The sequence below is a fragment of the Mesorhizobium sp. M0701 genome, assembly GCF_040320365.1.
In the GTDB taxonomy this organism is placed as follows: Bacteria; Pseudomonadota; Alphaproteobacteria; order Rhizobiales; family Rhizobiaceae; genus Mesorhizobium.
This window is the reverse complement of the sequence record NZ_JAMYPO010000014.1, coordinates 1-56481: the sequence shown is the minus strand read 5'-3', so window position 1 is coordinate 56481 and position 56481 is coordinate 1. Positions and strand designations below refer to the sequence as shown.

Genomic DNA, 56481 nt, shown 5'->3' with positions numbered 1-56481 from the left:
AGAGCATGGCGGACCAGCTTCAGCGGTCGGTGGCCGAGATGGACGAGTGCGTGATCGGCAACCCTCTGCCAATAGCGCGCAAGCTCTTCCTTGGAGGGCGAGACCGCGTCGGGCAGCAGTTGCAGGATGTTCTCGCTGAGAATGCCATGTTCCTGGGCTGGCCCACGTCGCTTTGATGGCGCCGGAGGCTTGGCCGGGATCGCCACGAGGTCTTCTCGCAGACCCTTGAATACTGCCTCGCGCAACACGCCGCGATCAGTGACGCCGCTGAACTGTACCTCGGCCAGCACCTCTGGCCTGACCCACGTCGCCTTCGGCTTCACGATGGGCTCTGACAGAGGCGACTTGCTGATGATCAGCGGGTCGAGCCGCTCTCGGACCAGGTGCGCAGCGCTCAAGGTGTAGCCGCTGCGAGCCTTCCCGGCATAGAGCAGTCGGTCGCCCTCGCGGCGACCGATGTAGAGGGATGCGATGCGGCGCGGGTGAGCGCCCAGCTTCTCGACAAATGCCACGATGGGGAAAGTGTCGCTCTTGATGCACTTCACCTTGAGCCAACTGGTCTGGACCCCTGAGCGGTAGGTGGCATCGGTGCGCTTGGAGACGATGCCCTCCAACCCCATACGGCAGGCATGTTCAAACACGTCCGTGCCGCCCACTTCCAAATGTTCTGCATAGGTCAATGTCGGCGCTGAGTTCTTCAGCAACTTCTCAAGGGCTGCCTTGCGCTTCACCAGCGGCTGCTGCCGCAGATCGCGCCCGTTGAGGTGCAGCAGATCGAATGCATAGAAGATGAGCCTCGCCGAGTCTGGGCTGCCCAACTCCCGTTCCAACGCTTGGTAATCCGGCAGGCCAGTGTCGCCGAGAACGACAGCCTCACCGTCGATGATCGCCGCTTTCACCGGCAAATCCGCCGCCGCTTGAACAATTCGTCGGTATCGGTGCGACCAGTCGTAGCCACGGCGCGTGAAGGCTCGCGCTTTGCCGCCCTCAATGATCAGTTCGGTGCGGTAGCCATCGTACTTGATCTCATGAAGCCATTCGCCGCCCTCGGGCGCATTCTCGACCAGCGTGGGCGACTGAAACTCAATGAAAGAAAGCCGACCATCCCCAGTTTTGGAACTCATCGCACACTCCTGACCTCCACCCCAACTTTGGTGCCGCTGAATAGGTTCCGGAACAGAGCTGGCCGAAGGAGTAGGGTCCCGAGCCGGTTTACCCGATCCTTGCTCGAACCGGGCGTGGTTGAGGGAACTCTTAGTTAAGCCATCTCTTATGTACGAATGTCGCTTGCGCTGGCATTGCCTATCAATGCAACAACGTCGAAGGTCTTATTGGTGTTTACGAGCCCGGCCCGGGACCGCGCCCGCGGCCTGCCAACTGATCGGCTGTTGGCGGACGCGACGACCTGCGCGAGCGCCCTTGTACTCGTCGGCGGATGTACGACCGCTCTTTTCACCACCGATGCCGTCACGCTCGAGGATGTCAGGGCAACTGACGACGTCGACCTAATTGTCGATCTACTTCGATGCAAGGCTTTCCGGCACGCCCGGCGCGAAATGGATTGCCGAGCACGGGGCGGGCGCCAGCATTGTGCTGGTCAATCGCGAGATGGCCGACATGGCCGCGGCGGCCGTGGCGGGGCTCGGCCTCGCGGTGCTGCCCCGCATCATCGGATAGCGGGCCGGGGTTGCGGCGGTTGACCGGGAAATCCTGGGGCGGCAGAGCCTCTCGGTCGTCTACCGTCGCGAGCCCGCGCTGGCGAGTTCGGTTCCAATCATCGTCCGTTTCCTGATCAACGTGATGCGGCGACATTTTGGCGCGATGCCGCGCTGAGCGGTCAGAACCTGAAGGTCGACGAGACAATCGACGGCTCGTGTGAGTTGAGCCTTTGCCCATAGCCGTGCGGCGGCTTCCTTTGCTGTGTTGAAGGTCAGTGCCAACTGTTGCTGCCGGTGGTGCTCGGCTGGTGCGACGAGAACTTCAGCCATAGTGAAGGCGCGGTTTGGGCACTGTTTCGGTGAACTGCACACCGACACGGTCGTTCCTGCGCCAGCGCAACACAGACCGATAGGCAACGCCATCGGTGGGCACGTAGAGAAGGAAATGCTCCGGCACCAGGGCTTCGACCGGCACCTTGAGTTCGGCTCCGCCGACGTTCTGGTTTCGAATGGTGCAGCTGATTTCGGAGTTGTTGATGCCGTTAATGATCGCGGCACCCTTCAGGACGCGCTGTCTCCGTTCGCGGCGGTTGTCGCCTTCTTCAACCATTGAACCTCCGTTAGGCACCCCACTTGTATACCAGAACCGCCCACGCGCGAGCCGGATTAAATCGCGGAGCGTTGTTACCCGCGTCGAGCTGCGATCGCTGTCCAGTCGGGTCAAAAGGGTTTCCATATGCCTCGGCCCCTTGCCTCGGCCTGATACAGCGCCCTGTCAGGATTCTTGAGCTGCCCTTCCGGGTAGCCGATGGGTCCGCCCGGAAGGGGTGCCAACGTCCGCCTTCAAACGTTGCGCCAAGTTCTTCGTCGTCAGGCCGGGGCCGACCGTCGTCAAGCGATAGCCGGCCGAAGGGTTCGGCTCCACCCTACTGCCGTGGAGCGTTCTAAGTCGCGGTTGGGTGGTGAGCAGACCTCTGGTTCGCTAGAGTCCCAAGTCTCCACCGGGCTGCAGACCGAAACCCGGAAAACGCTTATCTCACAGTAAGCTGATGCATCTGGAGCGCCTATGATGAAGCCGACCGGATCCAACGAGGCAGTGAGGATCGAAGACCTTGACGACGCGGGGCTGGTTGAACACGCGCGACAGCGTGACCCCGCCGCATTCTGGTTAATCATCAAGCGTCACAATCAGCGGCTTCACCGGGTCGCCCGCGCCGTCCTGAATGACGACACTGAGGCGGAGGACGTACTTCAGGAGACCTATATCCACGCCTTCACCCATCTGGCCGAATTCCGCGCGGAGGCGCGGCTGTCGACCTGGCTCACCCGGATCGCGCTGAACGAGGCGCTGGGACGCCGCCGGAAAAGGCGGCCCACTGTCGACGTGAAAGTCATCGAAGGCATGGTCGCTCCCTTCAGCGCCCACAAGCCTGATCCCGAAGAGGCGGCCGCTCTCGCTGAAATCCGCAGCCTCCTGGAGCGAGCCGTCGGTGGCTTGCCAGAGCCCTTTCGGATCGTTTTTGTCATGCGGGACGTCGAGGAAATGAGCATTGAGGAAACGGCTTTTCTTTTGGCATTGCGACCTCAGACAGTGAGCACCCGCCTTTATCGCGCACGCCGGCTGCTTCGCGAGGCGCTGCGTGACAAGCTCGCCACCGTGTTCACGGATACGTTTCTCTTCGCTGGCGCCCGTTGTGACCGCCTCGCGCAATCAGTCTTAGATCGGCTCGCAATCAGCCTGGTTCGAAAGAATACTCATCAGTTGAACGTGGCGACCGAGCGCACGTAGACGCAGTCCACGCCGAGATTACGCCGGCTCCTTTCGCGGGGCTTTTGTGGCGGGACACGGGAATATTTTGGCGCCCCGGACCATCTAATCGTCGGCAAATGCATTCGGCGCCGCGGTGCTGACAGCGGTGTTGAATCAACAAACATAGGAGACCGCTATGCAGGGCGCACTTCACCTATCCCGGCGTCAGTCGCTTCAGGGACTTGTCGTACTCGGTGCCGGAGCGGCACTCGGTGGAATCGCGCGGCCTTCTCCGGTATTGGCACAGGACATATCGGACGAGGACATTTTCCGTTTTGCGCTCAATCTCGAATATATGGAGGCTGAATACTACCTCCGCGGCACCACCGGAAAGGGTATCGACGAAGCCGATGCCGGCTCCAAACCGGGCGATGTCGTCGGCGGAAAGAAAGTGTCCTTCGAAACACCCGCCATCGGCCAATTCATGCAGGAAGTTGCTGAAAACGAACTCGCGCACGTCCGATTCTACCGCAAGACGCTTGCAAAGAACGCCGTCGACAGGCCGGCCATAGATTTCGATGCGGGGTTCAAGGCGGTTACGGAGGCAGCTGGCCTCGGGCGGGACTTCGACGCCTTCGGTAACGAAACGAACTTCGTTCTCGGCGGCATGCTGTTCGAGGATGTCGGCGTCACCGCCTATGCGGGTGCGGCGACAGTTCTGAAAAACAAAGACTTCCTCGCCGCCGCCGCAGGCATCCTGGCGGTCGAGGCCTACCACATGGGAATGGCGCGATCTACGCTATACCGGAAGGGAGAGGAAGCCTGGAAGGCCGCCAACGCTGTCTCCGATGCCCGAGACAAGATCGACGGGCCAGAAGACAAGGACCAAGGGATCCAGGTGGACGGCAAAGCCAACATCGTTCCTTCAACGCCGGACGCAATCGCCTTCACCAGAACACCGCAACAGGTGCTCCGGATCGTCTATGTCACCGACAGGGCCGGAGTGAGCAAGGGCGGCTTCTATCCGGAAGGGATGAACGGCACGCTCAAAAGCACCTGAGCCAGTTGCGACGGGTGACGATTGGCCGCCGGAAACTGAGCGGCCTGATATCGGCTGCTCTCGGAAAAGACCATGAATAATGATGATAATGGGAACCACGGATCGTCAGCTTCGCCACAAGCGAACCTTGGCCTTTCTATGCGCCATGAGTGAATCCTCGCGCTGACGACATCGCTGTGGCTCGTCGGGTAGTACAACGCTACGCTGCCTTGGCCCTAGCCGACACAGCGCTCTTCGCAAAGTCGCGCACGACCTGCACGAATGCCTCCGGTCTTTCGAGGGGCATGAACTCGCCAGCGCCGCTGATGACCTTACCTGTCAAGGCCTCGGCACCAATTGCCTCGATCCCAGCAACATAGTCCTCGATTCCGCGGCCGTCCGCGTCGCCGCGCAGATAAAGCATGGGCGTCCTGATCCGCTTGTGCCGCATGTTCTTCTTGGCGTCCGCCTCGAACTCTCGATACCAGTCGATTGAGATCGTAGGCCACTACGGCTCGGAAGACCTTCCCATTGGCGCGCGCAGGGTCTTCGTTGTGGTTGAAAATGCCGCCAAATCGGTCATTCGGGGCCAAGAGCTCCAAACAGAGCAAATCAGAAATCGACGGGATAGAAGAAGGTTGGTCGCTGATCTGAAACGTGACCGTTGAAGCGCATGAGAGGCCAGTGCGGAGCGTCAGTTTTGCCGCTTGGCAGTTAATCAGCTGGAGTGCGGACCTGGTCGAGCTTGGCCCAAATCAGCCGGTGATCGTCAAAGTCGAGCCCACCGGTGACGACGATCTCTGAGCCGGGAGGAAAGAGCACCTCATAATCGAACCGCTCTTCGTCATCGAGGACGTCGCGGCTGTCGATCCATCGCCGAGGTGAATTGCGGTGGTTGACCTTCGACCCGCTGTGCGCAAGCGAGATTTGCCGTGCTGCTACTGAAAAATTCGGAAAGCCCACTTGTCCTGCCTCGGGTTCCGACGCACACGCGAGAAGCACGGTTCGGCCATAAGTCGAGGGCACGCGCCGCGGTCTGGAGCGGCGATCGCTGTCTGGTCGAGACCGCCGGCACTATCCGAACAATGCGCGATCGCGATCATGTGGCGCGCTATGGCGATGAAGAATTCCTCGTAGTCCTGCCCGGGTTGGACAAGGAAGCTGTGGCAGAGCAAATTCGCGGGAACATTGAGGCCGCCGCTTTTCCGAGCCCTGCACCTGGCGTGTCGCACCGCGTCACCGTCAGCATCGTAGTTGCGGTTCAGGCGGCCGACGAGGCCATCTCACCGGAGCATCTTCAGTGTCAGGCGGATGCGCGACTCTATCTTCCCAAGCAGACCGGCTGCGCCGAGTGCTGCTCCACAGACCGGAGTCGTCCGAGCGCAAAGATATTCGGTGGACGGTGATGCCGTCAGCCGGGTGCAGTGCAAGAATAGTCGTTTCGCTCCGCCCTCCTTGAACGGCCGAGGTCGATTTTGCGGAGGACCGCTGCTGCTGGTCGCCATCTCCGCGCTCAGAACACCTAGTCTCAGTCTAGCGAGGAGCTCGATCGACGTGGCCGTGACGATCGGCTGAAGCCATCGCAGGACCATTATTTTGAAGGGCCCGCTGCACCTTCCCGGGGCAGCGGGCTTGGCATTTGTGCAAATGCTAACTCCTTTGGTACGACCCCAAAATCAACCATCCAGGTTTTCATAAATGGCCCCTTCCCCGCAGCACGCTGTCTGGGATGTTTCGGCACACGATCGTGATATCGAAGCTGCATATCAAGCTGCAGCAAAAAGCTCATGCTGACCGGCCGGACGAGATCGAAAGAAGGTTCGGCTGCGGCAGGCGTCCTGGCAATCCGCCCGACTGAGCACCAGAACCGACCCTCCCGACGGATTTTCGCGAGCTGCATTCCTCCCTCCCTCCTTATCAAAACCGCCGCTCGCGAATTCGCTGGCGAGTATATCTCCGATGTGATATACATATATCACTCGGAGGATATACAAATGCCGCTCTTCATTCGCGATCCCGACGTCGATGCCATGGCCGTCGAGCTGCAGCAGATTACCAACGCGCGCAGCAAGACCGAGGCCGTCAGAACCGCCTTGCGCCATGAGATCGAGCGCAACCGCGGCAGCGTCCCGCTGCGCGAGAGACTTGCCAAAGTCAAGGAAATGGCGCGGCGGATCGGGCCGGCCAACCCTGATTTCGATATGAAGAAATTCACCGACGAAATGTGGGGCGACGACTGATGTTCGTCGATGCCTCGGTGATCGTTGCCATCCTGAACGAGGAACCTGGCGCGGAAGAACTGGAAAAGCGGCTCGCGGCCGCGACCAAGCCGCTGTATATCTCCCCGCTCGTCCGGTTCGAGGCAGTCCAGGGTCTCGCGCGAGCATCGGCCGAAGCCATCAAAAAGAACGCCAAGCCCACGGCCGACATGCTGGCGCAAGCCCGTGATACCGTCGACGCCTTTTTGATCGAGATCGCCGGCAAGGAAATCATAATACTCGGCGACATCGGCGACCGGGCGATCGAAGCCAGCATGAAATACGGCAAAGCAGTCGGGCACAAAGCCGATCTCAATTTCGGCGATTGTTTTGCCTATGCTTGCACGAAGGCTCACCGGCTTGCCCTGCTTTACAAGGGCAATGACTTTTCACAAACTGATCTGGCGTAAGGCTTTCCAGGCCTTGCATCGCGGCGAGAGCCGATGGCCCTTTTGCATGCTTTGGGCGAATCGTCGTCTTTCATGGTTAAACGCAATATTACGAGGAACGTTCGCTGCAGCACTGGTTTTCTTCGGCCGGATCAACCCCGTCACGACGAGGCCCCCGGCGGGCTGGAGCTGCCGGGCGTGCAGGGACACGTTCCTTGAGGGCCTTGAGACGACCACCGCTGGCGGGCCTCGGCCGCACGGAACTCCGCGAGAAGTGCGACGGCGCGTTCGCTGTGGCCCGGCTGACGCCGGCCTCGCGCGCCAGGTTGGCGACGGTCAGCGCCCCGTCGGTGCGCTCAGGCGGCCGTCGAGCAGCCGCACCATCGCCGCCCTCAGCGCCGCTTCGCCGCCTTGCGGCCGGCAAGCCAAAAGCCGTGCAGGATAGAATGTTGGACGCGCTGGCGGTCGCAAGCTTCGGGCAGAAGGCCGATCTAACAGGGTCATCTATGCCGTCCAGCTCGGCGATGCCATCTGGGTCGTGCGTGCATTCCAGAAGAAGAAGACCACGGGCATCGCCACGCCTAAGAGGGAGATCGACCTCATCAAGGCGCGGCTGAAGCAAATGCGGGAGATCGAGTCATGACAGAGAAAAAATCGAGATCGTCAGAGGCAGCGGCAATGTCTACGCGGACATGGGGGATCCCGACGCCGATACCAAGCAGATGAAGGCCTTCCTGGCGGCCGAGATCATCGCTGCGCTGAATCGGCGGCACCTCACGGTCAGAGCTGCGGCGGAGGTGACCGGCGTTAGCCGTCGGATATTTCGAACATCCGCAACGCCCATCTTGCCAAGTTTACCATCGATCGGCTTGTGCGGGTGCTGAACCGGCTTGACCGAAAGGTGACCGTCACGGTCGAGAAGGCGAGACATGGAACTGTCGCCGCCTAACGCCTAATATGGCCAAGTTGCTCTGCCGGCGACCGGCAATGCCCTCGCTGTTGGCTGTTGGATGGGTCAATGAAGCCGAGCAGCTGAGGGTCGTCGAGGAAGATATCGACGTCGTGGCTTTCGCGATGGTTGATCTGGATCATCATCGCCGTGCCGCCGCCAAACGACCATTCGAATTCAAAACCTCCGGCCTTCTTCCGGAGCGCCGTAGGGCGCGTTAACTGTCGTCAGAACCAAGACCAGATGCTCGCTCATAGCCATGCAAAATAGTCAATTCGTGGATGGGCACAAGCTGCGAGACTCGGGCACTGCAAAATGGCTCGCGAGGCTCACAATCGTCCTTCCGTCGACCACAGTGACGCCTGAGCGGTCAGGCGCGCGTAGACGGACGAGCTACAGAAGCGCGCGGGATCGAGCAGCATTCGGCAGGCAGCGAACTGACTTCGGAGCATGATTCCGGCACGTCTCGCCCTTACGAGCTGCCGCGCGCGATCGGTTCGGCGTCGACCTCACCAAAGGCTCTGACGGTCCCCTCCTCGCGCTTGGAGCCGGAAGGTGTAAACGGCGGTTCCGCATTTCAGCTTACGACTTCAATCGAAATCGGGAAATAAAACCGACGCCCGCAAATACCAACGCCGCCGCGATCGCTTCCGAGTCAACCTGACCGAAGCGTCCGGGCTCTAAAACGCCCCCTCCCCTGCCGGCGCGGTTCGAGGCCTCGCCGGGCGCGCTCAGGAGGCTGGCGTGATCAACATCAGCGATGGAAAATAGGTTTGATAACGGCCGACGTCGCGGGTGAGCAGCGGCAGCTTACCGACCGCCGCGTGGGCGCCGATGAAGAAATCCGGCAGCACCCCGGTGCGCGATCCGCCCGATTTGCGATACTGGGTGAACACCTTTCCGGCCAGGAATAGCGCCGGCCGCGGCATCGTCACGATCTCAAGGCCGGCCGCGTCAAGAAAGGCCTCGAGATCCTCGATCCGGCTGTAGCGGACCGAGAGCTCTGCATAGACGACGTCGTTGATCAGCAACGGTCCGCGCAGCGAGGCGGCCTCCAACTGTTCGATCGACCACTCTGCCCAGTCCTGATTGTCGGTGACGAGGTCAAGCAGAACGTTGGTGTCGACCAGCGTCACGCTTCGCCGCGCGTCAAGGTCATGATAGCCTCGGTGCTCAGCCCCTTGCCGGCATGACCGCGCAGCTTGGCAAAGCGGCTCGCCGGCCGTTTTTCGTCCGCACGAACCAACACCACGCTGCCGTCGGCGGCGCGGCGAAAATCCACTTGGCTGCCCGGTGCGATCCCCAAGAGATCGCGCACGGGCTTGGGAATGGTCACTTGACCTTTTGCGGTTACGGTCGTTGTCATTGCAGCCTCGGTAAGGACACCTGGAATTATGGTATTACCTCCGCGCGATGGATTCAAGTATCGGGAGTTGCCTGAGCCGTTAGCCGCGAACGGGACGTCCGCAGATCCTTCGCCGCTGACCTTCGGAACGCGGCACCGCCGCGACCATCCTGAGTTCATCTGGACTGGGGCCAACAGCCTCGCAAAAGGCACGTCGCTCGCCTTGATTGAAGCGAGAAGGCAAAATCCATCGTCTGACTTTTTCAGCTTAGGGCTTTAATTGAAATCGGGAAATGAAAGCCATAGTCACCGAAGATGATGCTGAGGCCAAAGAACACTATCGACAATGACCGCTTATCGATAGTGACTTGACCAAGCGCTGACCAACCGGCGGAATCGACGCTATGGTCGCGCAAAATCGCGTTTGTCGTGCAAGGCTGCGCTCACGCGACGAGAGTGGCCGTGGCCACAGCGTACAACGCCACACGAGGACGGAAAAATGACCATCACAGTGAAGGTCGGCGAGGCCAAGACCCATCTCTCCGAACTGCTGGCGAAAGTCGAGGCCGGCGAGGAAGTGATTATTTCGCGCGGCATGTGGGACACACCGCTATGGGGCTATAGCGCCCAGAATCTCCAGGGTCGCCGCCAGCGATAGCCTGCCAAGACGGTCACCCACGCTTGCCCTGGGCACCCGTAATGGAAACGATGGCGGGCGCTACCGTGACGAACAGGATATAATGCTCACCAGCAGCAAGCTGGTTGAGGAAAGCCCCACCGTCATGAAGCCAATGAACGAAGAGCACCTCGCGGTCCTACGCAGGCACATGGTCGAGATGATTGCAATTCACACCGATCTTGCAAGCGAAGAACTTGGCAAGGCGGCGCTCGATGAGCGGGTGATGGCAGCGATGCGGCGAGTGCCGCGGCATCTCTTCGTGCCAGCCTCGGTTGCACCTTATGCCTACCAGGACATGCCGCTGCCGATCGGCTTCGATAAAACCGTCTCGCAGCCATTCATCGTCGCTCTCATGACCGATCTCCTCGCTCCCCAACCGCACGAGGCGGTGCTCGAGATCGGCACTGGCATGGGCTATCAAACCGCAATCCTCGCGCAACTCGCTGGGCAGGTTTGGAGCGTAGAAATCATCGAGGAATTCGTAAGCCGTGCGGAGGCTCTCTTGCAGGAGCTAGGCTTATCCAATGTCGGCATTCGTGTCGGAGACGGGTCTCGCGGCTGGCCCGAGCACGCCCCATTCGACAAGATCCTGGTCACGGCGGCGGCTGAGCAGACACCGCCGGCTTTTCTGAAGCAACTCAAGCCGGGGGGACGCCTGGTTCTGCCTTTGGGATCTAAAGAAGCACAGTTTCTGACTGTCATCGCCAAGGATGCGGCAGGGCAGCTCGAGACCCGGAAAATCATCCCGGTTCGGTTCAGCCGGCTCGAAACCGTCTAGTGAGGTGCGACAACTGGGGCGACCGCGCTTTTCCGACCGTCAATCTACCTCATTCAAACAGACGAGGACAGTAGGCCATCCTGCCTCTACCGTAGGTGGTCCTTCTGTGAACTCGTACGGGAGCAATTATTTGTAGGTTGTGCGGAAATTGAAGCAACATGCAAACACTGTTGCAGTTCATACACTCGCATCCCGTAGGGGGGACATTCTCGAAGGACGATTGGGGTAACAACGATTTTCTCGGTGTTACCGCAAGAATTTACAAACCCCATTCGGTGATATGCCGCCAGGATGACAACAACGATGGGATATTCATCGTAAAATCGGGTTGGGCCCTCCTTTACCGCGGACTACTGGACGGAGAACGGCAGATCATCGACACTCCTCTGCGGGGGGACATTGTCGGTTTCCGTTCCGTGGACGGACCTCGTTTAGCGTCCCTGGCGTCCATAACCGAACTAGCTGTTTATGAAATTTCCAGCAAGAAACTGGTAGAGGCCATCTTGTCGGAAGGCCGGCTCGGCAAGACTATCGCCTGCTCCCTGGCCCGCCTGAACGCCATCCTTGCCGAACATCTCATGAATGCCGGGCGGCGGAACGCGATGAGCCGCACCGCCCATTTCCTTCTCGAGTTGGAGGAGAGGCTCTCGATCGTTGGCCTGTCGGCCCATGGACGATATGAGTGTCCCCTTACCCAACACGAATTGGCCGACATCCTCGGAATGACCACCGTTCACCTCAATCGGACGTTGAGGGAACTCCGCAAGGCCGATCTCGTCGCTTTCAAGGCCGGCTATGTAGAGGTGATCAACCGCAAGAAGCTGGTCAAAACAGCCGGATTCGACAGCGAGTACCTCAGGTAAAGGTTATTCCCTCTAGCTCGGGTTCAACCGTCTCTAGCGGGGCTTTCGCGTCGCCCCCTGCGGCGCGGTGCTGGGCGCCACCGCACAGGCCATCAGCAAAATTTCTGCTGGAAGACGACAGTGCGCCGTCGCTGGAACAGTTCCAGACGATGTTTTCCGGGCTGATAGTGGGCTTACCTGGCCGCAGTCTATCTTGACGAGGGCAGCCGCAAAGGCCCGATTATCATGACCGACGGCACCATGGCCTATCGCATGAGGAGAACGTGCTGCCGAAATGCGCGTAAGCTGCCCATAAACGGCGGCAATTACAGCCGGGTGTTCTCGGGCCTAAAAGCGCTTGGCTACGGATGCCACGAACTGCACCCTGGTCATGCCAATATCCACCTTCAGGAATTCTCGTCCACAATCGCGAGGAACTACCGATCCTCCCTCGAATGGCTGCTGGACTTGGGGTTTGGCTGAGCGGTCCCATCCTGAGAATGGCATCATCGCCTACCTGGTTAGGCAACCTCGCAGAGCTATCCCACTCCTTGGCATTCCTTGAGCGATCGGGAACCATTTCAACGGTTGGCACATGGCCAAAGGGATTGAATCTGACCGGACCTGCGCGTCACGATCGAACTCGCGGGAGCTTCAAGGCGGGGTGACGCGGTCTCAACACATGCCCTCAGGCGACCGTCGACGCGAAATTTTCTAAAAATTAACTTATGTTAGAGAACGCTTATAAATAGACGATAGGCTGCACAAGCTGTTCTCGGCTAGGGGCGAAGAACTGCTGAAACTGCTGGGTGAGCCTCACGCTTTCACAAGGGCTGGGTGTTCAATCACAAGTGCATTCAAACACAGGGCAGCGTATTCAAGCTTTCAGATTGCGAAGAATGAGGGGTGTTTTGGCAGCCGCAACGCGGCTTGTGCGAAAAGATTGGGGATTGACGTGGATTCCACAGCAGGACGGCATAAACACACGGCCAATCGGTCAGGAGTCCTGTCCAGAGGAACGAAAAGCGTCCACGGCCATGTAGGCAAAGGAAGCCTCCTCGTCCTGGACGGAAGGGCCCTAGACCGCGAGTGTCTCGCTCTTGCCCTTGCGGACCACGAACTCGGCATGGAAATCGCGGCCATGGGTTCGATCGATGAATGGCGCGTGAAGAAGGGCTCGGTCCCTCCCCTTGCAGCCATACTCTTGAACCTTGGCGGCCGGAAGGTCACCGATCATGGGATCGCAGACGAGATTAGGCATATTTCGTCCGAATTCAAATCAGTCCCTGTAGTTATCCTGGCCGACACCGAAGATCTTGCACACATATTGACCGCTCTCGAATGCGGCGCACGCGGCTACATTCCGACCTCGGTCGGAATTGATGTCTGTGTCGAGGCTATAAACCTTGCGGCAGCGGGAGGTATCTTCGTCACTGCGAGCAGTGTCCTTTGCATGCGCCACCTGATAGGTTCGGACAGCCGCGACACGCAGCCTTTGAAGGGCATGTTCACGCTTAGGCAGGCCGAGGTCGCCCAGGCGCTCCGGCGCGGAAAAGCGAACAAGATCATCGCCTACGAACTCAACCTGCGAGAAAGCACCGTGAAGGTCCACATCCGAAACATCATGAAGAAGCTGAAGGCGACCAACCGCACGGAAGTCGCCTACAAGGTCAACGATCTCATCGCGAGAAGGAACTCTTCCTGAAGCGTTCCTAAGCAATAAGACGGCCCGCCTCGGGTGAATCCCGCGGGCCGTCTTATTGACAGTCGCGGGATCTCCGTTGCAGAATGGCATCCGGGAAGCGCCCGAGATACAGCCGAGGTACAGGGGCCAGCCGCGAGTTGCCCCTAGCTTCCTGATACCATGCTGTAGGAGGATTTTGGCGGGGTGCTCCGAAGCCCCGGCTTCGTCGCGATGATCTTGTTCTCCAGTCCTTTGGAAAGCTGTTCCAAGGCCGCGGTGTCGTCGGCAGTGTGTCCGCCTCGGGCCTCCACCATAGGTGCCAACCGAGACCCAATAGGGAAGGCGTAAATCCTCAGCCGAGCATGTAGACCTTACAGCCGGAATGGAGGATCCGCATGGCCCCGGATCCGGGGAGCATGCGGCCGCCGAAGCTCTCTGCGCTCGATCCCAACCGGCAGGGCGGCGTAGACATACCGTCCCCTGTTCCTGCAGGATGTTCAGGCGTGGAGTGCTCACGCCGCTCTCGTCGTCAGCTACACTGCGCCGAGACGGCTGGCATGAGGACGATAAGGGCCGCCGACGGTGCACTGCCGGTGATGAGCACGACCTCACTTCAGTTGCGGACCAATAATGCTGGCCAATAAGGTGACGGCGGGGCTAAGTCCCGCCCGGCGAGGGTAGGTATGAGACATGGGCCGAAAGACTTCGCTGGGACCCGCATGGGCACGCAACCCAAGAAGCTTCCAGGCGACAGGAAACTTGCCTCGCGGACGATCGATTGAGAAGGGAATGCGCGACTTCCGCCAGGCGGGAAGCTGACCGCAAATCGGGTTAACTTTCTGCCGCTGAATCGGCCGATCCATCTGCACTGTCAGGGAAAGTGTGTCTGGCCACCCATCTTATGGCTTCTTCGATCGTATCGAAATTCTTGTGCTGCCCGCTCAGCAGCCCGAAGCCTGTCTCGAGGAACCATTTGCCCTTCGTGGAGTAGGCTTCCTCGTCGATCTGAGTAAGGACCGCAACCAGTTGATCCCGTTTCCACACCAAAACCCCGGACTCTCCGCCCTCGACCGTTCCGATCCGCGCTTTTTTGAACGAAAATCCAGGAGCTATTTTTCCCTTGCCCACTTTGATGCACCCTCAACTTCAAAATGGATAGTAGAAACGATCGGCTTGCACATGGCTAGTTCTGTACTATCTTTGCTTGTAGATGTCTTTTTTGCCGGACCACTGTAGAACAACTAGTTAAGCAGATCACACTGTGAGTTCAAGGCCCACTCCATTTTCGACGGTCGCCCCGTAAGTCTTTTGCGAGAGAATGTTCGCAAACTGCTAAGTATTTTTCCCTTCCGGAGCGTGAAAGCCTCGGCGAAATGCTCGGGTGCCCGGCATTCCATCCAGCGCAACCTCGCAAGCCCAGCGAGTGTCTGACGGTCGAACCAGTCCTTGGTGCGCCGCGTTCCGAAGTGCTTGTCGAGGAGCTCGATCTTGCGTTCCAGCACGTCGGCCGTGAGCGGCACGTAGGCATTGGGGTGGCACCAGATGATCGCGGAAGACGTTCCAGGTCAGTTGGTTGAACCTCCCGGGGGTCCTGATGGGCGTCGAACTTGGCTTGGGTTAACACCACGTCGCTATGAACCCGGCATCTGTCTGCGAAATCCGCGACTGCAATCACTAAAGGCCGGGTTGTGGTCCCGTTGGAGGGTCCACCTCAGCGCCCCATTGCGATCCGTCGCTGTCAAGACCCGGAGGCGGTCACACAGGATGAGTGTTCTTGAGAAGGTGGTACTCCTTTTGTCCTTCAAGTAGCTCTTGCGGATGGTGAGAAGGCTGAGTAGCCGTGTTTTCGGTCCCTGACGGACCTTTGCCAGGAGCGGAAGTGAGCATACCATGGTTCATCGCCCAAACTGCAGCCTGGGTACGGTTGACGACCCGAATCTTTCGAAGGATGGCCTTCACGTGTACCTTCACCGTCGCTTCGGCGATGTTAATCTTGCGCGCGATTGTCTTGTTAGACTCCCCTCCGATCAGGCAACGTATAATACAATCTTCCCGAGCTGACAGCATTGATGGTTTTCGATCAGCGTTCTCCATTGTAACAGCCACATTTGTAAACTCATGTACTGCTATTTCATCATATTTCAAACCATGTCTTATGTCCTGAATAAACGTCGAAGTTTCCGCAGGTAGAACCGTCTGCCCTAGCATAACCAATTCGAGAGCTTTGATGAAGGTGTCGTGAGCGGCAACTTTTGTCAAATACGCGTCAGCTCCCGCACGAAGGGCTGAAACTATGTCGTTCGGTCGACAGTGATCGGCTAGCGCAACGACATGGCTGGTCGGATAAATCCCTTTAAATTCTGAAATTTGTGCGAATCCAGCATCTGCATCAATACCGTCGACATCCATGATGAGCAAGATGGACCGGTGCTCGGGCAGCGGCTTCTGCAGGAGGTCGTGAACACAAGCCGCAGAGAAAAGAATACGAAACTTTGCTGCATCCAGAATTAGAACAAGGCCCTCTCGGAGTAACTCGCTTTGGCTGACAAGCACTGTCATAAAAGACTTTGTGATCATCAAGGATTTCATTGTCATCGTAGCCTCCCCTGACGCGATTGAGGTACGCGCGTCTCGCAAGGCGCTCCTCGCATAGTTTCTTTTTTGACCGTGTTACCTTACGCTAGGAAAACCCTAGACAAGAACACCCTCTTTAGGCGTAGGGTAACTTCGTCGAGGGGTACCCCGGATTTTCAAGCCCGAGGCCTTAGTGAGGAGTGCGAGCCCTGGGTTTCAGCCGCTCCGGGCGGCAACCAGCACCATCGTGGCGCCGCATGCGCGGACCGCGAGAGTTGCCGGACTTGGTCTCCCGTGGGGCGTGGGTGGTGCCGCCGCTCTGGCGCGGGGGGGCGCGGCGTGTCAGGCGGGAGAACCGCTGGCCCAGGCGACCCGCGCCGCGACCAGCCGCCATTTTGGGATGACGGCGCAGGCCGAGGAGAAGGCGATCTTGGCGCGGCGCGCGCTGATCCTGACCAGCGCCCGAGCTTCACCAGCTTGAGGAGCAATGTGCCACAGCTGGCGTGGCGACTGGGTGTGGGCCAGCGCGATGAGCCGCAGCGCGCACAACAGCTCGGATACCTTCCGGGCATCGAAATGGGCGATGGTCTGCCTTCGTTGCGTTGCACCTGCGGTGAGCAACAGAGGAGTTGCCTGGCGCGCCCCCTGGGGCGGCCCATATCGGGGCAGCGCTGCCGGGGAAGTCCTTTGGGTGAGATCCGGCGAGAGAAATGAGTGAGGCGGGCCAGTTCTGCTATTGCTACCGCGGTAGAATTGCCAAGATTGGCGGCTTCGTCGAGGTTCGCCTCTTCAAATCAGGCGGGTCAGCCGTCGATCAGGGGATCGACGTAGCAGAATGATCGGAGCCGGAGATCGTGATCGGCTCGTTTTCCAGAGCCAGGACGACGAAGTTGGAGACGGCCAGCCATTCTGCGAATGCATGTTGGGGCCGCAGGGGGTTCGAGACGCTGCGTCGGACCACTATTTCCGGCTCTTCGTTGCGTTCGATCGCCTTTGTCCCGTTTGCCATCAAAGGGGTTCTCCTTCAGCGCAGCAACAATCTGCTCATTGGGCGAGTTCGCCGGAGGGGGCGTTTATCCGGAAGGAGTGCCTACAAAGGGATAGTTGTGCCGCTAGCGGTGAAGGGTCACGATAAGGTAGAGCCTTCCCCGTCGACCGAATGCTCGCGACTTCGGGATGGGCTGGCTACCATTGAAATTGAAAGCCACGCGCCATGGCCATGGATGCAAAACACAATTCCGAGCCCGTCACTCCCTTGTCACAGGCGGCCCGCCGCAGCGGAATGAAGGCCGTCCTGCTTGTCTTGGGGATCTCCGGGGTCGCCGTCCTGGGAGCGGGAGCGGTCAGAAACTGGGAGCCCATCGAAGTTGTTTCCAGAGCCGTAATGGAGAAGGTCGAGGATGCCTCCGCAGCCGTGTTGCAGAAGGTCGAGGATACCTCCGGACCCCTAATGGAGAAGGTCGAAGATGCCTCCGCAGCCGTGGTGCAGAAGGTGAAGGACGCCTCCGCAGCCGCGATGCAGAAGGTCAGGGACGCCTCCGGCGCCGCGATGCAGAAGGTCGAGGATGTCTCCGGAACCGTGGTGCCGAGGATCCAGGATGTCTCCGAAGCCGTGGTGCAGAGGGTCGAGAATGTCTCCGGAGCCGTGATGCAGAAGGTGTCTGCTGCTATCGATAGCTGGCAAGAACGGCCGGGCCACGCCACGGCCGAACCCTCCCGTGCGCTCGTGTCGGGACCGGATGCGTCGGCCGCGACGTTCGTCGAACGGAGCGCCGTCCCTGAGGTCCCCGCTAGCGCCGAGCCCCCCCAAACCCTCAGCACGGGACCGGATGCATCGGCCGCGGCGTTGATCGAGCGGAGCGTCGTCCCTGCCGTTCCCACCAGTGCCGAGCGCCCCAAAACCCTCAGCAAGGCGCCAGGCATGCCAACCGGAGCCCTGTTTGGCGTCGGTGACCGCCTCAAGGTCGCATTCTACGAGCGCGTCGACGTCGAGGAAGACAAGTGGGGGGGCGCATCTTCGGCCTTGCACGGCATCCTGCAGCGTCCGGAACTGAGCGGCGAATATATTGTCCAAGAGGACGGCACGATTTCCGTGCCCTTGCTTGGCTCCATTCCGGTCGCCAACCGGTCAACGCAACAGGTACAGGCCGACCTGGTGGAAACCTTCAATCAACTGGTGGGCCGCGAGGGACTGGTCAACATCCTGCCGCTGGAGCGCCCGCCCATTTACGTACTGGGGCCGGTCAAGAATCCAGGCTCGTTCAAATACGCGGCCGGCATGACGGTCCTGCACGCGATCGCGCTGGCCGGCGGACTCGACCGCGCCGAGAGCGAGCCGTGGCAGAAGATCGAAGCCGTGCGTGAGACCCAGAAGCGGAGCGGGGCGATCGATGCCTTGTTGAAATTGCTCGCGCGCGCGGCAGTGCTGAAGGCCGAGCGCGACGGTACAGCACCCACTATCCCGCGCCAGTTGCTTGAACTGGCCGGCGCCACCGAAGCGGCTAACCTCGTCAACGAGCAGAGCGAGCGGCGCAAGGCCGTCGCCACGGCGCACAAGGATCGCGAGCGCGCGAACCTGCGGGCGCTGGAGGCCGCCAGGCAGGATGTTGTCGCTTATGGGCGCACGGAGTCGCTCGACAAACTCGTCAAGCTGCGCCAGGAGCGCGTCAACAGCATGCGCACGCTCGTGGACCGCAAAGTTCTCAGCATGACGGTGATGGATCAGATCCAGAGTGAGTTGTCCGACGCGGAACAGCGTCGGCAGGACGCCCTTAACCAATACGCAAGCGCCAAGCAGCGCCTCGCTTCGCTGGAGTCTGAGGTGTTGCGGACCCGGGCCGACCTCAGGAACGATCTGGAGATCGAGATCGAGACCGCGGAGAGCCAGATCGCGGCCAATGTGCGCGAGTTGAACGCCAGCGAAGGCGTCCTGTACACATTGCCCGTGGCCCGCGTCCAGTTTGCCAAGGACGCGAACAGCGCAACCTATCAAATCGTGCGGCAATCGGCAGCGGGGCCGGTCAGCATTGAGTCCGTCGGGATGACCCTGTTGCAGCCAGGTGACCTCGTCAACATCATCGTGGGCGAAAGCGAGCCAAGAGAGCCGGCCGGTTCGCCGGTCCCGACCTCGTGGCCGACCGGCGAGAGCTTGCCGGCCGCGTCGAACCCCAACGATGTCGAGCCTTCCCGCGTGGTGAGGGAATAGAGGATCGGTCCGAAATTGATGCCCGGCAAGGAGATTGGTCTGCATGGCTGGTCTGCGTAGTGAACTCGTCGGGACGAAAGTGGGAAGCGAAACGACCACTCGCCGTCGCCGACAGCTTGAGCCGCTTCATAAGGAGCATGTCCGCCTCCGCTCAGGAGTTCGGATCACTGACAAAGGTGCAGTGAGATGACATCGAACGGGATACAGGTGCCTATCAAGCGGGATTGGTCAAAGATTTCGGAATTTTGTCACGACGCGCGCACGCCCGAGCGGATATTTGCGCACTATCAAAATCGAGAAAGCTCTGGCTGCTCAGCTGCTGAATTCAGATCAAGACGCTCGGCTCAGCCTCTATGCGATTGGGATCATGCTCGAAATGATCATGCAAGGAGTTTGGCGGCGGCGATCGAGACCCACTACGAATTCGGTTCTTCGGCATCTGATGGGGATTCGCCTGCTCGGCTATAAATGAGCGCGCGAGCCGCTGCGGTTTGAGACAATGCCTCGGAAACGCCTTCGCTGGTCCCGGCCGCTTTAAAAGGCGCCGTGTGAAGCGGTCGCTCGTCCTCCTGCAGCCGGCACAGACTAGGCTCTCCGTGAGTAGTCAAGAATAGGGTCTTCACTTTTAGCGCCTCCCGACATGAAGTCTTCTCCAAACAGGAAAACCCCGGGTGCTCCATGGACGAACAGCAGCGTGCAGCGAGGATACTCCTGGCATTCCCGCCGCAATGCGCAAAGTATCAGGAAGATGGTTGTATATCAGGACCTCTTGGTGTCTCAGCCATCGGTGCGGAACCCTATCGCGTGGCTTCAGTAGAACAAGCCATGCGCCAGGATATGGTCATCGACGTTACCGTGGAGGACTTGCCGGACATCGCGACACTCGAGACCGCTTGGAATGAGCTCGAAGCGCGAGCAACGCACTCATTCTATCAGTCCTGGCTCTGGATCGGAACTTGGCTGCGGCATCTGCCGGGGGGCGCGCAACCACATGTTCTAGTCGCTCGGACGTCAAGCAGGATCGTTGGCTTGGCGATTATTTGCCGGCGGAGGGCGTGGAGTTTCGGGCGGCATGCGCGGGCGCGTTGGCTGCTCAATGAAACCGGAGATGTTCGATTCGATCGATTGTTCATCGAGTATAACGATATTCTTGCGGAGCGATCCCTGGCCGATGCCACTCGAGCGGCATGCGTCGAGGCCTTGGCGCATCACTTGCGCCGCTCTGACCAACTGGTGTTCTCCGGAATTGATTCCGACTTCGAATTGGCCGCTTGTCGCACCGCGGGCCGGGCCGGGCTCCTTACTGAGGTGAAAGCAGAAGATACGGCACGGTGGATCGATTTCGCCAAAGTCCGCCAGAAAGGCGCAAATTACCGCGCCACATTAGGCCGCAATACTCGCCAAGCGGTAAGCCGTGCCATGCGGTTATATGCGGAACGCGGCCCCGTTGCGTTCCGGACTGTCGAAGTGACATCGGAGGCGCTCGCCGCGTTTGATTTGCTGGCCGAGCTTCATCAGGCGCGATGGGGACGCAGGGGAGCCTTTGCCAACCCGAGCTTCCGTCGATTTCACGAGGAGCTCATTGCGCGCGGCGTTCCCACGGGGACCGTCCGCATTTCACAGACGTTGGCCGGGGACCAGACAGTCGGGGTCCTGTACAATTTCGTGTGTGACGGCCGTGTTCTCAACTATCAAAGCGGCTTTCTTTATGAGCGCGATGGCCGGCTCAAGCCAGGGCTTATCAGCCATGTGCTGGCTATTGAGGACAGCATCGGACGCGGCGAGTGCGGCTACGATTTTCTGGCAGGCTTCGCCGGGCACAAGTCCCACCTGGCCAATGCGGAGCATCCCATGAAGTGGATCGCAATAGGCAGAGACAGTCCAGAGCGCCGCATCGAGGCACAGCTGCGCGGTGCCAAGCGGGTGCTAGGGACCATTGCTGCTCACATGAAACAGGCCGCGGCTTGAAGCGTCGACTGAAAAAAGGAGCCGCCACTTTGTATCAAGTATTGGGCAGGCTCTTCCACAATCGATCGGCGGGTTCGGCCCTTCGGCAGGCGAGGACCAAGGGGAGGTTGGATTTGCTTACTTTATGCGATGTGACCGTTGTCGGTGCTGGCCACTTTGGACTATCGGCAGTGCCGGATAAGCACAGCGCGTATTCCGTTCAATTCGGGATCAGAGCACCAGTTCGCGCGGCGGGCTCCCTAATCTATGTTTCAGCGTGGCGGAATTGGTAGACGCACCGCACGGTTAATGCGACGCCGAAAGGCTTGTAGGTTCGACTCCTACCGCTGGAGCCATAGATTACAAGTAGCCGCGTAGCCACCATTTTAAGTGGTTGAATAAGCGCCTTTCGGCCGCCTTTCTTCCCGTGCAGGAGTACCCTTGGTCCACCAGATCCGCCGCCGGCAGGGCGAGGTTCACCGCAGCGGCCGCGGCGCTCGTCATCCGTCATCCAGCAGTTGGAGCTCCGCTGCAGCGAGATCGCCCGCGGGGCGATGATGGGCTTTGCCGGCGCCACGCAGGTTGCAATCCTCACCATCGACGTCCACGGTGTCATCCGGTTCGCCAACCATGCGGCCGGCGCGCTGTTTGGCTGGGATCTTACGGAGATTATCGGGCACCGATCGTCATGATCGTCCCCGAGCGGCTGCGTAACGCCCACAATGCGGGACTGGCGCGCGTCGCCCGCTGGGCGGCGAATCCAAGCTCGCCGGAAAGACGGTCGAGATCGCCGCCCGCCTCGCCCAACTCTATCTGCGTGCCTCCACCGCCGAGCAGGACGCCAGCCGGGCCCGCTGTGGAAACCAAGCCGAAATCGGCGATGTTCGAACGGGACTGGCGATGCGGACCTATTGAGAACCGATCAATTACTCAGAAGAGGTAATCCGAATTGGATCTTTAACGACGGCGCTATCGCGTCGTCCCCAGAAACCAAGTCTTCCATAAGGCATAAAAGCCGCGCGGCCAGGCCGGGAGGCTTCCGTCGTCCAGCAGCAAAAGCGCATCGCCCAGGCGCCCACTCAGCCGCACAAGCGAAGCGCGGAGATTGCTTTGATCTGATGTAATTCCGCATCCAGGTAACTGCTTTTTGGCAAAAGCCGGCGCAGCAGCCTTGCTCGTCAGAGCAGGAGATCATTGGAGCGCCAGTTCATTGTCAATCCGGCAAGATAAAGTTGGCAGTTTCGCCTCCGGCAGACCCCTTTGGGAGCAGCAGCATGTCTGGGTCGTTTGATGTAGCCCATCCATACCTCGAAATAGCCACCAGGCGCTCCTTGTTTTCGCCCTTACGCGGTTGTTTCACTAGGGAAATCCGCAAGAATGGCGCTGCCGTTCATTAGAAAGAATTGCACTTGTGCGCATGAGCGCTCCCAGCGATCGGAATCCACGTATGACTTCTGACTGCTGCCCTGAGTTCGACTTTATCCAATTTTGTGGCGCGGGCGGGGACGAGGGCCATGACGCATTGGGCACGAGCTGGAATTTTCATGCTGTCTCGGGACATCGATCAATTCGACCCGTCAGATTCGGCGTCAGTCAGCCTCTTGCGGAGCCGGCACCGCCCCCTCCAAACTTGGATAAACTCGAGCTGAGACCCGGGATCATAATGCCGGTCCTCGAGAACGATGGTTTGGAGATCCTGGCATTCATGCTCGATGCGGAGCAGAACGTCATCCGCGAGATAGGCGTTTGCCTCAACGAAGAGGAACGTCGGCGCGCCGAGGGGTTGAGACTGGAGCGGGACCGCCGCCGCTATGTCGCTACCCGCGGGCAGCTGCGCCGGGTCCTCGCCTCCAAACTGGGAATCTCGCCGTCCGACATCGAACTAGAATATGGACGCCTAGGCAAACCCCACCTCTCGCACCGCATGCCTGCTCGCGATTTGCGCTTCAGTGTCTCGCGATCCGGAGATGTCGCGGTCGTCGCCCTCTCGACCAGGCAGGAGGTTGGGGTGGACATCGAGGCAGTTCTGGCTGTGCCCGAAGCGGACGAGATCGCAGCGCATTGCTTTTCTGCCTCCGAGTATCGGTCTTACACCGCCCTTGGTCCGAAAGACCGGCTGGAAGGCTTCCTCCGGCGCTGGACCCGGCTGGAGGCTATCTCTAAGGCCCTGGGGTGCGGCTTAGGGCAATCCCTTTCTTGGGATGAAAGGGAATGGGCTGTCCGTAGGTTCGTACCGAAACCTGGGTACATCGGGACCGTGGTAGTCCGGAATTGGGTGGTAGTCCGGAATTGAAGTGCCCGCGATGCCATAATTCACTTACGATGCACCGCGGATAAACGAGGAGCTCAACCAATTCCATTGGACTGCACGCAAGTTCATTCGAACCGGACTTGTTCCCCACACTTCGCGGTGGGTCGCGGTTGAGAACACGGGACAGCGCTTCACTGACATGTCCCGGGCGTATGGAGAAAGCGCGGCAGTTTCATCGATGAAACCGTCGTGCTGGAGAAACTGGGACGCGGGAACCACTTCGGCTCCGTCGTGAATCATGAAGAAAGTGATCGGAAGACCTATGTCGGCGGACGTGATGCAGTTCCCGGAGCTTCTCGCAGACCTCGCGGTCAAGGACATCAAGATCTGGGTAGAGGGCGACCGGCTGCGGTGCAACGCCCCAGCTGGCGCACTGACGGCGGAGTTTCGCGACCAGTTGCGGGACCGGAAGGGCGAGATCATCGCGTTTCTGAATATGGCCACGGCGGCGGCCCGGCAACAGCCTGCAATCATTCCCCTGCAGTCTGGCGGAACACGCACGCCCATTTACGCCGTACCCGGCCATATCGGGGCGCCGTTCTCATTCTCGGACCTGTCGAAGCACCTGGGCGGCGATCAACCGTTTTACGCACTCCAACCGTCTGGCTTCGATGGGCAGAGCGATCCGATGGACCGCGTCGAAGATATCGCCGAGTACTTCGCCCGCCAGATCGTCGAATATCAGCCCACCGGTCCGTACATCATCGCCGGTTACTGCTCCGGCGCTGCAACCGCTTTCGAACTGGCGAAAATGCTGGGTCAAAGCGGAGCGGAGGTCCCGTGCATAGCGCTCTTTGGCCCTCTTCACCCCACCACCTATAAGGAATTGCCGCGTCTGCTGTATTTCTATGCCAGGCGGAGCGCCGATTCGTGCCTGCGAGAGATGGCGAAGCTGCCGACATTCGGCGCCCGTCTCCGATATTTCGGCAGTCGCCTCCGGAATCTCGGCGAGCGCGTCCGCGCCGCCCTCGTGCCCCTCGTTCGCAAAAGCAAAGAGCCTGTCACGACAGATCCGGTGCTGGCGAGCAGAGCTCGACTCAAATCGACGGCGATCACGGCTTTGCGGCGGTACATTCCCACTCCGTATTCGGGTCGAGTATGCATATTTCTTCCGAACAAGGCCTGGCTGCGATCGGGTGCAGCACCGCACCGATGGCTTCGAGTGGTGCCGCATGCCGAATTTTATTTCGGGCCCGAGGACTGCAACGGTCCCCTTATGCTGGAGGAACCGGACGCGCCTGCCATTGCAGAGCTTTATCGCCGGGCAACCCAAAAAGCTGAATGATTGACGTGATTTGATTTTTTTGACTTCCGCAATGGGGAGCGTATCTCATGAATGAAGTCCTTCCTATCGCGGCGGAGGGCGTAATGCTTCCCCTGCTGAAAGATGCCGATCATCAGGCGCTGGTTGTCGAGTACAACGCCACGGCAGCGCCCTACCCGTCGGACAGGACAATCATCGATCTCTTCCGCGACCAGGCGACGCGTAGTCCTGACGCTGAAGCGATCCGCTTCGGCGATGCAACGCTGACGTACCAGCAGCTCAACGAACGCTCCAACCAGATGGCCATGCATCTGACATCGACCGGCGTGGGGCCGGGTCGGATTGCCGTTGTGTTCATGGAGCACTCCATTGAAGTCGTCGTCGCGATCTTAGGCGTCCTGAAGTCCGGCGCAGCCTATGTGCCGGTGGATGCGGCAACGCCGAAGGGGCGTCTGGCAACAATCCTGAAGGACATTGCCAACGGGACCGACGGGCGGGCGCCGGTGGCGATCACTCAGGCGCGCCTGCAATCCGTCATTTCCCCGAACTTTGCCGACATTTTCGTGCTCGACGCCGATTTCGGGTCGATTTTACATCAGCCGGACTCGGCCCGACCGTCCGCTGCCACTCCGGACGGCGCCGCCTATATCATCTTCACCTCCGGCTCGACCGGCACGCCCAAGGGCGTCGTGATCGAGCACCGGAATCTGGTGAACTACATTGGGTGGGCCGCTCGGGTATACAGTTGCGGCGAACGTCTCGCATGGCCCCTTTTCTCATCCCTCGCCTTCGATCTGACCGTCACGACGCTCTTCACACCACTCATCACCGGCGGCCGCATCGTGGTCTATCTTGGTGATCCCGGAGTCCAGAGCATGGTCGTGCTCAAGGTCATCGACGACAATGCCGTCGATATCATGAAGCTGACGCCGGCGCATCTCGCGATGATCCGCGACCGCAATCTTGAGACCACAAGGCTGCGCAAGTTCATCGTGGGTGGCGAGGACTTCAAGACCGAGTTGGCTCGCGATATCACGAAAGCCGTCCCCCATCCTATCGAGATCTACAACGAGTACGGACCAACCGAAGCCACTGTGGGCTGCATGATTCACCGTTTCGACATCGACCGGGATCAATCCGCATCGGTGCCGATCGGCGTTCCGGCGGCCAATGCGGGCATCTACGTGCTCAACAAGGCACATCAGCCCACTGCCCGCAGCATCATCGGTGAGATGTTCATTGCCGGCGACGGTCTCGCGAGAGGCTATTTCAATCGCCCTGACCTGACCGACGAGCGTTTCCTCACGGCCGTCGATCCGAGAGATGGGTTTTCGAAGCTGCGGCTGTACAGGACGGGCGATCTCGCCCGCTGGAACTCGGAAGGGCGCCTGGACTTTCTCGGCCGCGCCGATCACCAGGTGAAGGTTGGTGGCGCGCGTATCGAGCTGGGCGAGATCGAAGCCCGGCTTCTGCAGCACCCGCACGTTCAGGAATGCGCTGTCGCTGCCATCGCCACCTCGGTGGCGAAACCAGAGACACAAGTGCGTTATTGCGAACGGTGCGGTGTTGCGTCCGGCCTGCCCGGCACGACGTTCGATGCGGCAGGCGTCTGCAATCTGTGCCGGGCCTTCGACACCTACGTCGACAAGGCGCAGACCTATTTCAAGACATCGGATGACCTCCAGGTTCTCATCGCGGAGATGCAGGCTAACCGGAAGGGACCTTACGACTGTATCGTGCTGTTGAGCGGCGGCAAAGACAGCAGTTTTATGCTGTGCAAGCTCGTCGCCATGGGGGTGAAGCCGCTTACCTTCACCCTTGACAACGGTTTCATTTCGGAAGGAGCCAAGGCCAATATCAGGCGGCTCGTGAACTCCCTCGGCGTGGATCACCACTGGGGAAGCACGCCGCATATGAACGAGATCTTCGTCGACAGCCTGAAACGGTTCGCGAACGTCTGCAACGGCTGCTTCAAGACGATCTACACCCTGGCCACGAACGTCGCCCGCGAACTAGGGATCGGGTACATCGTGACTGGGTTGTCCCGCGGCCAGTTCTTTGAGACGCGCCTGACCGAGGAGGTCTTCAAGCGGGACGACTACGATCCGGCCCGTCTGGACGCGCTCATCGCCGAGGCGCGCAAGGAGTATCACCGCCGCGAGGATGCTGTGTCGCGCTATCTCGACGTGGATGCCTTCCGGAACGACTCAGTATTCGAGGAAGTGAAGTTCATCGACTTCTACCGCTACTGGAGCGTCCCTCTTGAGGACATGCTCGATTTCCTGAAGACGCAGGCGGGATGGGATCGGCCTGCGGATACAGGACGCTCCACGAACTGTCTCATCAACGATGTCGGCATCTACGTTCATAAGAAGCAGCGGGGACATCACAACTACGCCCTTCCCTACAGCTGGGATGTGCGTCTCGGCCAGAAGACGCGCGATGAAGCCATTGACGAACTCAACGACGAGCTGGACCTATCCCGCATCAAGGAGATCATGGCCCAAATCGGCTATGTCGAACCGCCAGCGGCCGAAGACGGCATCGCACGACTTGTGGCCTACTATGTCTCGTCCAAACCCCTGACCGTGGCGGACCTGCGCACCCACCTCGCCGAAGAACTCTTGGAGTCCATGATTCCGACGCAGTATGTTCGCCTCGAACGGATGCCACTCACGTCCAACGGCAAGATCGACCGCTCTGCGCTTCCCGAGCCGACGGCGGAAAACATCCAGCCTGCACAAGACTTCGTCGCCCCCTCGACGGCGACCGAGAAGACGCTGGCCGCGCTGTGGTGCGATCTCCTCAAGGTCGAGTCGATCGGCCGTGACGACAACTTCTTCGGCCTGGGTGGGCACTCGCTGCTGGTGATGCGGGCGGTGTCGCGCATGCGGCAGAGCTTCGGCGTCGACGTGCAGCTTCGCAACCTTTTCGAGCGCCCGACAGTGGCCGGACTGGCGGAAGTGATCGACGGAATGCTCTGGGTGGCCGATTCCGGAGCCCCTTCAGTCTCGGAAGGACCGAGAGAGGAAATCGAACTCTAGCTTTCGCAAGGCCTCCGAATGGCCTTTGGGTACCAATCTGGACGGAAGCTTTTGCGTTGGACTGCAGAGCAGAGCGGATGAAGATGATGGACAAAGCTTGGGTACCGGCGCGAGGATCGGGGCTGCCTTGGGCGGCGGGGGAATATGAGCTCTTACGCGACCAGGTGCGCCGGTTCGTCGAGGAGGAGATCAAGCCGCGTGCGGATCGCTGGGAGGAGGACGGGTTCATTCCCCGTCCGATCCTGCGCCGCATGGGTGAACTCGGCTTCTTCGGCATCCGCTACCCGGCCGAGTACGGTGGTTCCGAGATGGACGCGGTCGCATCGACGATCTTCGCCGAGGAGCTCGGGCGCTCGACTTATGGCGGCGTCGCAAGCGCGACGCTGGTCCATACCGACATGGCTTCCGTGCATGTCTTTCACGACGGGACCAAAGCCCAGCGGGCCCGCTGGATGCCGGGCATTATCAGCGGCGAGGTGATCACCGCGGTCGCCATCACGGAGCCGGATGCAGGCTCGGACGTGAAGGCCATCCGCACGCGCGCCCGCCGAGAGGGCGACTCTTACGTCCTCGACGGCACGAAGCTCTACATCACGAACGGCGTCCACGCGGATCTCTACTGCGTCGGCGCCAAGACCGATCCCTCGGCAGGAAGCCACGGGATCACGATGTTCCTCGTCGAGAAGGGCACGCCAGGCTTCAGCGTCGCCCGCGAGCTGGACAAGCACGGCTGGCGCTGCTCCGATACGGCGGAGCTCGTCTTCGACGGTTGCCGTATCCCCGCCGAGAACGTGCTCGGCGCGGAGGGACAGGGCTTCTACTCCATCATGCGCAACTTCCAGAACGAGCGCCTTGTCCTCGCGGGCATGGCGATAGGGGCGGCCGAGGCGGCGATCGATATGACCCTCGCCTGGGTGAAAGCTCGCCGCGCATTCGGGGGCGTCTTATGGGACATGCAGGCGATCCGTGAACGTCTCGCGATGCTCTCTGCGAAGGTGGAGGCAGGCCGCCAGTTTCTCTATGCCACCGCTTGGCGCATGGCGGCGGACGAAGATTGCCTGCGCGAGGTCTCGATGGTGAAGGCCATCTGCGGCGAACTCGTCAACGAGGTTGCGTATACGTGCGTGCAGTTCCACGGCGCTATGGGCCTCATGCGCGAGAGCCCGATCGAGCGCATAGCGCGTGACGCCCGCGTCCTATCCATCGGCGGCGGCGCGACGGAGGTGATGCTGGAGGTGGTCGCGTCGATGTCGTGAGCCTGATGCGCAGCATCCCACCGCGCCAACCGTCCGGCTCTCCAGTTCGTTTCAACTCGAATACAATTCGTCATGGCTCGGCGGAGTGGAGCACCGGTCTCCGAAGCTGGCCAGTTAAGTGTGGCCGACGGGGCGGGTCGCTACGACCAGGGTTGAAACGCCGAATTTCCGCAAAGCCGTTTTTTCGATCCGTGGCATGAGCCGCCGGTAGGTCGGTATCACGCTAGCCGGCAGCCATTGATAACGCTCCAACACCGGCAGCACATAGTCGACCTTCTGTATCTCGAAACCCGCCGCAGCCACAATATTCCGCAATTCATGCGGCCAGTAGTTCCGTGCCGCCATAACGCGAGCCGACCACGAACTCGGCAGCCAAGGAAGCAGTGGGATAGGGAAACCGAAATTGCGGCCCAGAAACCGCATCCCATGGCCCTCGAATGGAAACCAGCGATTTGGACTCATCACGACCAGATGACCGCCGGGCCGCAGGACTCGCCAAATTTCGCGCAGCGTGGCCGCCTCATTGGCGACGTGCTCAAGAACCTCATTCAACAATGTCGCATCAACGGACGCATCCGGTAATGGGAAGTCGTCGGTGCAGCAGTGGTATTCGATCGCATCTGGCCGCCGATTAAGCTTCTCATCATTCACCAGCTTGCGAGCGATGGCCTCGTCGATCCTCGATCGTTCAGGATCGACACCAATGACTTTCTGGGCACCCCAGGCGACCAGGGCCTCGGTGTAGCCGCCCTCGGCACAGCCGCAGTCGAGCCAGACTCCCTGTAGCAGTCCCAGGTCTCTCAACTTGCCGAGCCTGTAAGCAACATTGCTTCCGATCGCGGTCGAGTCGCCGGGATGGGGGTAGCGTGGCGCAGTACGCGCGCGCGATAAAGAATTCTCGCTTGTCGCGATGACCCGCAGGCCATCCAATTGCGGTCGATAACGTTGCGCCATGAGCGGTGTCTCCTCAAGTCTCAGATGGTTACGCAACCGGCGGCCCTTCGTGCACAGGACTGCCGGCGGAATTCAGGTTCATCGCGAAGGCCAAAGTCAGGGCCGCGCACACGCCCTCGATGCTAACGGCGAGCGTCCAGCCCAGGACCAGGCCTTGAAGTCCGCCAAGCTTCGCCCCCGCGATCACGAGGCACAGCTCCAGCAACCCGCCCAGCGCGAACCAGCGAGATGCCTTGCGCATCCTGTCGCCCAGCCGCGCCAGCGTGCAGGCATGAAATTTGAGCGTTGATCCCAACAGGCTGAAGCCGAGGAAGCGCAGGCTCGAACCGGCGATCTCAGGATAGGCCGGATTGAAGACCGCAAGGATCTCCTGCGAATAGGTGAAGACGAAGACGGCGCAGACCAGCGAGAAGAGCAATGACGCCGTCAGCGACATAAGGATGTCGCGTCTCGATTGTTTCGGGCTTGTTCTGACCACGGGGAACAGGATCGTGGCCATGGCTGCGGGAATCAACGAGGCCAAGGAGACCAGCATCCACAACGGCATGAAGGCGGCATTGGTGGTCGGCGACAGGAGAACCAGCACAAGGTAGGGCATGATGGTGCCCGGGGCCTGCAAAGCCACATCGAGCGCGTAGTGGTCGAACACCTTGCGTCGGAGCGCATGGAGCAGCTGGAAATCGGGGATCCCAAAGAGGCGACGCGCGCCGCCCCGGGTCAAGAGATCGACGCCGATACAGGCCGCCAGCAAGCCGGCCACCCAGGTCAGAAGAAGCGCGGCATTGGAGGCGTAGCCGGCGGCCGCGGCGAGCAGCATCAGCTTGAACGTGGAGAACAGCACTTGCCGGATCATCTTGCCGGTGCTGCGCAGGTTGCCCATGAACGCCGTATCGGCCACGATCCCGAGAACGGTCAGGCCGCAGCCGAGGACGAAGGTAGCGCCGACGAACAAGCCGTCGATCGGCCCGGTCGGGCTGTTGAGGTACGCCTCCCCGAAGACAAACAACAAGGCCAGGCCGACCGCCAGCGCCACCCCGACGCACGCTGCAGCGGCCACGAGGCCGCGCTCCTTGCCGGGATGCCGGACGATTTCACCCATCAGCAACGTCCCCAGCCCGGCGTCCCCCAGCAGGCCGATGAGCGCCATCACGGACAGGAGGGCGGAGACGTTGCCGATCACCTCAGGCGGAAACAGCCGGGCCGCGAGCCACCAATAGACAAACCCGAGACCGGCCGTTGCAGTCGTTCCGATCGCCAGAGCGCCGGAATTCATGACGAACGCGGCGCTCTTTCGAAGCTCCCGGCGCAGGCGAATAATGGCCGTCCCGGCGGGGTCTACCGGCATGACGGCTCTCCCGAACCTTGGTTTGCCGGCACCGCAGGCCTGCTGGCGGCTGGGCGCAGGACGTCCCGGTAGACCTGCTCGATCCGGGTCACGACCGCTCCGGCCTTGAGGCATCCAACCCTGGCGAGGCTTGTCGTCTCCAGGCGGGCCAGCAAGGCGCGGTCATCCAGAAGTGTCTGCATTGCGTGGGCGAGGGCGTGCGCGTCGCCGGGCGGCACGAGAAGCCCTGTTTCCCCATGATCGACGATATCCGGCATGCCGCCGACATCGGTTGCGATGACTGCCTTGCCGGAAGCCATGGCTTCCATGATGACCGTCGCGCAGGCTTCAGGTCCCACCGATGGTAGCACGCCGAACAGTGAGCGCCGCCATGCATGCATGATGGCGGAATGCGGCCACGTACCGAAGACGCGGACGTTCGGCGGAAACTCGGTTGGTGTATCGGCGGCCCGGCGCCCGATCAGGACCAGCTGCGGCGCCCGCTCCAGGCCGGCATAGGCTTGCAGGAGAACGTCAATGCCCTTGAGGCGCGCCATGTCGCCGACGAACAGGATGAATCCATGCCCAGGTAGCTCCCGCAGGCAGGGATCTTCCGGGCCAAGTACCTCGACATTGTCGGGCACGAAGTTGGGAATGACCTCGTAGGGGGCGCGGCCTTGGGTGAGGCCGGTGTGGCTGGCCACCGCGTGGCTCACCGCGATGAAGCGGTCCACAGCGCGCCGAGCGCCGAAGCTCGAAGCCCAGTTGCCCAAGGTGGTCGCGGCTGCCTTCACGGCTCCGTAATGCCCGGTGGCGCAAGGTAAGCACTTGGCCGGTGCTGGGCCACTGCAGAGATGGGTCCCCAAGTGCATGAAGTTCTTCTTGGCGCAGACAAGGCCGTAGTCGTGCAGAGTGACCACGAGGCGTGCCCCACTGAGAACTTTGACCGGCAGGAAGGACGCGTAGATCCAGTTGTGGGCGTGGACGATGTCCGGCCTCTCCTGAGCGACCAGCCGCTTCAGGGCTAGCACCAGTTCGGGATCCGGGAAAGGTGGTGCGTGGCGGCGCTCGGGATCGGTGTGGAGGCCTGACAGACGCTGGAGCGTGCCGCGCAAGCGGTGCACGCGAACCGCGCCGTCCAGCTCGGTTGCGGGCGATCCGGGATGCATCAAGGTCCCGACGCTGACATGATGGCCCCGCTCCACCAACGCCGCGCCGAGATTGCGGACGTGCCGCTCCTCTCCCCCGATCACCGGAGGATAGAACTGCGATAGCAGCAGGATGCGCATGGTACAGCCTCGTTTTAGATCCGCGGCACAAGCGTCGAAACGCTGCGATAGAGCCGGTTGTCTTCCGGTCGATAAAGCCGCGCCTCGGCCGTCTGGCGAGTTGCCAAGACGGGCACCGGGATTTCCCGCGCCCAAGTGTCGCCCGGCGCGATGGTGAGCGATCGGAAAACGGCGAACGGCTGCCCATCGAGGGTGATTTCCAGGTCGAATCGCTGAGGTCGAGTCTCGGCGCTCCTGATGCCGACGGTGATCCGGCCGGACTCGCCACCGGCCGACGGCAACAACCAGAACGCAGTGTATTTGAATTCCCGGTAGGCCGCTTCGTCTCGGACGGCCAACGCATAGGCTCCGGTCGCTACAAGCAGCGCTAGCATGAGCGCAGCCCCCTGCCAGAGCCGGACCCGCGCCGGAGCCGGCCAGGCTGGCAGATCGGGAGTGTCGCGGCGGCCGGCGGCCACCAGTGCCGCGGCGGCCGTCACCGCCCAGAACCACACCGCCCAGCCGAGCGGCGTAAGGAAGCCTGCGGCGTTCAGGGCAAAGCCCCCGGCGATGCTGGCGGCCAGGCTTGCTCCGACCGCGTAGACGAAGTGTTCCAACGCGGAGGTTGTCCTGACGCCAATGGCCCGCAGCACCGTGTGGCCCGAGACGAGGAACACCATGGGCGCGCCCAGGGCAGTACGGAGGAGCAAGCTGTCGCTGACCGCAACGGCCGCCACCGCGGCCCCCGCCCACAGGCACGCGGCCAGAAGGTCCCACTTGCTACAAAATCTCATGCAATCCCCTCACGTCATAGATGACGATCCAGCCGTTGTCGTAGATGCGGGTGACGCCCTTGACGTCATTGAACTTGAGCAGCGCTGCGCCCGAGAGCGGCGCTCCCTGCCGCGCTTCCCACGGCTGGAAGTAAAAGCCGAGCACCGGCGGAGCCGTAGTCAGGCGCAGGTCAATCAGCAGGAAATCGATGTTGCTTCGCGCCAAGGCCCAAAACTCGTCGGGCCCCAATGTCTCGGCCTCGAAAATTCGCGCGGGATCGACGCCTTCGACGATGGTGACCCTAACGTCCTGCCGGCCGTAGCCCGCAAGCAGAAGGCGGTTGATGCGGTCGGTGGTGAAGCGGTTGCCAGCACCGAGCCATTCCTTGGCCCAGCGTGCCGTTTCGATCCCCATCGGCTCGATGGATTCGTGATCCGCGGCCACCCTGTAGCGCCCATGGATCGGATTAATCGAAGAGCTCGTGACGCCGCCCAGGACGATGATCACCAGAGCAACGGCCGGTGCGATGCGGCGCCACCCGCGTGGCGTGCGGCCCTGCCAGAAGTGGACGATGCTCACCGCGACGACCAGCCCGACGGCGATGAACACGAACGTTCCCATGCGGTTGCCGACTTCCCATCCGGCGACGGTCAGTCGGAAGGCCACCGAGACTGGGAGCCCGAAGGCCAGCAAGCTGAGGAGCACGAGGCGGCTATCGCGCCAGCGGCGTTTAAGAATGTCCTGGATCGGACGCCAACCGGACCGCGCACCACTCGGCGCTGCCATGGCCAGCGACCGAAAGAATCCCGTTGCCAGTCCGAGGGCCACCAGCAGGAGCGCCAGCAAGGTGGTCAGCCGCATGTAGAGCGCCTTGTCCGGCGCTCCGAGGTGCTCCGACCGCGGGGTGGGCGCGCCCAGGATGTTCCGGAGCAATGTGTCGAGACCGGACTCGATCACCGGGCCGAGATAGCCTGTGAGAGGGATGCCACGGGCCTGCACCCACAGGGACGGCAGGGCTATGGCGAGGATCGCCGCGAGGCCCACGGCAGTGCTGGTCTTGATCCGCAGGGGATCGTGCCGGCGCAACGTCTCGAGCGCCGCCAGCGCTCCGAAATAGATGGCGGCGAAGGCGGCAGAGAGGTGATGCGTGACCGCGAGGCTTGCCAACAGCAAGGCAATCAGCCCGAACGACTTCAGCCTCGGTCGCCCGACGAGATCCTTGGACGCTGCTTCGACCGCGAAGATCAGCACGCATAGCACGATACCGAGGCTCTCGTAGGAGAACATCGAATCGAACAGGAAGAAGGTTGAGCAGCCCATATAGGCCAGACAGGCGATGGCCGAGATACGCGGCGACCCAGCGATGCTTTCGAGGAACAGAAACAGGGCACCGATGAACGTGCCCTTGAGGATGGCCAACAAGAGCGTCCCCGCCACAAACAAGGGCAGTCCCGTCAGATCGACGATCGCCGTCGTCAGGATTTCCAGGGCGGGATAGGTTGGCCCGATCGGGAAAAGCGGGTTGGACAGGAACAGCCGGCGGGCCGTGATGAGATCCTGGGCCGCGATCCAGTGCAAGACCTCGTCGTAACCGCTGAAGCTCGTCGGGGAATAGACGTTCTTGCAATAGAACAGGGCTTCGGCAAGCAGCAACAGGAGGAACAGGCGCTCACCCCGGGCTGTTGTCGGCCAGGCGATGCGAAGGCTGGTCGGAGCGACCAGGAGAACGACACCGGACCAGAAGAGCGGCGGCGCCACGTCATAGCCGCGGCGCCCGGCCGCGTGACCGGCCACGACCAGGAGTAGAGCCGCGGCGATCGTCAGGCATAGAACCGCAATCCATCCGGAATTGGCGCGTTGCGACGGGGCATCGGCGCTGCCGTCGCGAAGGTCGGGACCGACAACGGCCGAGACGAATCGTATCCCGGCCTGAAGCGGGTTGATCCTGGTTCCCGCGCTGAAATGAGCCGGCATCATCAGCATCATGCCCTCGTCGCAGGAGGCCACGATGTCACGCCGCCGGGGCCCAAGCGGAGCATGGATCGGCTGCCGAGAACATCATAATAAACGTGGTTCAGCGCATGCGCGCAGGCATCCCAGTCCGGCAGGGCCAAATCCGGGACCTCCCGATGCGCCTCCAGTTCCTGGGCCATGGCGGCGGCCAGCTCTCCAGGACCGGCGTTGGGCGGAATCGCCCGGCACAGGCCATTGGCGGCCAGCTCCCGCAGACCGGACGTGTCGCTGACGAGGACCGGACGGCGCAGCGACAGGGCTTCCATCACAGCGATCGGATGGGCTTCGTATTCGCTGAACAGCACGAATAGCGCGGCGCTCGCCAGCAGGTCTGCCATTTTCTGCCGCTCGGATCCGGGGATGCCCGCAATGGTGACCCGCTTCTCGAGGCCGAGCGTCGCGACGAGGCGCCGCAATTCTCCCTCGTACGGGCCTGTTCCAACGATGTGCAGTCGCACGTCCGGTACCCGGCGGATCAGTTCGGGCAAGGCCGCGATCGCCCGGTGATGGCCCTTGTAGCGCTCCAGCCTGCCGCCCGAGACGATCAGATGCGGATCGACCTTGATGCCGGGGCTCGGAGCCGGCATCGCAGCGCCGTTCGGGATGACGACAAACCGTTCGCGCGGCACGCGCATTCTGGCGCTGAAGAAGCTGGCCTCGAATTCGGAGACGCCGATCAGCCGCGCGGCGCGGGCCACCAGCGGTCGAAGCAGCGCGTGCTGTGTGCCGCGCACGGCATTGCGCAGCCGGGAGGAATGCCCGCCGCTGTGGAAGGTCAGGATGAACGGCAGGTCCCCGCGAAGGGTCGCGAGCAGCCCGATCGGCGCCACGAAGCTGTTGTAACCTTGGAAATGGATCAGATCCCATGCCCCGCGCCGGATCGCGGTATAAATGCCGGGCGCAACATAGAGGTCCAGCTCCCTCGGCCAGGCCGGCACGCGCTGCACGCGCATACCGCGCACCTCCTCCTCAGCCGGCAACTCCCCCGAGGGATCGGTAGTGAGCACGTCGACGGCGTGGCCACGCGCCACCAAGCGGGGACCGACTTCCTGGATGTGAGTTTCGATGCCACCTATGAGGGGGTAGCAGCGAGCGGCAACCATCAGGATTCGCATCAGGTCTGTCCACCGACAACACAGGCTGTCGCGCTCCGCCTGCGCTGTTGGTGCACCCTCTCGCGCAGGATGGTTTTCAGGACGCGCCAGCCGTCCGGCATGGCGCGCAGATGGCTCACGCCGCTGATGCGCGGAGCCTCGAAACTCGCCACCTCGACGATATTGAGGTGGTTCTTCAAGGCCCGCACGTTGATGAGGGTCTCGATCTCGAACCCATCGCAATCGCAGTCCAGCGTGGCGACGTGCTTGGTCCAGAAGGCTATGTATCCGTAGCATAGATCGGAGAACCAACCGCCATAGAGCAGCCGCACGAACAGGGTCAGCCCCTTATTGCCGAACATCCGGAACAGCGACATGTCGTCGGTGCCGGCGCCCTGGATAAAGCGTGAACCCTTAACGAGATCCGCGCCGGCCATCAGCGCACTGACAAAGACGATCGCCTCCTCCGGCACCATGGAGCCGTCAGCGTCCAGCATGACGATGATTTCGCCTGTGGCGGCCAGGAATCCCGCTTGCAGTGCAGCGCCCTTGCCCCGCCGGGGCTCCATCACGACCTTCACGTCCTCTCGCAGGCGGCGCGCGACCGCGACCGTATCGTCAGTCGAACGACCATCTACGATAATGATCTCATGCGCCCAGTTGGGGATGCGCGGCAGAAGCCACGGGAGGTTCTCGGCTTCATTGAGCGTCGGGACGACGAAGCTGACTCGGGGCAGAGTCAGTGATCCCCGCAGCGCGACATTTAACGGGTCAGGCGGCGATGTGGCACCGACGGGGGCGAGAATGCCGGAGAGACGGGCGTTCATGGCAGCGCTTTGAGGTCGTACGATGGGACCCATCCGGGGAGCATATTGTGCTTCCATGACCCCATGAGCTCCCCGAAAATCCGGTGCTCCACATAGCGCGCACGCAAATGCGCGGCCAGCGACAAGCCGCGGCGGCCAGCTCCAATGACCGCCACATCCACGGATGTGCTTGATCCAACCATATGCGGACTCCCGGCCGTTATGAAATGAAGATGAAATGAAAGAGGATTGGCAAGCTTGTCGCCCCCTAATATTGGGTTGTGATGCGACGATTACTGATGCAGATCTGAAATGGAAGGACGATAGATGGTTATGAAAAGCAAATAGATGATTAGCTCTTTTGGGGTATCCCTACAGGTTATTTCCAGCCATACGACCAGCGCGGATAGTACGGCAGCGGCACCGATCACCTTCAGCAGCTGTGTTGGCAGCGTTGCCAAACCCGTTTTAGACCTCTGGGTCCACCTTCAACCCCAGCGAGGACATTCATCGACCCGCGGCTGGGACTAGCTCACAGCGACACTTTCTATTGAGCGAACCGTGCAGAAGGCAGCGAAGCTCGCCGGCGCGAAGAAATGAACGTCCAGCGCAACGCTGACTTGCCACTGGCCAGAAGCTGCGAAGTGCAGGTGGGCTCGCTCCTTCACTCGGCCGTGATTTCCGAGCTTATTTTGTGCCCGAGAAGGGTCGAGCGCGCCCGGCCCTTCGCAGGCGGGGCACCTTGCGCTCGACCGCCTGGCTACGGGTAACTAACCCGGGCAAAACCGGCCAAGAGAGCGACCGCCCACGCGGTCCCGAGACCCCGCGCGGTCCCGAGACCGGCGCGTTGGGTATCAGCACACGATACGAGGTCGTGACCTCTCGCAAACCCCGGATATGCCCGAACAGGTCGATCACCTCCAGGCCAGACCGGCGATTGTAGGTGTGACACCCCAACGCTCCGGACCAAATGCGACCGACCGGGGTCTGGGCAAACTCCGACGCGCCGAGCGCATCAATCTGGCAGAACGTCACCGCGCCGCCATAACCGCGCGCGCAGTCTTGGACCGGGCGTAGCGTGCGTCCCCCATGTCGGATGACGGCGCCTGCGGGACGGCTGAGCCTTGCATCGAGCAGGACGGGGTTGGCGGCATGGGGCGTCCAGGACCCAGTCAGGCTCTCGGCACGGTAGAGGCTGAGAAGATCCCAGGATGTGGACCTCCAAAGCCTTGGGCTGACGAAAAACCAAAAGCCGCCCTCATGGCAGAGCGGCGTGGTATCGTAGCCCTCAATGCCTTCCATGAGACAGGCCTCCCGCGTCCACCGGTAAGGGAATTCCACTGCCCTGTAGAGGCTGACATTCTTGGCCGCCCCCGATTCGGGGATCATCCAGATCTGCCCATCCTGCTCGAACACGAACGGGTACGAGAGGTGATGCGGTTCCTCTACGACGATCCGGGATGCGCCGGCTGTCCCGTCCCGGTTCACTGCCACGACCGCAATGCACCCCCGGTTCTTCGAGTAGAGGTACTGTTCGACAAAGATGAAATTCTGCCCCTGGTGCCGGAACGGGAACGGGTCGGCAAGGTAGCTGTCGGCATTTCCGGTGAGCACCCGGAAGGCTGCTTCGCCTTTGTCGAGCAGGCTCGCCGATTCATCGAAGCGCCAGCCAATCCCCCACATCCTGCCGCCCCTCGCCAGGACGTCCAAAAGCCCGATCGCCTTCGATGCAACCGTGCCGCTCGCCCTTGCAAGCGCCGAAAGCGCGCCAAACGAGGGCACTGCCGTCCGCGGACCGCGGATACCGGACGCAGTTGAACCGCTTTCCTCGCACAGGGCTTTGAGGATCAGCGGCACAGCGCAGGAAAGGGCGCTGTCGAGCCTCGCTGCCAATAATTCACGGTCTGCACTGGCCGGACGCGCCGTCCACGGCCGCAACGGGCGCGCCGTGTCATGCAGGTCGACGAGAAGATCCTGATGATTCACCCAGGCCGCCACAACTCCGATCTCGCCGGGTGCGCCGTTGAAGACCGGGGTGAGCACGCGCCGCCCCGCCGGGAGCGATTCTGCGCCGCTCAAATCGATCACCACATCCACTTGGTCGGCCGGAGGCGGCGGCAGGCACCGCAGCGCCGCCTGGACGGGGTCGATGGCGCCGTTCCCGCGAAAGCCACAGACCAGTTGTTCGAGTTCCAGCAGCAGACGGCAGATTATCGGCAGCGGGCAGCGACCGGCCGCCAAAGCGCAGAAGACTTCGTTGCCGGGCACTTCAGCGAGCGCTTCTGCCAGCCAGAGGTGCCACCGCAGCAGCCGGGACGAATCGAGACTCAGGCAAATGCGCATTGTTGTTCTCACGGCCGATTTCAAAAAGCCAGCTTACAGCTTCCACGAGAACCACCTCAGGCGATCCGCCTACCCTGGATTCCGCCGCAGGCACGCGAGCCAAGGGCGGCAGATAGAAAGCCGCAGCGCGAGGATGGTTTCCACCCACCATGGTTGCGGGGACTCGCCATGTCGGGAGCCGAACACTTGATTGGGAGATGCCTGAGCACGGGTCCATACTCGAGCGACTGGAAACGGCTAAGCACCACTATGCCCGAACGGCGCCGTGGCTGTGTGAGGTCAGAGGAGGTAATCCTTAGGGGCCATTGCACCCTGTGGCCGGCGAGAGCCAAATGCCAGGATGATCATCGACTGGCAACGAGTGAAAAATGGGCTGCGGAACGCCGGACTGCGGGTGCTGGTGTCCGCGTTGCTGTCCGTTCCGGCAGTCGCGAGCGCCGCGGACGATCCGTCGGCAACATCCCTCATCAAGACTTCCGGAACGAACTTTGCGTTGGACGGCAGGCCGTTCTTCGTGACCGGCGTAAACAACCACTATCTGACCTACCGGTTGCAGGCTGAGGTCACCCGCGTGCTCGACGACGCGGTGGCGATGGGCGCCAATGTGGTCCGCACCTTCTCCAGCCGGTGATCGGGTCGCTCGACGGAAGCAAGCCTACGATGGCGCAAACCTCGGCCCTGGTTGGTAACTTTTTATGCTGAAAACCGGCTTCCGGGTAGGCCGAATCCCGCGTGGAAGCCTGCGTTTCAAAAACCAAGACCATCGCACGTCTATCAAAGAGTTTGGACAGACATTGGCAGCTCAAGTCGGGAGAATTCCTAGATGCGTATTCTGATGCTTGCGCAATCCTATATGTCGATTGGCGTTGGCCAGCGGGGCCACGTCCGCAACCTAACTATCGGTCTCGCCCGCCGCGGTCATGACGTTGCCGTTGCCACAACCGGTCAGCCTGGATCCAAAACCGGGCAGCCCGAGGATGGCGTCAGCAGCGAATGCCGGCAGCCGCCCCCTACGATCTCAGTAATTATCTGTGCCTACTCCGAGGACAGATGGGAGCTGTTGCTTCAGTCGGTGGCCTCGGTTCAGGAGCAGACCTTGCAACCCCGCGAGATCATCGTATCTGTCGACCAGCCCCTGTTCCACCGTTGTGCCGCGCACTGGGCTGACTTCGCAGCATCCGCCCCTCCGATACGGGTGATCCAGAACAAGTATGACGGGCACCTGGGGGCGGCCCGAAACACGGCAGCCGAGACAGCCACTGGAGAGATCCTGGCGTTCCTGGACGACGATGCGGCGGCCGACAGGGACTGGCTCGAGATTCTCATCGAACCCTACCGGGATAAGCGCATCGGCGCCGTCGGCGGGCGCCCCATACCGGTTTTCGAGACGAGCCGCCCGGCCTGGTTTCCTGTGCAGTTCGACTGGGTGTTCGGATGCGCTTATGACGGCCTTCCGACCAGCCGAGGTCCTTTGGCTCACCTCATAGGAGCCAACATGTCGGTGCGGCGGACCCTCCTCGAGCAGGTGGGAGGGTTCCACTCCGACCGTCACGACGACATGGACATGTGTCACCGCGTGGCGCACCTCAGGGGCAGTGAGGCAGTCATCTACGAACCAGCGGCGACCGTTCGCCACTTCGTGCCCGCCTCACGGCCGACCTGGAGGTACTTCTGGCGCCGCTGCCTGTTCGTCAACAAGGGGAAGGTCGAGGCCTTTGCCCAGATGGGCGACGCGGCCACACTGGGTGCAGAGGCCCGCTTCGCCTGGTACGCGCTGACCAAGGGCCTACCGCGGGAGATTTTGCAGGCGGCCAAGGGTGACGCCCACGGGCTGGCCCGGTCCGCGGCGATAGTCGCTGGCGTGGGGCTGGCCGCGGTAGGCCACGTCGCCGGCCGGATCGAGCTGGTGCGGCGCTTGCGCCGGCGGCGCCAACAGGCAACCAAGCAGATACTGGACACAGCCGCGCAAGGCGATGGGCGCGGCAAGTAGATGCCGTCTTCGATAATCATTGGTTCGGGTCCGGCTGCAGCCGCCGCCGTGTTGGCGCTGTCCGATAAACCGGACGAGAAGGTAACCGTGTTCGATCCGGGCACCGTGCTTGACGCGGAGACGCAAGAGGTAATCTCCAGGATGTCCAAGCTGCGTGTCGACAACTGGGATGAGGAGGACGTCCGCGGGGTCAGCCTGCAACCCAAGCGGATCCGGTCCGATTCGCTGCCTGAAAAGAGAAGCTACGGATCCGATTTCCCGTTTGTCAACAAGGGCCAGCTCGACGGCGTCCACTCCGAGGGTAGAGTCAACTCAGCTGTCATATCAAGCGCCTACGGGGGGTTCAGCAACGTCTGGGGAGCCCAGATCATGCCCTTCAGCGCCGCCTCGTTCAAGGGATGGCCGTTCGACTTCTCGGATATGGAAGAGCACTATCGGACGATCCTGGGTCACATTCCTTTCGCTGGAGAGTCCGACGATCTCGAGGAGTGGTTCCCGCTCATCGGATCCCCGGACCCGCTTCCGCCGCTGGCGCCGCGGACGCAGATGGTCCTGGCCAACTACGACCGGCACCGCGATCGAGTGCGCTCCACGGGAATAACGATAGGCCGCGCCCGCCTCGCCTTCTCAGCGCCCGAATGCCAGCCCTGCGGGCTGTGCATGACTGGGTGCCCGCGGTCGCTAGTCTATTCGGCCTCGCACAGCTTCGATCGCTTCAGGCGCAGCGGGAGGATCGCCTACCACAGCGGGCTGCTGGCGGTGCGAGTTGACCAGGAGGGCGACACGGCCGTCGTGCAGGCCCGGGAGCTGTCCAGCGGCCGGATCCAGCGATTCACCGCCGACCGGGTCTTCGTGGGCTGCGGAGCAGTCGGGACCACCCGGCTGATCCTGGGCTCGCTCGGATCGGACCAGCCGGTATATCTTTCGGAATCGGCTCAATTCGTTCTTCCAATGATGTCCATGAAGCCGACCCCCGACCCACGTACAAGGCGCGAGTTCACACTCAACCAGTTCAACATGGTCATCGTCCGGGACGACGAAGGCTTCGATGTCTCACAGATTCACTTCTATCCGTTCAACCAGGCATACTACGATGCGCTTCCCGGCTTCCTCCAACACCGCGCCGCCGCCTTCGTGACGGATCGGCTCCTGAGCCGGTTGACGGTAGGCCTGGGCTACTTGCCGTCCTGGGCATCACCCAAGGTCCGGGTCACCGCCCAGGTGTCCGCAGCTCCTGATGAGCTACCCAAGATCACCCTCACTTCAGAGGGCTTCGGCGAGGCCAGGGTCAGGGGCAAAGACGTGCCTCCGATGCTGCCTGACGTAATAAAGCGGATCCGCAGGGCGGCACCTTACCTTGACTTGTGGCCAGTCACGCCGCGGATGCTGTGGTCGGGCGGGGCTAAGAGCTACCACTTTGGCGGCAGCTTTCCCCACGCCAGTGAGCCGGATACCGGGAGTGCGACGACAGACCGCCTCGGGCGGCTGGCGCGCTGGGACCGTATCCATCTCATCGACGGGTCGGTTTTCCCAAATGTTCCAGCTACTACCTTTACCCTGACTGTGATGGCCAATTCTCATCGCATCGCCTGCGAAGCGATGCAGCTGACGGGTTGAGCGTTCTATGCGTGTCGGTATCACCGGAGCCAACGGATATGTCGGGACCATCCTGCGTGCCGCCTTCGCCGAAGAAGGGCATGAGGTCATCGCGTTCGCCCGTTCGAACCGGGTGACCTCCGACTCTGCCGCCGCAATGGTTGGCGTCGCCGAGTGGCGCCCATACGAGATCAAGCGCCCGCCGTCGGGGGCCGCATTGAGCGACCTAGATGTGCTCATCCACTGTGCATGGGACCTGGCTCTCGTCAGCGCCGGCGATGTGTGGGGTGTCAATGTGTCCGGCTCGCAGCACCTCCTGCGTAATGCCGCCGACGCAGGGGTTCGCCGGGTCATTTTTATCTCCTCGATGTCCGCCTGTAAGGGAACCCGACAGTTGTACGGTCAGGCGAAGCTGGCCTGCGAGCGCACCGCCAGCAGTCTGGGAGGTGTCTCCACCCGCCTCGGACTGGTGTACGGCCCCGGTTGGGGCGGGATGGCAGGCGCGCTCCGCAAGCTCACCAACCTGCCAGTCACACCTCTCATCGGAGCGCGCTCCCATCAGTTCACCGTGCATGAGGCGGACATGGCAGCCGCCATGGTGCGTATTGCCGAGTCGGACATGCCCCTGCCGGAACCGGTAGGGCTGGCCAACCCCGAACCGGTACCGTTCCGACGGCTCATGAAAGAGATCGCCGCATCACAAGGCAGAACACTGCGCGCCGTCGCCGTGCCCTGGCAGCTTGTCAGTGGCGTCCTCAAGGCAGCTGAGGCCCTGCATGTCCCCCTACCCTTCCGATCCGACTCCATCCTTGGGCTCGTGCACCCGGCGGCAGAGGTTCCCGGTGTAGAGCGGCTCAAGCAACTCGGAATCGAGTTTCGGAGCTTCTCGCTGGAGCCCTAAACAGTATGGGAGATCCCACGGCCTTGCCGTGTGACACTAGCAGTTTGACGTTTCCGGGCGTCGACGACTTTCGCCTTCGTGAGCCTCCACGCTTGAGCCGCTTGAGAGGCTCAAGTCTGAAGGCCCCCGGCTTTGCCGGGTGGATGGCTACTCTAGCACATTGCGTGGATATTCTCAGTCGAAGACCGGCGCGATGCGCCAAGAGACATTACCCGCAAACAGCGAAATTGTGCGGTCGGCGCGGTAGCGAAGGCGTCTGGATGCGCGAGGCCGGCGAGATCGCTGAGGAAGCTGAGGCGGCCGGCCCTCGCGACGCCGTCAGCGCGTCGAGCCAACGACCTTCATGCAGCCTCGCTCGGCACGCGGCCTATCGGAGGTAGCTCATAGGAAAGCATTATCGCGTCTACGTTCTGAACGAACACGGCCAATTTATGGGCGGGGTCAACCTCGCCTGCACGGACGACGATGCAGCGAAAGAGCACGCCAACCGGTTAGCAGTATGGCCATGAGGTGGAGCTTTGGCGACTGGTTGCGCAGTTTGTGCCAAGGCCGCCGTGGAAGTCGCGATGAAATTCTCGGACGACCTGATGCGCGAGTCCTCCGTCGCTCAGAAGTACGACGAAGCTTCGCAGCGGGGAGCCGGTTTTCCGAAAGAGACTAACGAACGGCGTTCAGTTCAAGTCGCTGTGCGAAGCGCTGGCTCGCAGACCTGTCAGGAAGAAACAGCACATCGGCAGATTTGGTGCCGGTTGTTCTGGCCTCAATCTCGGATTGGCTTGCCTTTCGGCGCCCGGTCCGGGTCAGCCAGTATGCCTCGTATCCGTTATCCGACAAGAGGCGCAGGACTACCAAAACCGACGCCCCGAACTTGTTCAATCCCTGGTCGGAAAGTTCGACGAACAGGGCCGGGCGGGCGAACCTCAGGATCTCGATCATGCCCTGAAGCGTCAGCAGTTCGGCACCCTGCACATCGATTTTCACGAGCGCCGGGCGCCGGGGTCCCTTGTCCGCGAGCAGTCCGTCGAGCGTCACTGCGGTGACCGGCACGCCGGTACCGTTCTGGGAAAGCTTGTGGTCGGCCGGATAAAGCGGGTTGATTTCGAGAAAGGTCGTGCCGGGCTCGGCGGCGGCGACCACCCTCAGCGCCTCGACGCGGCCAAGGAGACCCGCGCGCTCGAGCGCGCAAATGAGGCCGCTGTAATTCTGATCCTCCGGCTCGATGGCGATCACCTTTCCGCCATCACCGACCCATTCAGCAAAGCGGAGCGAGAAGAAGCCGACATTGGCGCCGACGTCGATGACCAGCGATCCGTCTGGCACGAATTCCCTGAGCTGATCGATTGGGCCTGCTTCAAAATACCTTTTGTACAGGGGATAAAGCGCAAGATAGGCGCGGTGGAAAAGCGGAAGACTCTGCAGGCCGAGCTTGGCGGTCAGCACGTATAGCCTGATAGCCGAATCTCTTAGGAAAACTTTGAGCATTCAGGAACCATCCATGACACCGATGCAGGATTGTTGACAGTGACTTGTCGAGGGGCCCCGCTCGGAGGGCCGCATCGCAACGATCTTCGTTCGGCTATGCAGACTTTATCACTCGATCAAGGCCTGATCGCGGGAATAAGGAGCTACCTCCCGAGGATCGGCGTCGACACACCGCCCCAAGACCACCTGGCTGGATAATGCCGCCACCGCCACGAGCCGGGAGGTTTCCAAGTTACGAACATCAGGAGCACTTCCTCGCATCACCGGCTGGCGTGGCTCAGCTCGGAAAAACCATTGTTTGGTCCCGGCGAACAGCTTCGCTGAGTACGCTCCCGAGCCCAGCCCGGTGACCCAAAAAAACGTGGTCTGGTTCGCCCTGAGGCATGTGGACGGCATTCAACGGCGGCCGACGGACGAAGTCCAAACCCTTGCCCGGACCGCACTATGTTTATGGCTTCCTCACGCCGGCGCCGAACGAGCCGATCCATCCCAAGGTCATGCCGTAATCACACCACGGATGAGGAGCACGACGTTTGGATGTGCGTGCGACATGGGATGAGGCGACGGCGTTGCTGCGGCCGGATGATGGGCTGAAGATTGTAATGCGCGGCGAGGACAAGAGGGTCAGGCAGCAGCCTTAGACCGACTGAGACTTCTATAACCCGGTGCCCTATGGTCGCATCGAGGTCCACCTGCCGCGCCGCAATAAAGTCGGGGTAACCAGTCCTCGTCGTTTCACTATAAGCTTGGCTGTGCCATCGGTAAGCGGCGGCGACCATTGCAATCGCATCTTGGTCAAGCCCCTCGTTACGAGGAGGGCAATATGAAAAGTATATCGAAGTACATTTGTTTCACAGCGCTCATGATCGTCACGTGCTGCACGAGTGGTGGAGGTGGTGGATCGTCGCTGCTACCGCCGGCTGGGTACACTACCAGTCAGCTGATATTCGAGGACACCTTCACGGGGCACTCGCTCGACTCCACGAAGTGGACACCGGCGATCGCGGACCAGAACGGTATCTGGCAGCAGAGCGTGCCGTCGCCGTACTCCGCGGTGAACGCTGGCGGATTCAACGCCGAGTACTTCGACCCGGCTCAGATCAGCACTGGCCCATCAGGCTTGAAGATCGTTGCGACGAGAAGCAACCGGTTCGCCGGGTACACGTGGAAGTCGGGCGCCATCTGCACGCACGGCAAGTTCACGTTTGCCGGTGGCTACGCCCAGATACGCATGAAGCAGCCGGACGTCAGCACTGGCGGATGGCCAGGCTTCTGGCATCTCGAGGGCGGGGCCGAGATCGACACGCAGGAGGGCGGGTTCCTCAACGGCTCCGTGTCGAGCAACGGAGTGCTGGCAAACGCCTTGTTGGCTGCCACCAACGAGCAGCGGTTCTTCGATGCTGGTGTGGACCTGTCGGCCGACTACCACGTCTGGGGCATGGAGTACATACCGGGCGTGTCAATCAAGTTCTATTTCGATGGTGTGCTCAAGCGAACCGTCACTACGAACGTGCCGACCGATGCCATGACCCTGCTCATTAATCTGAGTATCGCCAACAGCAGCGCGTCTGGCTGGCACACGGCCTACGACAGTTCGACCCCGGCAACGCTCGAACTGGAGGTGACCGACGTTCAGGTCTACCACCTGAGCATGACCGACCGCATCGAGGGGTGACGATACGAAAGTGAGCGCTGCGTACTGCTCGTAGAACGGAGCAGGAACTAAGCGGCGAGTAGCGAGACTGGCCGGCGCAGCGGCCGCAAGCCGTCGGTGGGCGTCGGATCGGCGCCCCAGACGTAGTCCCCCGTCAGACCGACATGCTCTCACCCTAGCGGCGCGACGTGCTTCACGAACTCGGCCTCAACGGTGCGCTTCCCGCAGGTGAGCATGCCGATAGCGAGCACATTGACTTTCATGAACCTCAGGAGGTCGATGTCATCCTTGTCCCATTCGATCACCTGCGATCGATCATGGCAGCGGTTCGATCGGCACGGTTCGTCGACCCGCACGGCGGCGGTTATCCACGCGGAGGCAAATGAGATTGATGCGGCGCGCGCCCGACGCCTTCAGCTGAAGCGCCTCGCAAGTTGGGCGGTGAGCTTGTGCGAGGGTCTCCGCGGCGCCGATCGGTTCCGCGAAGGCGCGACGGACTTCGATCAGTTCCTGCGGGGCGGATCGACTCGATTGGCTTGCCGACATGGCCGGTCGCGAGGCCGACGAGCCAACCGGCTCACTGGACAGTGGTACCAGCGATGAGAACCTATCACTGTTCGGGGGCCTTCATCGCGACGGTCACACCATCATCCGGTTCCGCATGCCACCGAATTCGCCGATCGCGCGGGCCGACAGATCACGCTGCACGAATCCTCAACGACGATGTGGCATCGGGCAAGAATTCGCTTCTGAACGCCATGAGGTTGCTCCCATGAGTCTTCTGGAGAGCCTGCGAATCGCCACGCACGCGCTTCGCGGGATCAGGCTGCGGAGCGCCTTGACCGTTCTTGGGATCGCCGTTGGCGTCGCCGCACAGGCGAGCGCGGTGCAATTCAGTCCGGATCAGCAAAATGGGGCTACCCCTGAGGAACGATCGCGGATCGGAGAAAACCATGCGATGAATTCAGAATGACGCGTGAGACGCATGACCTTAACGACGAGCGCAGAGCTTAACGCCAAGCCCGGTCGAACTCCCGGCTCTCCAGCGGTCAAAGGCTTGTAAATGGAAGTTGTCATTGCAATCCCGAAGACTTAAGGCGCCAAAGCTTACGCACGAATAGGGCAAATCCGATTGGGTGAACCGCACGCTATTCTTGTATCGGGAGTTGCGGGCTTCGTAGGAAGCAAGCTCGCAAGGCTCTTTGTTGATCGTGGATATCCGGTCTTCGGCTTTGATGACCTGTCACGAGGTTCTCGGCAAAACCTAAGTGGCCTCCTCACGCATGAGAGGTTCATTTTTGAGAAGGTGGATCTCTCAGACGCCGGTGCAGTGAGAAGCCGCTTTATGAATTGTCACAGTCGCATTCCGATTTCCGAAGTTTGGCACATGGCTGCCAATTCGGACATTGCTGCGGGAATCGCCGATGCCTCTGTTGATCTACGCGACACCTTTCTATCGACGTTCAACGTGTTGAACGCGATGAAGGAGGCGGGGGTTCCGTTCCTTGCTTTCGCTTCCAGTTCAGCAGTATACGGCGATTTGGGAGAGGCTCCGATTAGAGAGGATGTCGGGCCGCTGCTGCCCGTTTCCAATTACGGTGCTATGAAGCTCGCATCGGAGGCGCTAATCAGCGCTGCCGTCGAGAACTGGCTAGCTCGGGCTTTGCTCTTTCGCTTTCCGAACGTGATCGGCGTCCCAGCAACACACGGTGTCATTCTAGATTTCGTGAGAAAGCTTCGGATCACGCCAAACAAGCTGAATGTTTTGGGATCGGGGCGACAGCAGAAAGCATATCTTCACGTCAATGATCTGATTGATGCAATTGTATACTTGCGTGCGAACGCATCCGAGCGGCTTGGCTATTACAATATCGGCCCCGGGGACAACGGGGTAACCGTTAGCTTCATAGCGGAGACGACTGTCGGGGCTGTCGCACCGGGCGCGGGGATCGAATATGGAGTTGAAGACCGCGGTTGGACGGGGGATGTTCCCCGATTTTCCTATGACATAGCAAAAATCAGTGCACTCGGTTGGCGGCCCCAGCTTGGTTCGGCTGATGCTGTTCGAAAAGCCGTCGTAGAAATCGTGCGACAGGAAGGACACCTGTGATGCAGGCGGTTGTACTTGCGGGCGGTCGAGGGACGCGGCTCAGGAGCCGGACAAGTGACTTGCCCAAGTCGCTGGTCAACGTTGGCGGCAGGCCACTTCTTGAGCATCAAATCGTCCTCGCTAAGCAACACGGTATCGAGAGGATCTTGATTCTGGTGAACCACGCTGCCGAGCAAATCGTGGAGTTTTGCAATCAGCGCGAGAATTGGGGGATTGACGTTCTTTGCGTAAATGACGGTGCGCCTCGCGGGACTGCTGGAGCAGTTCTGTCCGTTTTGGATCTGCTCGACGACGACTTCCTTACGATCTATGGCGACACGATGCTCGACATCGATCTCACCCGCTTCAAGTGCTTCCATGAAAAACACAAGGCAGCAGCCGCAACAGTTTTCACCCATCCGAATGATCACCCGCATGATTCCGATCTGATAGACACGTCAGAAGACGGTATGGTTACCGCGTTCTATCCATATCCACACGATCCCGGTTGCTATTACCCCAACAAGGTCAGCGCGGCTCTTTACTATATTCGAAGACAAGCTTTATTCCGGTGGCGCGCCACAGTAACTCCGCTCGACTTTGGCAAAGACCTTTTTCCTGAAATGCTTCGGGCCGGTATGAAAATTAGAAGCTACAACAGCCCTGAGTACATAAAAGACGCTGGGACCCCGGCGCGACTTGACAAGGTTTGCGCCGACTTTGAATCGGGCTGCATAGCCCGAGCTTCCCTCAGTTCTCCGCAGAAAGCAGTATTTTTGGACAGGGATGGGTGCATCAATGTTGACTATGGACACATCGATCGTCCCGAACGCTTCGAACTGATTGACGGAGCTGCGGCCGCGATCGCTTGTTTCAACCGAGCCGAATACCGGACAATTGTCGTCACTAACCAACCCGTTGTGGCCCGAGGCAATTGCTCTGCACGAGACTTGCGGATGATCCATAACAAGATGGAGACTGAGCTTGGCCGCTGTGGAGCTTTTGTTGATGCCATCTATTTCTGCCCGCACCATCCAGATCGCGGCTTTATCGGTGAGGTGGAAGAGCTGAAGATCCGCTGTGAATGCCGCAAGCCTTCTATTGGGTTGATTAATGAGGCCGTCGAGGCATTCAATATCGATCGCAGCCAATCCTGGGTCATCGGCGATTCATCTACGGATGTCGCTCTTGCAAAGCGGTCTGGCATCAGATCGATCCTCGTCGAGACGGGCGCGGGCGGGTTGGATAGCAAGTATCATGTCACGCCTGACTATACTGTCTCAGACTTGTTGGAGGCAGCTAAGTTCATTCTCGCCGTTCATCCACCCTTGATAAATTCAGCATCTGATCTGATCTCCCATGTGAAGCCAGGTGATGTTTGTTTCGTAGGGGGCCTCTCCCGGAGCGGAAAGAGTTTTCTTTCCAGCGCTATCGCGGAGGTTCTTCGCGGGCGCGGCTTTGAGACGGAAATCGTTGCTCTTGATCGCTGGATACGGTCCGTCGCGGATCGCGAACCAACCGTGATGGGTCGCACAAATGTGGACGAGATCAGGCAGGTTCTAAGCCGCTTAGTGGGAGTTCGCTCTCGCGAGACGCACGAACTGCCCTTTTACGAAAAGCTCAGCCGCATATCGCATCCAAGATCGGAAAGGATAACCGTTTCTCCGGAAACCGTCCTGGTCGTGGAAGGAACCGTCGCTCTTTGGCTGTCCGATCTGGTTTTGGGCGGTCGTGCACACACATTTTTCGTTGATATTGATGAGGAGGTGCGGATGTCCAGAGTAGCGCGAGAATACTTGCGGCGAGGTATGGATTGGGGGACTGCAGCCAGTATTTACAGTTCGCGCCAAGAGGACGAGACACCGATCGTGTTGGCATCGCGGGCGCAAGCTGAACATTGCGTCCAATTGCGGGCGATTGAGCTGACAGAGGCAGTTCAATGATCATTAGTCAGACGCCGTTTCGAGTCAGCTTTGTGGGAGGTGGTAGCGATCTTCCTGCCTTCTATCGGCAGGAAGGTGGCGCCGTCCTAAGCGTTGCTATCGACAAGTACGTCTACGTGAATGTGAACCGCAAGTTCGATAGTGGCACTCGAATCGCTTATTCGAAAACGGAAGAAGTAGACAGTGTTGAGCACATCCAGCATCCGATTGTAAGGGCGACGATGGGATATCTTGGGATCCCTGGAGGAGTTGAGATAACAACTATTGCCGATATTCCTTCGAAGGGAACAGGACTTGGATCCTCAAGCACTTTTACCGTTGGCCTTCTGCATGCACTAAACGCGTTTCGTGGGCAGTATGTCTCCAAAGCAAGGCTCGGCGCTGATAGTTGTCGCATTGAGATCGAATTTTGTGGCGCTCCCATTGGAAAGCAAGATCAATACGCCGCCGCTTTTGGGGGGTTGAATCTTATCGAGTTTCACCCTGATGAAAGCGTCTCGGTGTCACCAATCATATGCCCAGGTGATTTTATCGCTTCAATTGAGAAACAAGTTCTCATGTTTTACACCGGCATTACGCGTAGTGCTTCAGACATTCTCGTCCGACAGTCAGAGGGCATCGCAAGAGCACCGGACAAGCGGAAAGCGCTCAGGCGGATGGTCGAGCTCACGTATCACCTTCGTGATGAACTGCATCGATGCAACCTCGACGCCTTCGGCGAAATCCTCCATGAGAACTGGCTCTTAAAAAAGAGCCTCTCTGAAGAAATCACGAACGATGTAATCGATGGCTGGTACCGAACTGCGTTGCGAGCAGGTGCCACGGGCGGCAAGTTACTTGGAGCAGGTGCAGGAGGTTTTCTCATGTTCTTCGCGCCTCTCGATCGCCACGACGCAATCAAAGTAGCCCTCGGGGAGCTAAAGCATATCCCTGCGAAGTTCGACTTCGTCGGGAGTCGCATCGTTCATTATCAACCGACATCGGAGGCCACCCAATGAATGACTTCAGCGGCAGCGCTCAAGTATATTTCGAGAAGCTCGAGACCGTTCTGGCTTCATTAGATCACCAGAGCTTTGATAACGCAGTAGCCTTGGTCGCGCAGGCACAGGAAGACGGCAAGCAAATAATCACCCTTGGAAATGGTGGCAGTTCACTGACAGCGCTACACTTTATCACGGACTGGAACAAGAGCATCTATCTCTCTACGAAGCGCCCGTTTCGTGGTCGGACGCTGATCGACAATGTGGGCCTTACATTTGCCTACGCCAACGATGTTTCTTTCGAGGATGTATTCGTCGAGCAGCTGAAGAACATCCTGAACGATGGCGACTTGGTCATTGCCATTTCGGGCAGCGGGAACTCGGAAAACGTTTTGCGCGCTGTTCGATACGCTAATGATCATAGCGCAGTCACGTTGGGTCTTTGTGGATATAGTGGAGGAGCGCTCAAGCAGATCGTCCAACACGTGGTTTGGGCGAATGTGAATGACATGCAACTAGCGGAAGATATACATTCTATGTTCGGGCATGTCGTTATGCAGCGTCTTTGTTTTGGAAGTACACAACAGTGGAGCGATTGGCGACAACGGCTCAGCGCTGCTGGAGGCCTCAATTCAAATCGAGCTGGCGCCGAGACGGCTTGGCAACCCTGATCGAGAACAAGCCATGCCGCAGTTGGACGAACGCGGCCAATTTATAGGCGGGGTCAACCTTGCCTGTACATACGATGATACGGCGAAAGAGCAGGCCAGGCGGTTCGCAGACGGCCGCAAGTGGAGCTTCGGCGCCTGGTTGCGCCGTTCAAATTTGACAATCCGCGGGACCGGCCCGCGGCTACGAAGCGCCCTCGCGCCCGAGGGCGACGTTTCAGCCATTTCAAAGAGCCACTTAAGGACCATACTTCCCTTGGGTCTTCGCGCTGTTCAGATCTTGAAAAATTCGATCCTGATGCAGGCGCGCTGGCGTGGCGATCAAACGGCCTGTCCGGTGCTGTAGGGGCTGCGCTCGATGACGGTGCCAGCCTTCCACCTCGATCCGCGCAAACGGCACGGTCGAACATCCGGGCCTGCAGTTCCACCGTTCCACCCACAAGCACGTCAGCTAGTCCGCCACGCAGCAACGGCAGATATTCCGGCTGCCCCTCTCGATCACCTCATGGACACGGGCGGTGCGCTCGAGCCACGGATGCCCAAACCAGCGCAACATTTCAGCCGAAGGACACGGTTTTGGTAGGGCGTCCGGAAGGCTGTTTCGGTGCGGCCGTTCGACACACTGCCTACATTAGAAGGTGTTAATAAGTTATCGTCTAGCCTCATTCTCGCCGCAAATGGCAGGTTGGGTTACGTACATCGTCCTCGAATGATCAATTCACGCAGGTACAATGCCGTGCGTGAATAAGTTAGAGAACGAAAATACCTGCGTTTTACTTATGGACGCGGGTCGAATTAAAACAAAAAAACGCAATGAGCTAATGGTATACGGTACTTACACTATACGACAAGCTCGGCGGTACGTCTGCCGGAAGAGTTGCCCTCACTTCAATCCGGCTGCGGCTGGAACCGTTGAACACCTTGCGGGGCGTCGGCAGCGACAGCGTATATGGTTCAAGGAGGAGGCCCTGATGGGCATTCCCGTTGACAAAACTCACCTTCGAGGGCGGGCTCAACGTTAAGCTCGCTCGACAATATGTCTGGGGCGAGGACTTCCAAATCTCCGCTACTTTGCAATCCGTTCGCGTTGCCTAGCTGCGGGCATGCTCATGTCGCGTGCCTCGGCCATGCGCGGCAGTAGAAATCCCTTTTTTCAACCTCAAAGAGGATCACCGAATGGCACTTTCCACACCTGCAGGCTTTGCCTCTAGCGACTTGGTCTACGAGGAGGACTTCTCCGGTACGGCGCTCGACAGCAACTGGCACACCTACATCACCAGCAATGCCGCTAATGGCTGGCCGTGGAACGACAATGGATCGGGCGGAAGTGGGATGGGCAACCAGTTTAACGCCGAATACTTTATGCCGAGCCAAGATACGGTGAGCAACGGGCTGTTGAATCTCACGGCAATCCAACAGCCCGTCAACGGCGTGGTTCAGGGGACGGCACAAACATTCCCGATCACGTCCGGCGCCGTCAGCAGCTATGGCAACTTCGAATTTAACGGCGGCTACCTTCAGATCAGCATGCAGGCGTCGAGCGGCGACGGCGCGTGGCCAGGCCTCTGGATGATGCCCGGCCAAGGCGCGGGCAGCAGCGGCGACAATTTTGAGATCGATATACAGGAGGGTGGCTTTACCGGCTCGGGGCCCACAGACCATAATTTCGCCTGGCACCTCCACGGGCCGTCAGGGGCGACCGGTGGCGTCGTCGACAGCGGCGTCGACCTCACGGCGGGTTTCCACACGTACGGCATCAACTGGGTGCCCGGTGAATCGATCACCTGGTATCTGGACGGGAAGCAGATGGCGCAAGTGACCAGCGCACAGGCAGTGATCCCGGATGAACCGATGGAATTGATGATGAGCAATTCGGTCGCGAATTCGAACGCGACCGGATGGCGTACGGCTCTCGACAGCTCGACCCCATCGTCAATGCAGATGCAGATCGACGAGGTGCAGCTCTATCAAAAGATAGGTAGCGGCGACACTGTCACGGGGGCGAACGTCGCTCCCCCAATCACTGGCTCGACCGCGACCGAGACTGGGTCTGGAACCGGGACTGTCGCTCCTTCCGGCGACACCAGCGATGGCACCTTGTACGGCACCAGCGGCGCCGATGTATTGCATGGAACCAGCGGCCACACGATGATCGGCTATGGCGGCAACGACACTTACTATGTCGATAATGCCAACGAGAAGGTGGTTGAGGCAGTGGGCGGCGGCAACGACAGTGTGATCGCCTCGGTGAGCTATGCGCTTTCGGCCGGCTCGGAGATCGAGCATCTCGCCACCAACAACCCGTCCGGCACGAAGACGATGACCCTCACCGGCAACGAGTTCGCCCAGACCATCCAGGGCAATGCCGGCAACAATGTCATCAACGGTGGGCTCGGCGCCGACGTCTTGACCGGTTACGGAGGCCACGATGCCTTCTCGTTCAACACTGCTCTTGGAGCCGGCAATGTCGATAAGATCACGGACTTCAAGCGCTCCCAGGACATGTTCCATCTCAGCGATACCGTTTTTGCCGGGCTTCAGCCGGGAGGGCTTCCATCCAAAGCTTTCTTTGTTGGTGCAGCCGCGCATGACAGTTCCGATCATATCATCTACAACAGTGAAACTGGGGCGCTCTCTTTCGACAGTGACGGGGCTGGCGGCGCATCGCAAATACAGTTCGCCACTCTTTCCCCACATCTCTCGCTCGCCGCAGCCTCATTCTATGTGACCTGAAGGAACGCGGGGCTGCCGTGACCAAACAAGGACTGGATAAACAGCACCTCAAAGCCACGATCCCGAACCGAAGTCAGCGTAGCGAAAGGCGGGAGCCTGGTTTTCGGAGAAGATCTGCTCAAGCGAAAGAGATGGGTTCCATCCCGATGCCATCGGGATGGAACAGGCTCTAGTTGTGAGCTTCTGTAGGTTGTCCATTCGGACCGAATCGAGGAGACTGGAGTACCAAGCGTACGCATCCGGTGAAGACCGCAGACGTGCGCATCCGGCGGCCAGGAGAACCTGAGCACCGGAGTGCTGGGGTCAAGCTTTCTTTGGGGAGACGCGATGATATTCTTCGAGGAGGAGTTTGACCTCCTCGATGCCTTCATCGGTGAAGGCCAAGATCCCGTCGTCATCGTTGGCGCCGTAGACCCAGATGACGCCGTCCTCGGGCTCGAGACCGAGGGTCAGGTCCTGGATGAGCGCTTCGCTGACGCCGAGGTCCCTGGCGACACGATCGACGGTGTAGACGTGATGCACCTTATTGCGCTGCATGATCAGGCCGCCGCTGGTTGGGTCCGCAATTTTGCGGATCTCCAATTCCACGGCAGCAAATCATCGATCCGATGGGCCGGATAGGCGGGCAGTCGGGCGAGGACGTCGGCGAGCCAGGCCTGCGGGTCGACATCGTTCATCTTGGCGCTGACGATCAGGCTGTAGAGAACGGCCGCGCGCTGTCCGCCGCGATCGGAACCGCAGAACAGCCAGGACTTTCTTCCGAGAGCCATCTCGGGGTCATTCTGCCCATGTTGGGCAGGAGGTCGAGGTCTATTACCGTTGGCACCCGTATTTCGGACGTCGGCTTCGCTGCGAGAACAGCGAAGAGCGCGCCAACGGCCGGATCATTCATCTCGT

The 56481-nt window shown here is 60.5% G+C and carries 51 protein-coding genes, 1 tRNA gene and 8 pseudogenes (1 of these 60 only partly in view); 34 read left to right on the top strand and 26 right to left on the bottom strand.

Annotated elements, in window-relative coordinates; translation table 11 throughout:
• Positions 1-1124: the 5' portion of a DNA ligase D gene (gene ligD / locus NKI24_RS15950; RefSeq protein WP_352746533.1), read on the bottom strand. 655 nt of this gene lie to the left of the window's left edge; the window shows 1124 of its 1779 coding nt (coding positions 1-1124); its start codon is at positions 1122-1124; its stop codon lies off the left edge, out of view.
• Positions 1125-1509: 385 nt separating this feature from the next.
• Here ligD and NKI24_RS15945 point away from each other — a divergent pair, with 385 nt between their 5' ends.
• Positions 1510-1677, top strand: a complete 168-nt coding sequence (locus tag NKI24_RS15945) for a hypothetical protein (protein ID WP_352746681.1) — start codon at positions 1510-1512, stop codon at positions 1675-1677.
• Between the two features lie 303 nt (positions 1678-1980).
• Here the strand turns inward: NKI24_RS15945 and NKI24_RS15940 are convergent, their stop codons facing one another.
• Positions 1981-2268: a PilZ domain-containing protein gene (locus NKI24_RS15940; protein ID WP_352592868.1), complete on the bottom strand. Its 288-nt coding sequence runs from the start codon at positions 2266-2268 to the stop codon at positions 1981-1983.
• A gap of 456 nt (positions 2269-2724) precedes the next feature.
• Between NKI24_RS15940 and NKI24_RS15935 the strand changes: the two genes are divergently transcribed.
• Positions 2725-3447 carry an RNA polymerase sigma factor gene (locus tag NKI24_RS15935; protein WP_352746529.1) on the top strand — a complete coding sequence of 241 codons (723 nt, stop codon included), beginning with the start codon at positions 2725-2727 and terminating at the stop codon, positions 3445-3447.
• A gap of 157 nt (positions 3448-3604) precedes the next feature.
• Entirely contained in the window at positions 3605-4468 is an 864-nt protein-coding gene (locus tag NKI24_RS15930) for a ferritin-like domain-containing protein (RefSeq protein ID WP_502901461.1), read from the top strand.
• Between the two features lie 199 nt (positions 4469-4667).
• Here the strand turns inward: NKI24_RS15930 and NKI24_RS15925 are convergent, their stop codons facing one another.
• Entirely contained in the window at positions 4668-4871 is a 204-nt protein-coding gene (locus NKI24_RS15925) for a hypothetical protein (RefSeq protein ID WP_352746526.1), read from the bottom strand.
• A 308-nt stretch (positions 4872-5179) separates the two neighbouring features.
• Positions 5180-5359 (bottom strand): annotated as a pseudogene (locus tag NKI24_RS15920) (hypothetical protein); the annotation flags it as partial.
• A 131-nt stretch (positions 5360-5490) separates the two neighbouring features.
• On the opposite strand from NKI24_RS15920, the pseudogene NKI24_RS15915 reads away from it, so the two are divergent.
• Positions 5491-5906: pseudogene (locus tag NKI24_RS15915) on the top strand (GGDEF domain-containing protein); the annotation flags it as partial.
• Positions 5907-6038: 132 nt separating this feature from the next.
• On the opposite strand, the gene NKI24_RS15910 reads toward NKI24_RS15915, so the two are convergent.
• Positions 6039-6347, bottom strand: coding sequence for a hypothetical protein (locus NKI24_RS15910; RefSeq protein ID WP_352746523.1), 309 nt, complete (start codon positions 6345-6347; stop codon positions 6039-6041).
• 94 nt (positions 6348-6441) lie between these two features.
• Here NKI24_RS15910 and NKI24_RS15905 point away from each other — a divergent pair, with 94 nt between their 5' ends.
• The 5 genes and pseudogenes from NKI24_RS15905 to NKI24_RS15885 all read left to right on the top strand — a co-directional run bounded on the left by NKI24_RS15905 (position 6442) and on the right by NKI24_RS15885 (position 8043).
• Positions 6442-6687, top strand: a complete 246-nt coding sequence (locus NKI24_RS15905) for a type II toxin-antitoxin system VapB family antitoxin (RefSeq protein ID WP_352592888.1) — start codon at positions 6442-6444, stop codon at positions 6685-6687.
• Positions 6687-7115 carry a type II toxin-antitoxin system VapC family toxin gene (locus NKI24_RS15900; RefSeq protein ID WP_352746521.1) on the top strand — a complete coding sequence of 143 codons (429 nt, stop codon included), beginning with the start codon at positions 6687-6689 and terminating at the stop codon, positions 7113-7115. The genes NKI24_RS15905 and NKI24_RS15900 overlap by 1 nt, the downstream gene beginning before the upstream one ends.
• Before the next feature lie 466 nt (positions 7116-7581).
• A pseudogene (locus NKI24_RS15895) lies at positions 7582-7737 on the top strand (type II toxin-antitoxin system RelE/ParE family toxin); the annotation flags it as partial.
• A 49-nt stretch (positions 7738-7786) separates the two neighbouring features.
• Positions 7787-7978: a helix-turn-helix domain-containing protein gene (locus NKI24_RS15890; protein ID WP_352746519.1), complete on the top strand. Its 192-nt coding sequence runs from the start codon at positions 7787-7789 to the stop codon at positions 7976-7978.
• Entirely contained in the window at positions 7924-8043 is a 120-nt protein-coding gene (locus NKI24_RS15885; protein WP_352746669.1) for an XRE family transcriptional regulator, read from the top strand. The genes NKI24_RS15890 and NKI24_RS15885 overlap by 55 nt, the downstream gene beginning before the upstream one ends.
• A 62-nt stretch (positions 8044-8105) precedes the next feature.
• On the opposite strand, the pseudogene NKI24_RS15880 reads toward NKI24_RS15885, so the two are convergent.
• The 3 genes and pseudogenes from NKI24_RS15880 to NKI24_RS15870 form a co-directional block, all read right to left on the bottom strand.
• A pseudogene (locus NKI24_RS15880) lies at positions 8106-8189 on the bottom strand (hypothetical protein); the annotation flags it as partial.
• Between the two features lie 585 nt (positions 8190-8774).
• On the bottom strand, positions 8775-9179 hold the full coding sequence (locus NKI24_RS15875; protein WP_352746515.1) for a type II toxin-antitoxin system VapC family toxin: 405 nt from the start codon (positions 9177-9179) through the stop codon (positions 8775-8777).
• Positions 9176-9409 (bottom strand): AbrB/MazE/SpoVT family DNA-binding domain-containing protein, encoded by a 234-nt coding sequence (locus NKI24_RS15870; protein WP_352455481.1) that lies wholly within the window; start codon positions 9407-9409, stop codon positions 9176-9178. Before NKI24_RS15870 ends, NKI24_RS15875 begins: the two co-directional genes overlap by 4 nt.
• 478 nt (positions 9410-9887) lie before the next feature.
• Here NKI24_RS15870 and NKI24_RS15865 point away from each other — a divergent pair.
• From NKI24_RS15865 to NKI24_RS15845, 5 genes and pseudogenes are all read left to right on the top strand, one after another.
• Positions 9888-9983, top strand: a pseudogene (locus NKI24_RS15865) (type II toxin-antitoxin system Phd/YefM family antitoxin); the annotation flags it as partial.
• Between the two features lie 187 nt (positions 9984-10170).
• Positions 10171-10845: a protein-L-isoaspartate(D-aspartate) O-methyltransferase gene (locus NKI24_RS15860; RefSeq protein ID WP_352746666.1), complete on the top strand. Its 675-nt coding sequence runs from the start codon at positions 10171-10173 to the stop codon at positions 10843-10845.
• 158 nt (positions 10846-11003) lie between these two features.
• Complete coding sequence (locus tag NKI24_RS15855) at positions 11004-11708, top strand: Crp/Fnr family transcriptional regulator (RefSeq protein WP_352450599.1); 705 nt, start codon at positions 11004-11006, stop codon at positions 11706-11708.
• Positions 11709-11933: 225 nt separating this feature from the next.
• A complete protein-coding gene (locus NKI24_RS15850) occupies positions 11934-12170 on the top strand; it encodes a hypothetical protein (RefSeq protein WP_352746512.1) in 237 nt (78 codons plus the stop codon).
• 523 nt (positions 12171-12693) lie between these two features.
• Positions 12694-13392, top strand: coding sequence for a LuxR C-terminal-related transcriptional regulator (locus NKI24_RS15845; protein WP_352746663.1), 699 nt, complete (start codon positions 12694-12696; stop codon positions 13390-13392).
• 810 nt (positions 13393-14202) lie between these two features.
• On the opposite strand, the gene NKI24_RS15840 is transcribed toward NKI24_RS15845, so the two are convergent.
• The 5 genes and pseudogenes from NKI24_RS15840 to NKI24_RS15820 form a co-directional block, all read right to left on the bottom strand.
• Positions 14203-14499 carry a hypothetical protein gene (locus tag NKI24_RS15840; protein WP_352450598.1) on the bottom strand — a complete coding sequence of 99 codons (297 nt, stop codon included), beginning with the start codon at positions 14497-14499 and terminating at the stop codon, positions 14203-14205.
• Positions 14500-14717: 218 nt separating this feature from the next.
• Positions 14718-15025: pseudogene (locus tag NKI24_RS15835) on the bottom strand (PIG-L deacetylase family protein); the annotation flags it as partial.
• Between the two features lie 101 nt (positions 15026-15126).
• Positions 15127-15966: a LuxR C-terminal-related transcriptional regulator gene (locus tag NKI24_RS15830; protein ID WP_352746509.1), complete on the bottom strand. Its 840-nt coding sequence runs from the start codon at positions 15964-15966 to the stop codon at positions 15127-15129.
• Between the two features lie 321 nt (positions 15967-16287).
• Positions 16288-16566 (bottom strand): hypothetical protein, encoded by a 279-nt coding sequence (locus tag NKI24_RS15825; protein WP_352450596.1) that lies wholly within the window; start codon positions 16564-16566, stop codon positions 16288-16290.
• A gap of 193 nt (positions 16567-16759) precedes the next feature.
• Positions 16760-16954: a hypothetical protein gene (locus NKI24_RS15820; RefSeq protein ID WP_352450595.1), complete on the bottom strand. Its 195-nt coding sequence runs from the start codon at positions 16952-16954 to the stop codon at positions 16760-16762.
• A gap of 204 nt (positions 16955-17158) precedes the next feature.
• Between NKI24_RS15820 and NKI24_RS15815 the strand changes: the two genes are divergently transcribed.
• The 3 genes from NKI24_RS15815 (at position 17159) to NKI24_RS15805 (ending at position 21453) form a co-directional block, all read left to right on the top strand.
• Positions 17159-19150 (top strand): polysaccharide biosynthesis/export family protein, encoded by a 1992-nt coding sequence (locus NKI24_RS15815; RefSeq protein ID WP_352746505.1) that lies wholly within the window; start codon positions 17159-17161, stop codon positions 19148-19150.
• Positions 19151-19828: 678 nt separating this feature from the next.
• Positions 19829-21118 (top strand): GNAT family N-acetyltransferase, encoded by a 1290-nt coding sequence (locus tag NKI24_RS15810; RefSeq protein ID WP_352746502.1) that lies wholly within the window; start codon positions 19829-19831, stop codon positions 21116-21118.
• A 250-nt stretch (positions 21119-21368) separates the two neighbouring features.
• Positions 21369-21453, top strand: a tRNA-Asn gene (locus NKI24_RS15805).
• Between the two features lie 313 nt (positions 21454-21766).
• On the opposite strand, the gene NKI24_RS15800 is transcribed toward NKI24_RS15805, so the two are convergent.
• Positions 21767-21964, bottom strand: a complete 198-nt coding sequence (locus tag NKI24_RS15800) for a hypothetical protein (RefSeq protein ID WP_352744570.1) — start codon at positions 21962-21964, stop codon at positions 21767-21769.
• Between the two features lie 796 nt (positions 21965-22760).
• Here NKI24_RS15800 and NKI24_RS15795 point away from each other — a divergent pair.
• The 4 genes from NKI24_RS15795 to NKI24_RS15780 all read left to right on the top strand — a co-directional run bounded on the left by NKI24_RS15795 (position 22761) and on the right by NKI24_RS15780 (position 28972).
• On the top strand, positions 22761-23390 hold the full coding sequence (locus tag NKI24_RS15795) for a 4'-phosphopantetheinyl transferase family protein (protein ID WP_352450589.1): 630 nt from the start codon (positions 22761-22763) through the stop codon (positions 23388-23390).
• Between the two features lie 256 nt (positions 23391-23646).
• A complete protein-coding gene (locus tag NKI24_RS15790; RefSeq protein WP_352450588.1) occupies positions 23647-24693 on the top strand; it encodes a TubC N-terminal docking domain-related protein in 1047 nt (348 codons plus the stop codon).
• A gap of 47 nt (positions 24694-24740) precedes the next feature.
• On the top strand, positions 24741-27716 hold the full coding sequence (locus NKI24_RS15785) for an amino acid adenylation domain-containing protein (RefSeq protein WP_352746497.1): 2976 nt from the start codon (positions 24741-24743) through the stop codon (positions 27714-27716).
• Between the two features lie 77 nt (positions 27717-27793).
• Complete coding sequence (locus NKI24_RS15780) at positions 27794-28972, top strand: acyl-CoA dehydrogenase family protein (RefSeq protein WP_352450586.1); 1179 nt, start codon at positions 27794-27796, stop codon at positions 28970-28972.
• Positions 28973-29086: 114 nt separating this feature from the next.
• Here the strand turns inward: NKI24_RS15780 and NKI24_RS15775 are convergent, their stop codons facing one another.
• The 8 genes from NKI24_RS15775 to NKI24_RS15740 form a co-directional block, all read right to left on the bottom strand.
• Positions 29087-29926, bottom strand: coding sequence for a class I SAM-dependent methyltransferase (locus NKI24_RS15775; protein WP_352450585.1), 840 nt, complete (start codon positions 29924-29926; stop codon positions 29087-29089).
• A 28-nt stretch (positions 29927-29954) separates the two neighbouring features.
• Positions 29955-31271, bottom strand: a complete 1317-nt coding sequence (locus tag NKI24_RS15770; RefSeq protein ID WP_352450584.1) for a lipopolysaccharide biosynthesis protein — start codon at positions 31269-31271, stop codon at positions 29955-29957.
• The gene (locus NKI24_RS15765) at positions 31262-32539 is read right to left on the bottom strand and encodes a glycosyltransferase family 4 protein (protein ID WP_352450583.1); all 1278 of its coding nucleotides are present in this window, start codon (positions 32537-32539) and stop codon (positions 31262-31264) included. The genes NKI24_RS15770 and NKI24_RS15765 overlap by 10 nt, the downstream gene beginning before the upstream one ends.
• 14 nt (positions 32540-32553) lie before the next feature.
• Positions 32554-33198, bottom strand: coding sequence for a hypothetical protein (locus NKI24_RS15760; protein ID WP_352450582.1), 645 nt, complete (start codon positions 33196-33198; stop codon positions 32554-32556).
• 100 nt (positions 33199-33298) lie between these two features.
• Positions 33299-34945, bottom strand: a complete 1647-nt coding sequence (locus tag NKI24_RS15755) for a putative glycosyltransferase family protein (RefSeq protein WP_352746492.1) — start codon at positions 34943-34945, stop codon at positions 33299-33301.
• A 329-nt stretch (positions 34946-35274) separates the two neighbouring features.
• The gene (locus NKI24_RS15750) at positions 35275-36420 is read right to left on the bottom strand and encodes a glycosyltransferase family 4 protein (protein ID WP_352450580.1); all 1146 of its coding nucleotides are present in this window, start codon (positions 36418-36420) and stop codon (positions 35275-35277) included.
• A complete protein-coding gene (locus NKI24_RS15745; protein WP_352450579.1) occupies positions 36420-37226 on the bottom strand; it encodes a glycosyltransferase family 2 protein in 807 nt (268 codons plus the stop codon). The genes NKI24_RS15750 and NKI24_RS15745 overlap by 1 nt, the downstream gene beginning before the upstream one ends.
• Positions 37227-37892: 666 nt before the next feature.
• Entirely contained in the window at positions 37893-39548 is a 1656-nt protein-coding gene (locus NKI24_RS15740) for a glucosamine inositolphosphorylceramide transferase family protein (RefSeq protein ID WP_352744549.1), read from the bottom strand.
• A gap of 340 nt (positions 39549-39888) precedes the next feature.
• Between NKI24_RS15740 and NKI24_RS15735 the strand changes: the two genes are divergently transcribed.
• The 4 genes from NKI24_RS15735 to NKI24_RS15720 all read left to right on the top strand — a co-directional run bounded on the left by NKI24_RS15735 (position 39889) and on the right by NKI24_RS15720 (position 44035).
• Positions 39889-40179, top strand: coding sequence for a hypothetical protein (locus NKI24_RS15735; RefSeq protein ID WP_352746488.1), 291 nt, complete (start codon positions 39889-39891; stop codon positions 40177-40179).
• A gap of 192 nt (positions 40180-40371) precedes the next feature.
• Positions 40372-41538 (top strand): glycosyltransferase family 2 protein, encoded by a 1167-nt coding sequence (locus NKI24_RS15730; protein WP_352744546.1) that lies wholly within the window; start codon positions 40372-40374, stop codon positions 41536-41538.
• A complete protein-coding gene (locus NKI24_RS15725) occupies positions 41539-43155 on the top strand; it encodes a Rossmann-fold NAD(P)-binding domain-containing protein (RefSeq protein WP_352450575.1) in 1617 nt (538 codons plus the stop codon). It abuts the gene before it with no gap.
• 7 nt (positions 43156-43162) lie between these two features.
• Complete coding sequence (locus NKI24_RS15720) at positions 43163-44035, top strand: NAD-dependent epimerase/dehydratase family protein (RefSeq protein WP_352746484.1); 873 nt, start codon at positions 43163-43165, stop codon at positions 44033-44035.
• Positions 44036-44692: 657 nt separating this feature from the next.
• Here NKI24_RS15720 and NKI24_RS15715 read toward each other — a convergent pair.
• The gene (locus NKI24_RS15715; protein WP_352746481.1) at positions 44693-45475 is read right to left on the bottom strand and encodes an FkbM family methyltransferase; all 783 of its coding nucleotides are present in this window, start codon (positions 45473-45475) and stop codon (positions 44693-44695) included.
• Positions 45476-45708: 233 nt separating this feature from the next.
• Between NKI24_RS15715 and NKI24_RS35955 the strand changes: the two are divergent.
• Positions 45709-46158, top strand: a pseudogene (locus tag NKI24_RS35955) (SOS response-associated peptidase family protein); the annotation flags it as partial.
• Positions 46159-46340: 182 nt separating this feature from the next.
• Entirely contained in the window at positions 46341-47192 is an 852-nt protein-coding gene (locus NKI24_RS15710) for a glycoside hydrolase family 16 protein (protein WP_352746478.1), read from the top strand.
• Positions 47193-47341: 149 nt separating this feature from the next.
• On the opposite strand, the gene NKI24_RS15705 is transcribed toward NKI24_RS15710, so the two are convergent.
• Complete coding sequence (locus tag NKI24_RS15705; RefSeq protein ID WP_352450696.1) at positions 47342-47527, bottom strand: hypothetical protein; 186 nt, start codon at positions 47525-47527, stop codon at positions 47342-47344.
• Between the two features lie 188 nt (positions 47528-47715).
• Between NKI24_RS15705 and NKI24_RS15700 the strand changes: the two genes are divergently transcribed.
• The 7 genes from NKI24_RS15700 to NKI24_RS15670 all read left to right on the top strand — a co-directional run bounded on the left by NKI24_RS15700 (position 47716) and on the right by NKI24_RS15670 (position 55584).
• Positions 47716-48144, top strand: a complete 429-nt coding sequence (locus tag NKI24_RS15700) for a hypothetical protein (protein WP_352450571.1) — start codon at positions 47716-47718, stop codon at positions 48142-48144.
• A 159-nt stretch (positions 48145-48303) separates the two neighbouring features.
• Positions 48304-49281 carry an NAD-dependent epimerase/dehydratase family protein gene (locus tag NKI24_RS15695; protein WP_352450570.1) on the top strand — a complete coding sequence of 326 codons (978 nt, stop codon included), beginning with the start codon at positions 48304-48306 and terminating at the stop codon, positions 49279-49281.
• Entirely contained in the window at positions 49281-51203 is a 1923-nt protein-coding gene (locus NKI24_RS15690; protein WP_352746661.1) for an HAD-IIIA family hydrolase, read from the top strand. Before NKI24_RS15695 ends, NKI24_RS15690 begins: the two co-directional genes overlap by 1 nt.
• Positions 51200-52201, top strand: a complete 1002-nt coding sequence (locus NKI24_RS15685; RefSeq protein WP_352746475.1) for a GHMP family kinase ATP-binding protein — start codon at positions 51200-51202, stop codon at positions 52199-52201. The genes NKI24_RS15690 and NKI24_RS15685 overlap by 4 nt, the downstream gene beginning before the upstream one ends.
• Positions 52198-52854, top strand: coding sequence for an SIS domain-containing protein (locus NKI24_RS15680; RefSeq protein ID WP_352746473.1), 657 nt, complete (start codon positions 52198-52200; stop codon positions 52852-52854). Before NKI24_RS15685 ends, NKI24_RS15680 begins: the two co-directional genes overlap by 4 nt.
• Positions 52855-52867: 13 nt before the next feature.
• Positions 52868-53197: a hypothetical protein gene (locus tag NKI24_RS15675; protein ID WP_352746471.1), complete on the top strand. Its 330-nt coding sequence runs from the start codon at positions 52868-52870 to the stop codon at positions 53195-53197.
• 830 nt (positions 53198-54027) lie between these two features.
• A complete protein-coding gene (locus NKI24_RS15670) occupies positions 54028-55584 on the top strand; it encodes a family 16 glycosylhydrolase (RefSeq protein WP_352746469.1) in 1557 nt (518 codons plus the stop codon).
• A gap of 303 nt (positions 55585-55887) precedes the next feature.
• Here NKI24_RS15670 and NKI24_RS15665 read toward each other — a convergent pair whose 3' ends face one another.
• Entirely contained in the window at positions 55888-56121 is a 234-nt protein-coding gene (locus NKI24_RS15665; protein ID WP_023731894.1) for a hypothetical protein, read from the bottom strand.
• Between the two features lie 2 nt (positions 56122-56123).
• Positions 56124-56354: pseudogene (locus NKI24_RS15660) on the bottom strand (transposase domain-containing protein); the annotation flags it as partial.
• Between the last annotated feature and the right edge of the window lie 127 nt (positions 56355-56481).

What these genes read in the sequence shown, in the direction of transcription:
- NKI24_RS15940 (WP_352592868.1), bottom strand. Translation starts at nt 2,268, where the DNA reads ATGGTTGAAGAAGGCGACAACCGCCGCGAACGGAGACAGCGCGTCCTG.
- NKI24_RS15935 (WP_352746529.1), top strand. Translation starts at nt 2,725, where the DNA reads ATGATGAAGCCGACCGGATCCAACGAGGCAGTGAGGATCGAAGACCTT.
- NKI24_RS15930 (WP_502901461.1), top strand. Translation starts at nt 3,605, where the DNA reads ATGCAGGGCGCACTTCACCTATCCCGGCGTCAGTCGCTTCAGGGACTT.
- NKI24_RS15925 (WP_352746526.1), bottom strand. Translation starts at nt 4,871, where the DNA reads ATGCTTTATCTGCGCGGCGACGCGGACGGCCGCGGAATCGAGGACTAT.
- NKI24_RS15910 (WP_352746523.1), bottom strand. Translation starts at nt 6,347, where the DNA reads ATGCAGCTCGCGAAAATCCGTCGGGAGGGTCGGTTCTGGTGCTCAGTC.
- NKI24_RS15905 (WP_352592888.1), top strand. Translation starts at nt 6,442, where the DNA reads ATGCCGCTCTTCATTCGCGATCCCGACGTCGATGCCATGGCCGTCGAG.
- NKI24_RS15900 (WP_352746521.1), top strand. Translation starts at nt 6,687, where the DNA reads ATGTTCGTCGATGCCTCGGTGATCGTTGCCATCCTGAACGAGGAACCT.
- NKI24_RS15890 (WP_352746519.1), top strand. Translation starts at nt 7,787, where the DNA reads ATGGGGGATCCCGACGCCGATACCAAGCAGATGAAGGCCTTCCTGGCG.
- NKI24_RS15870 (WP_352455481.1), bottom strand. Translation starts at nt 9,409, where the DNA reads ATGACAACGACCGTAACCGCAAAAGGTCAAGTGACCATTCCCAAGCCC.
- NKI24_RS15860 (WP_352746666.1), top strand. Translation starts at nt 10,171, where the DNA reads ATGAAGCCAATGAACGAAGAGCACCTCGCGGTCCTACGCAGGCACATG.
- NKI24_RS15855 (WP_352450599.1), top strand. Translation starts at nt 11,004, where the DNA reads ATGCAAACACTGTTGCAGTTCATACACTCGCATCCCGTAGGGGGGACA.
- NKI24_RS15850 (WP_352746512.1), top strand. Translation starts at nt 11,934, where the DNA reads ATGACCGACGGCACCATGGCCTATCGCATGAGGAGAACGTGCTGCCGA.
- NKI24_RS15830 (WP_352746509.1), bottom strand. Translation starts at nt 15,966, where the DNA reads ATGACAATGAAATCCTTGATGATCACAAAGTCTTTTATGACAGTGCTT.
- NKI24_RS15820 (WP_352450595.1), bottom strand. Translation starts at nt 16,954, where the DNA reads ATGGCAAACGGGACAAAGGCGATCGAACGCAACGAAGAGCCGGAAATA.
- NKI24_RS15815 (WP_352746505.1), top strand. Translation starts at nt 17,159, where the DNA reads ATGGCCATGGATGCAAAACACAATTCCGAGCCCGTCACTCCCTTGTCA.
- NKI24_RS15810 (WP_352746502.1), top strand. Translation starts at nt 19,829, where the DNA reads ATGGACGAACAGCAGCGTGCAGCGAGGATACTCCTGGCATTCCCGCCG.
- NKI24_RS15795 (WP_352450589.1), top strand. Translation starts at nt 22,761, where the DNA reads ATGCCGGTCCTCGAGAACGATGGTTTGGAGATCCTGGCATTCATGCTC.
- NKI24_RS15790 (WP_352450588.1), top strand. Translation starts at nt 23,647, where the DNA reads ATGAAGAAAGTGATCGGAAGACCTATGTCGGCGGACGTGATGCAGTTC.
- NKI24_RS15785 (WP_352746497.1), top strand. Translation starts at nt 24,741, where the DNA reads ATGAATGAAGTCCTTCCTATCGCGGCGGAGGGCGTAATGCTTCCCCTG.
- NKI24_RS15780 (WP_352450586.1), top strand. Translation starts at nt 27,794, where the DNA reads ATGAAGATGATGGACAAAGCTTGGGTACCGGCGCGAGGATCGGGGCTG.
- NKI24_RS15775 (WP_352450585.1), bottom strand. Translation starts at nt 29,926, where the DNA reads ATGGCGCAACGTTATCGACCGCAATTGGATGGCCTGCGGGTCATCGCG.
- NKI24_RS15770 (WP_352450584.1), bottom strand. Translation starts at nt 31,271, where the DNA reads ATGCCGGTAGACCCCGCCGGGACGGCCATTATTCGCCTGCGCCGGGAG.
- NKI24_RS15765 (WP_352450583.1), bottom strand. Translation starts at nt 32,539, where the DNA reads ATGCGCATCCTGCTGCTATCGCAGTTCTATCCTCCGGTGATCGGGGGA.
- NKI24_RS15760 (WP_352450582.1), bottom strand. Translation starts at nt 33,198, where the DNA reads ATGGTGTTCCTCGTCTCGGGCCACACGGTGCTGCGGGCCATTGGCGTC.
- NKI24_RS15750 (WP_352450580.1), bottom strand. Translation starts at nt 36,420, where the DNA reads ATGCGAATCCTGATGGTTGCCGCTCGCTGCTACCCCCTCATAGGTGGC.
- NKI24_RS15745 (WP_352450579.1), bottom strand. Translation starts at nt 37,226, where the DNA reads ATGAACGCCCGTCTCTCCGGCATTCTCGCCCCCGTCGGTGCCACATCG.
- NKI24_RS15740 (WP_352744549.1), bottom strand. Translation starts at nt 39,548, where the DNA reads ATGCGCATTTGCCTGAGTCTCGATTCGTCCCGGCTGCTGCGGTGGCAC.
- NKI24_RS15735 (WP_352746488.1), top strand. Translation starts at nt 39,889, where the DNA reads ATGATCATCGACTGGCAACGAGTGAAAAATGGGCTGCGGAACGCCGGA.
- NKI24_RS15730 (WP_352744546.1), top strand. Translation starts at nt 40,372, where the DNA reads ATGCGTATTCTGATGCTTGCGCAATCCTATATGTCGATTGGCGTTGGC.
- NKI24_RS15725 (WP_352450575.1), top strand. Translation starts at nt 41,539, where the DNA reads ATGCCGTCTTCGATAATCATTGGTTCGGGTCCGGCTGCAGCCGCCGCC.
- NKI24_RS15720 (WP_352746484.1), top strand. Translation starts at nt 43,163, where the DNA reads ATGCGTGTCGGTATCACCGGAGCCAACGGATATGTCGGGACCATCCTG.
- NKI24_RS15710 (WP_352746478.1), top strand. Translation starts at nt 46,341, where the DNA reads ATGAAAAGTATATCGAAGTACATTTGTTTCACAGCGCTCATGATCGTC.
- NKI24_RS15700 (WP_352450571.1), top strand. Translation starts at nt 47,716, where the DNA reads ATGGCCGGTCGCGAGGCCGACGAGCCAACCGGCTCACTGGACAGTGGT.
- NKI24_RS15690 (WP_352746661.1), top strand. Translation starts at nt 49,281, where the DNA reads ATGCAGGCGGTTGTACTTGCGGGCGGTCGAGGGACGCGGCTCAGGAGC.
- NKI24_RS15685 (WP_352746475.1), top strand. Translation starts at nt 51,200, where the DNA reads ATGATCATTAGTCAGACGCCGTTTCGAGTCAGCTTTGTGGGAGGTGGT.
- NKI24_RS15680 (WP_352746473.1), top strand. Translation starts at nt 52,198, where the DNA reads ATGAATGACTTCAGCGGCAGCGCTCAAGTATATTTCGAGAAGCTCGAG.
- NKI24_RS15675 (WP_352746471.1), top strand. Translation starts at nt 52,868, where the DNA reads ATGCCGCAGTTGGACGAACGCGGCCAATTTATAGGCGGGGTCAACCTT.
- NKI24_RS15670 (WP_352746469.1), top strand. Translation starts at nt 54,028, where the DNA reads ATGGCACTTTCCACACCTGCAGGCTTTGCCTCTAGCGACTTGGTCTAC.
- NKI24_RS15665 (WP_023731894.1), bottom strand. Translation starts at nt 56,121, where the DNA reads ATGCAGCGCAATAAGGTGCATCACGTCTACACCGTCGATCGTGTCGCC.